48 protein-coding genes (1 of these 48 cut by a window edge) are annotated in these 46,533 nt (G+C 69.2%); 21 read left to right on the top strand and 27 right to left on the bottom strand.

Annotated elements, in window-relative coordinates:
- A protein-coding gene (nuoN, locus tag A5730_RS00295; protein ID WP_067894015.1) for an NADH-quinone oxidoreductase subunit NuoN crosses the window boundary here: on the top strand, window positions 1-632 show its 3' end. The gene continues 958 nt to the left of window position 1, outside the view; the window shows 632 of its 1,590 coding nt (coding positions 959-1,590); the start codon falls outside the window, past its left edge; its stop codon occupies window positions 630-632.
- 2 nt (window positions 633-634) lie between these two features.
- Here nuoN and A5730_RS00300 read toward each other — a convergent pair whose 3' ends face one another.
- The 5 genes from A5730_RS00300 to A5730_RS00320 all read right to left on the bottom strand — a co-directional run bounded on the left by A5730_RS00300 (window position 635) and on the right by A5730_RS00320 (window position 4,736).
- The gene (locus tag A5730_RS00300; RefSeq protein WP_231994584.1) at window positions 635-1,027 is read right to left on the bottom strand and encodes a hypothetical protein; all 393 of its coding nucleotides are present in this window, start codon (window positions 1,025-1,027) and stop codon (window positions 635-637) included.
- Between the two features lie 64 nt (window positions 1,028-1,091).
- Window positions 1,092-2,351, bottom strand: coding sequence for a DUF58 domain-containing protein (locus tag A5730_RS00305; RefSeq protein WP_067894021.1), 1,260 nt, complete (start codon window positions 2,349-2,351; stop codon window positions 1,092-1,094).
- Window positions 2,348-3,319, bottom strand: a complete 972-nt coding sequence (locus A5730_RS00310) for a MoxR family ATPase (RefSeq protein ID WP_055403867.1) — start codon at window positions 3,317-3,319, stop codon at window positions 2,348-2,350. The genes A5730_RS00305 and A5730_RS00310 overlap by 4 nt, the downstream gene beginning before the upstream one ends.
- Window positions 3,316-3,798 (bottom strand): hypothetical protein, encoded by a 483-nt coding sequence (locus A5730_RS00315; RefSeq protein ID WP_067894023.1) that lies wholly within the window; start codon window positions 3,796-3,798, stop codon window positions 3,316-3,318. The genes A5730_RS00310 and A5730_RS00315 overlap by 4 nt, the downstream gene beginning before the upstream one ends.
- A complete protein-coding gene (locus A5730_RS00320; protein ID WP_231994580.1) occupies window positions 3,795-4,736 on the bottom strand; it encodes a DUF4129 domain-containing protein in 942 nt (313 codons plus the stop codon). The genes A5730_RS00315 and A5730_RS00320 overlap by 4 nt, the downstream gene beginning before the upstream one ends.
- A 146-nt stretch (window positions 4,737-4,882) precedes the next feature.
- On the opposite strand from A5730_RS00320, the gene A5730_RS00325 reads away from it, so the two are divergent.
- Window positions 4,883-6,271, top strand: coding sequence for a 13E12 repeat family protein (locus A5730_RS00325; protein ID WP_369829841.1), 1,389 nt, complete (start codon window positions 4,883-4,885; stop codon window positions 6,269-6,271).
- Here the strand turns inward: A5730_RS00325 and A5730_RS00330 are convergent.
- The gene (locus tag A5730_RS00330; RefSeq protein ID WP_067894032.1) at window positions 6,268-7,140 is read right to left on the bottom strand and encodes an SDR family NAD(P)-dependent oxidoreductase; all 873 of its coding nucleotides are present in this window, start codon (window positions 7,138-7,140) and stop codon (window positions 6,268-6,270) included. The two genes, A5730_RS00325 and A5730_RS00330, sit on opposite strands and share 4 nt — an antisense overlap.
- The gene (locus tag A5730_RS00335) at window positions 7,137-7,739 is read right to left on the bottom strand and encodes a TetR/AcrR family transcriptional regulator (RefSeq protein WP_055403862.1); all 603 of its coding nucleotides are present in this window, start codon (window positions 7,737-7,739) and stop codon (window positions 7,137-7,139) included. The genes A5730_RS00330 and A5730_RS00335 overlap by 4 nt, the downstream gene beginning before the upstream one ends.
- Before the next feature lie 89 nt (window positions 7,740-7,828).
- On the opposite strand from A5730_RS00335, the gene A5730_RS00340 reads away from it, so the two are divergent.
- From A5730_RS00340 to A5730_RS00350, 3 genes are all read left to right on the top strand, one after another.
- Window positions 7,829-8,980, top strand: coding sequence for a phosphotransferase family protein (locus tag A5730_RS00340; protein WP_067894134.1), 1,152 nt, complete (start codon window positions 7,829-7,831; stop codon window positions 8,978-8,980).
- Window positions 8,980-10,095, top strand: coding sequence for a hypothetical protein (locus tag A5730_RS00345; protein ID WP_067894035.1), 1,116 nt, complete (start codon window positions 8,980-8,982; stop codon window positions 10,093-10,095). Before A5730_RS00340 ends, A5730_RS00345 begins: the two co-directional genes overlap by 1 nt.
- Before the next feature lie 118 nt (window positions 10,096-10,213).
- Window positions 10,214-11,560, top strand: coding sequence for a flavin monoamine oxidase family protein (locus A5730_RS00350; protein WP_067894137.1), 1,347 nt, complete (start codon window positions 10,214-10,216; stop codon window positions 11,558-11,560).
- Here A5730_RS00350 and A5730_RS00355 read toward each other — a convergent pair.
- Entirely contained in the window at window positions 11,555-12,511 is a 957-nt protein-coding gene (locus tag A5730_RS00355) for an alpha/beta fold hydrolase (RefSeq protein ID WP_067894038.1), read from the bottom strand. The genes A5730_RS00350 and A5730_RS00355 overlap by 6 nt on opposite strands.
- 128 nt (window positions 12,512-12,639) lie before the next feature.
- Here A5730_RS00355 and A5730_RS00360 point away from each other — a divergent pair, with 128 nt between their 5' ends.
- The gene (locus A5730_RS00360; RefSeq protein ID WP_067894140.1) at window positions 12,640-13,992 is read left to right on the top strand and encodes an FAD-dependent oxidoreductase; all 1,353 of its coding nucleotides are present in this window, start codon (window positions 12,640-12,642) and stop codon (window positions 13,990-13,992) included.
- Here A5730_RS00360 and A5730_RS00365 read toward each other — a convergent pair.
- The 3 genes from A5730_RS00365 to A5730_RS00375 all read right to left on the bottom strand — a co-directional run bounded on the left by A5730_RS00365 (window position 13,989) and on the right by A5730_RS00375 (window position 17,042).
- Window positions 13,989-14,501, bottom strand: a complete 513-nt coding sequence (locus A5730_RS00365) for an STAS domain-containing protein (protein ID WP_082946646.1) — start codon at window positions 14,499-14,501, stop codon at window positions 13,989-13,991. The two genes, A5730_RS00360 and A5730_RS00365, sit on opposite strands and share 4 nt — an antisense overlap.
- Window positions 14,502-14,759: 258 nt before the next feature.
- A complete protein-coding gene (locus A5730_RS00370) occupies window positions 14,760-15,842 on the bottom strand; it encodes an AraC family transcriptional regulator (protein ID WP_067894041.1) in 1,083 nt (360 codons plus the stop codon).
- 42 nt (window positions 15,843-15,884) lie between these two features.
- Window positions 15,885-17,042: a glycosyltransferase gene (locus A5730_RS00375; protein ID WP_067894043.1), complete on the bottom strand. Its 1,158-nt coding sequence runs from the start codon at window positions 17,040-17,042 to the stop codon at window positions 15,885-15,887.
- Window positions 17,043-17,205: 163 nt separating this feature from the next.
- Between A5730_RS00375 and A5730_RS00380 the strand changes: the two genes are divergently transcribed.
- Entirely contained in the window at window positions 17,206-18,075 is an 870-nt protein-coding gene (locus A5730_RS00380) for a chemotaxis protein CheB (protein WP_082946647.1), read from the top strand.
- 5 nt (window positions 18,076-18,080) lie between these two features.
- On the opposite strand, the gene A5730_RS00385 is transcribed toward A5730_RS00380, so the two are convergent.
- From A5730_RS00385 to A5730_RS00395, 3 genes are read right to left on the bottom strand one after another with little or no spacing between them, the layout of a single operon-like run.
- Complete coding sequence (locus A5730_RS00385) at window positions 18,081-19,922, bottom strand: CheR family methyltransferase (RefSeq protein ID WP_067894050.1); 1,842 nt, start codon at window positions 19,920-19,922, stop codon at window positions 18,081-18,083.
- Window positions 19,923-19,971: 49 nt separating this feature from the next.
- Window positions 19,972-20,730 (bottom strand): STAS domain-containing protein, encoded by a 759-nt coding sequence (locus A5730_RS00390; RefSeq protein ID WP_067894145.1) that lies wholly within the window; start codon window positions 20,728-20,730, stop codon window positions 19,972-19,974.
- Window positions 20,723-21,739 carry a chemotaxis protein CheB gene (locus tag A5730_RS00395; RefSeq protein ID WP_369829840.1) on the bottom strand — a complete coding sequence of 339 codons (1,017 nt, stop codon included), beginning with the start codon at window positions 21,737-21,739 and terminating at the stop codon, window positions 20,723-20,725. The genes A5730_RS00390 and A5730_RS00395 overlap by 8 nt, the downstream gene beginning before the upstream one ends.
- Before the next feature lie 138 nt (window positions 21,740-21,877).
- Here A5730_RS00395 and A5730_RS00400 point away from each other — a divergent pair, with 138 nt between their 5' ends.
- Window positions 21,878-22,135 (top strand): hypothetical protein, encoded by a 258-nt coding sequence (locus tag A5730_RS00400; RefSeq protein WP_055403855.1) that lies wholly within the window; start codon window positions 21,878-21,880, stop codon window positions 22,133-22,135.
- Here A5730_RS00400 and A5730_RS00405 read toward each other — a convergent pair.
- Complete coding sequence (locus A5730_RS00405) at window positions 22,129-22,695, bottom strand: nucleotidyltransferase (RefSeq protein WP_067894057.1); 567 nt, start codon at window positions 22,693-22,695, stop codon at window positions 22,129-22,131. The two genes, A5730_RS00400 and A5730_RS00405, sit on opposite strands and share 7 nt — an antisense overlap.
- Window positions 22,696-22,816: 121 nt before the next feature.
- Window positions 22,817-23,038, bottom strand: a complete 222-nt coding sequence (locus tag A5730_RS24535; RefSeq protein WP_156745623.1) for a hypothetical protein — start codon at window positions 23,036-23,038, stop codon at window positions 22,817-22,819.
- 29 nt (window positions 23,039-23,067) lie between these two features.
- Between A5730_RS24535 and A5730_RS00410 the strand changes: the two genes are divergently transcribed.
- The 3 genes from A5730_RS00410 to A5730_RS00420 are packed head-to-tail and all read left to right on the top strand — an operon-like array spanning window position 23,068 to window position 25,605.
- Window positions 23,068-24,009, top strand: coding sequence for an acyl-CoA dehydrogenase (locus A5730_RS00410; protein ID WP_067894060.1), 942 nt, complete (start codon window positions 23,068-23,070; stop codon window positions 24,007-24,009).
- 7 nt (window positions 24,010-24,016) lie between these two features.
- A complete protein-coding gene (locus tag A5730_RS00415) occupies window positions 24,017-24,790 on the top strand; it encodes a PIG-L deacetylase family protein (RefSeq protein WP_067894063.1) in 774 nt (257 codons plus the stop codon).
- 50 nt (window positions 24,791-24,840) lie between these two features.
- Complete coding sequence (locus tag A5730_RS00420) at window positions 24,841-25,605, top strand: endonuclease/exonuclease/phosphatase family protein (RefSeq protein ID WP_067894066.1); 765 nt, start codon at window positions 24,841-24,843, stop codon at window positions 25,603-25,605.
- A 10-nt stretch (window positions 25,606-25,615) separates the two neighbouring features.
- On the opposite strand, the gene A5730_RS00425 is transcribed toward A5730_RS00420, so the two are convergent.
- Window positions 25,616-25,912: a DUF3349 domain-containing protein gene (locus A5730_RS00425; protein WP_067894069.1), complete on the bottom strand. Its 297-nt coding sequence runs from the start codon at window positions 25,910-25,912 to the stop codon at window positions 25,616-25,618.
- Window positions 25,913-26,072: 160 nt separating this feature from the next.
- A complete protein-coding gene (locus A5730_RS00430; protein WP_067818442.1) occupies window positions 26,073-26,309 on the bottom strand; it encodes a general stress protein CsbD in 237 nt (78 codons plus the stop codon).
- Window positions 26,310-26,472: 163 nt separating this feature from the next.
- Between A5730_RS00430 and A5730_RS00435 the strand changes: the two genes are divergently transcribed.
- The 5 genes from A5730_RS00435 (at window position 26,473) to A5730_RS00455 (ending at window position 31,803) form a co-directional block, all read left to right on the top strand.
- Entirely contained in the window at window positions 26,473-27,312 is an 840-nt protein-coding gene (locus tag A5730_RS00435) for an SDR family oxidoreductase (RefSeq protein ID WP_067894072.1), read from the top strand.
- 168 nt (window positions 27,313-27,480) lie between these two features.
- The gene (locus A5730_RS00440; RefSeq protein WP_067894075.1) at window positions 27,481-27,888 is read left to right on the top strand and encodes an STAS domain-containing protein; all 408 of its coding nucleotides are present in this window, start codon (window positions 27,481-27,483) and stop codon (window positions 27,886-27,888) included.
- A 278-nt stretch (window positions 27,889-28,166) separates the two neighbouring features.
- Window positions 28,167-28,565, top strand: coding sequence for a heme-binding protein (locus tag A5730_RS00445; RefSeq protein WP_067894078.1), 399 nt, complete (start codon window positions 28,167-28,169; stop codon window positions 28,563-28,565).
- Between the two features lie 113 nt (window positions 28,566-28,678).
- Window positions 28,679-29,734, top strand: a complete 1,056-nt coding sequence (locus A5730_RS00450) for a DNA topoisomerase IB (RefSeq protein WP_067894081.1) — start codon at window positions 28,679-28,681, stop codon at window positions 29,732-29,734.
- 275 nt (window positions 29,735-30,009) lie between these two features.
- The gene (locus tag A5730_RS00455; RefSeq protein WP_067894084.1) at window positions 30,010-31,803 is read left to right on the top strand and encodes a thiamine pyrophosphate-requiring protein; all 1,794 of its coding nucleotides are present in this window, start codon (window positions 30,010-30,012) and stop codon (window positions 31,801-31,803) included.
- Window positions 31,804-31,815: 12 nt separating this feature from the next.
- On the opposite strand, the gene A5730_RS00460 is transcribed toward A5730_RS00455, so the two are convergent.
- Together A5730_RS00460 and A5730_RS00465 are read right to left on the bottom strand one after the other, a co-directional pair.
- A complete protein-coding gene (locus A5730_RS00460) occupies window positions 31,816-32,478 on the bottom strand; it encodes a UdgX family uracil-DNA binding protein (protein ID WP_067894087.1) in 663 nt (220 codons plus the stop codon).
- Window positions 32,479-32,543: 65 nt separating this feature from the next.
- Window positions 32,544-33,104 (bottom strand): hemerythrin domain-containing protein, encoded by a 561-nt coding sequence (locus A5730_RS00465; RefSeq protein ID WP_067894090.1) that lies wholly within the window; start codon window positions 33,102-33,104, stop codon window positions 32,544-32,546.
- A gap of 88 nt (window positions 33,105-33,192) precedes the next feature.
- On the opposite strand from A5730_RS00465, the gene A5730_RS00470 reads away from it, so the two are divergent.
- Genes A5730_RS00470 through A5730_RS00480 form a run of 3 tightly spaced genes read left to right on the top strand, consistent with a single transcriptional unit; the run spans window position 33,193 to window position 36,316 of the window.
- Complete coding sequence (locus A5730_RS00470; RefSeq protein WP_067894093.1) at window positions 33,193-34,278, top strand: hypothetical protein; 1,086 nt, start codon at window positions 33,193-33,195, stop codon at window positions 34,276-34,278.
- Window positions 34,279-34,332: 54 nt separating this feature from the next.
- Window positions 34,333-35,337, top strand: coding sequence for a sensor domain-containing protein (locus tag A5730_RS00475; protein WP_067894096.1), 1,005 nt, complete (start codon window positions 34,333-34,335; stop codon window positions 35,335-35,337).
- Window positions 35,338-35,347: 10 nt separating this feature from the next.
- Window positions 35,348-36,316: an aldo/keto reductase gene (locus A5730_RS00480; protein ID WP_067894099.1), complete on the top strand. Its 969-nt coding sequence runs from the start codon at window positions 35,348-35,350 to the stop codon at window positions 36,314-36,316.
- A 13-nt stretch (window positions 36,317-36,329) separates the two neighbouring features.
- Here A5730_RS00480 and A5730_RS00485 read toward each other — a convergent pair whose 3' ends face one another.
- From A5730_RS00485 to A5730_RS00505, 5 genes are all read right to left on the bottom strand, one after another.
- Window positions 36,330-37,097 (bottom strand): SDR family oxidoreductase, encoded by a 768-nt coding sequence (locus A5730_RS00485; protein WP_082946648.1) that lies wholly within the window; start codon window positions 37,095-37,097, stop codon window positions 36,330-36,332.
- A gap of 91 nt (window positions 37,098-37,188) precedes the next feature.
- Window positions 37,189-38,943: a sensor domain-containing diguanylate cyclase gene (locus A5730_RS00490; protein ID WP_067894105.1), complete on the bottom strand. Its 1,755-nt coding sequence runs from the start codon at window positions 38,941-38,943 to the stop codon at window positions 37,189-37,191.
- Window positions 38,944-39,067: 124 nt separating this feature from the next.
- Window positions 39,068-41,227 (bottom strand): glycogen debranching protein GlgX, encoded by a 2,160-nt coding sequence (glgX, locus tag A5730_RS00495; RefSeq protein WP_067894107.1) that lies wholly within the window; start codon window positions 41,225-41,227, stop codon window positions 39,068-39,070.
- A 69-nt stretch (window positions 41,228-41,296) separates the two neighbouring features.
- Complete coding sequence (locus A5730_RS00500) at window positions 41,297-42,478, bottom strand: zinc-dependent alcohol dehydrogenase (RefSeq protein ID WP_067894110.1); 1,182 nt, start codon at window positions 42,476-42,478, stop codon at window positions 41,297-41,299.
- A gap of 51 nt (window positions 42,479-42,529) precedes the next feature.
- Window positions 42,530-43,237, bottom strand: a complete 708-nt coding sequence (locus A5730_RS00505) for a GAF and ANTAR domain-containing protein (RefSeq protein ID WP_067894113.1) — start codon at window positions 43,235-43,237, stop codon at window positions 42,530-42,532.
- Between the two features lie 297 nt (window positions 43,238-43,534).
- Here A5730_RS00505 and A5730_RS00510 point away from each other — a divergent pair, with 297 nt between their 5' ends.
- The gene (locus A5730_RS00510) at window positions 43,535-44,845 is read left to right on the top strand and encodes an NAD(P)/FAD-dependent oxidoreductase (protein ID WP_067894149.1); all 1,311 of its coding nucleotides are present in this window, start codon (window positions 43,535-43,537) and stop codon (window positions 44,843-44,845) included.
- 7 nt (window positions 44,846-44,852) lie between these two features.
- On the opposite strand, the gene A5730_RS00515 is transcribed toward A5730_RS00510, so the two are convergent.
- Both A5730_RS00515 and A5730_RS00520 read right to left on the bottom strand, forming a co-directional pair.
- Window positions 44,853-45,389, bottom strand: coding sequence for a DUF1360 domain-containing protein (locus A5730_RS00515; RefSeq protein WP_067894116.1), 537 nt, complete (start codon window positions 45,387-45,389; stop codon window positions 44,853-44,855).
- A gap of 67 nt (window positions 45,390-45,456) precedes the next feature.
- Entirely contained in the window at window positions 45,457-45,816 is a 360-nt protein-coding gene (locus A5730_RS00520; RefSeq protein ID WP_067894119.1) for a helix-turn-helix transcriptional regulator, read from the bottom strand.
- Between the two features lie 146 nt (window positions 45,817-45,962).
- Here A5730_RS00520 and A5730_RS00525 point away from each other — a divergent pair, with 146 nt between their 5' ends.
- Window positions 45,963-46,412 carry an Hsp20/alpha crystallin family protein gene (locus A5730_RS00525; protein WP_055402137.1) on the top strand — a complete coding sequence of 150 codons (450 nt, stop codon included), beginning with the start codon at window positions 45,963-45,965 and terminating at the stop codon, window positions 46,410-46,412.
- The last annotated feature ends 121 nt before the right edge of the window (window positions 46,413-46,533 follow it).

A 46,533-nucleotide genomic window follows, 5' to 3' on the forward strand; every position in this document is an offset into this window, starting at 1 on the left:
TGCTGTGGACCATCTCCATTCTGACCATGGCGGTGGGCACCATCACCGCGGTGAACCAGACCGACGTCAAACGCATGCTGGCCTATTCGTCGGTCGCCCACGTCGGGTTCATCCTCACCGGCGTGATCGCCGACAACCAGGCGGGCCTCTCGTCGACGCTGTTCTACCTGCTCGCCTACAGCTTCAGCACCGTCGGCGCGTTCGCCATCGTCAGCCTGATCCGCGACGCCGATGGGGTCGAGGACGCCACGCTGTCGCACTGGGCGGGACTCGGGCAGCGCTCACCCATTGTGGGCGTGATGTTTTCGATGTTCCTGCTGGCGTTCGCCGGCATCCCGCTGACGAGCGGCTTCGTCAGCAAGCTCGCCGTGTTCAAGGCAGCCGCCCAGGGCGGCGCGGTGCCGCTGGTGATCATCGGTGTGGTCGCCAGTGGGATCGCCGCCTACTTCTATGTGCGGGTGATCGTGTCGATGTTCTTCACCGAGGCGACCGAGGACACCCCGCACGTGGTGGCCCCGGGGATCCTGAGCAAGGCCGCGATCGCGGTGTGCGCCGCGATCACCGTGGCGTTGGGCATCTTCCCGCAGCCGCTGCTGGACCTGGCCGACCAGGCCGCCCAGCTGTTGCACTGACCTCAGCTCAGAAACGGCCGCACGGCCAGCACGTAGACACCGAGGGCCGCGAGCGGCGCGGCCAACGGTAGCCACGGCAACTGTAGCGGAAACGACGTCGCGGCCAGCCCCGCGAGCGTAAAGCCCACCGCCCCAACGGCCGTGGGCCAGCTGCCCAGGACCGCGCCAGCCGCCGGGCCGGCCGCGTGGCGGCAGACCAGGTAGGCGGCGGCGCACAGTCCGGACAGCGCGACGAACACCGGCGGCGGTTCGGACAAGATGACGGTGACCACCGCCAGCAGCACCGCTAGCGTTGCCGCGGGGCGAAATACCGTTCCGGCGGCCACCGCCAAAAGCGCCGCCGCCCAAGCGGTCACCGCCAGCCCGCGTGAACCGTCGGCGGCCAGGCCCACCATCAGCAGGCCGAAGGCGATCGAGAACACCGGGGCCCACAGGCGGGGCAGCGTGCCCGCGCCTGCGCTAGCCACGGAGCCGTCCCCGCACCCGCCGGCGGCGATCGGGCAGCACACCCATCGACTGCTCCAATCCGCTGTCGCCCTCCCACGACACGATGTCGACACCGACCGTGGCCATGTCGCGATACATGGCCGAGCGCTGCAGCGTCCACATCCGGTTCACCAGGGGGTCCTGTTGGGCCTCGAACGGGGACCGGTCGAGGATGTCGACGGCGACGACGACGTGGCCGCGCCTGCGCAGGTCGATCAGCGCGAGCGCGAATTCGGTGTCGAGCAATGTGGAGAACGCGATGACGATCGCGCCCGTGGGCACGGCCGCGCGCGGAGCCAAAGTGCCGGTGGTGTTTTCGAACCGATCGCCGGCGCCGAGCACGGTGTCGAGCACCCGGTAGAACTGGCGCTGCCCGATGTCGGCGCCAAGCCAGCGCGGTCGGTTGCCGCCGACGGCGACGACCCCGGCGCGGTCGCCGTGCCGCAGGGCGGTCTGCACCACTTGCGCGGCGCCGCGCACCACGCGCTCGGTGGCCTCGGTGGCCGGGCCCGCCGGCTGCCGATAGGTGTCGATCAGCACCACCACGTCCGCGGCGCGGTCGGTCAGTCGCTGCGTGACGTGCAATTGGCCGCGGCGCGCGCTCACCGGCCAATTCACCGCCCGCAGTTGGTCGCCGGGGACGTAGGCGCGAATGTCGGCGTATTCGACGCCCGGGCCGATATGGCGGGTGAGGTGGGCGCCCAGGCGGTCGAGCAGTTCGGTTTGCGGGATGGGCGTCGACTGCGGCGGAGTCAACGGAAACACGATGACTTCGGCGGCGTCGACGGTGGCCGTCCCCGACAGCAGCCCGCCGCGCGCGACCGCGTCGACCTGGGCCCGCACGAAGTAGCGGCCCCAGCGTTGTGCCGTCGCCGCAACGGTTTTCGCGTCGCGGGATTCCGCGTTGAGGACTTCGACCTGCATTCCCTCGACGGCGGGGACCGTCACCTCCACCGCGGCGGCCGTGCCGTCTTCGGTCGCCCAGATCTTCACCCGAGCCCGGTCGTTCTCGAAGCACCGCTGCGAATCGGGGTCGCCGTGCACGCGGACCGTCGGGACGGGCCGCTGCCAGCTGATCGAGCACAGCACGCCGAGCAGTGGCGCCGCGAAGGCGATCAGCTCCCACCGCCCGCCGATCACCGCTGCCGCGAGGGCCAACCCCGCGCAGGTCGCGACCGCCCGCGTCAACTGCGATGCGCGCCAGCGGAACTCGACGGCTGCCCCGGCACTCATCCAGGGTCCCCGTGCCCCGTCCGGGGCACCGGCAACCGCCGCAGCAGCTCCCCGACGACGTCGGCGCCCTGGATTTTCCGCACCCACATCTCCGGGCGCAGGGTGATCCGGTGCGCCACCGCCGGGATAGCGAGCGCTTTGACGTCTTCGGGGATCACGTAATCGCGCCCGAGCAAAAGCGCGCGGGCACGGGCGAGTTGGACCAGGTCGAGCTCGGCGCGCGGGCTGGCGCCCACCGCCACCTGCGGATGGTGCCGGGTGGCGTTGGCCAGCGAAACCACGTAGTGCAAAACGTCTTCGTGCACGGTCACCTGCTCCACCGACTCGCGCATCGCGAGCAGGTCCTGGGCGTCGACCACCTGATTGACGGTCGGCTCGTTCGAGCCACGCTCGAGCCGGCGGCGCAGCATCGCGGTCTCGTCGCGCTCGGAGAGGTAGCGCAGTTCCAGGCGGATCGCGAATCGATCCAGCTGCGCCTCCGGCAGCGGATAGGTGCCCTCGTACTCGATCGGGTTGTCGGTCGCGAGCACGATGAAAGGCCTTGGCAGCTGGTGTGTTTCGCCGTCGATGCTGACCTGGCCTTCGGCCATCGCCTCGAGCAGCGCCGCCTGGGTCTTGGGCGGCGTGCGGTTGATCTCGTCGGCCAGCAACAGGTTGGTGAAGATGGGCCCGGACCGGAAGGCGAACCGGCCCGACTGCATGTCGTAGATCGTCGAGCCGAGCAGGTCCGCGGGAAGCAGGTCCGGGGTGAACTGCACGCGGGTGAACTGCAGGCCCAGCGCGGCGGCGAACGACCGGGCGATCAGGGTCTTGCCCAGGCCGGGCAGGTCCTCGATCAGCACGTGGCCGCGCGCCAGCACCGCGGTGAGGATGAGGGTGAGCGCGGAACGCTTGCCCACCACCACGCGCTCGATCTCGTCGAGCACGGCCTCGCAGTGCGCTGTGGTTGTCGCCGCCGGCAACGTCATACCTGTTCCAACTTTCGCAGAATCTCTTCCAGCGTCGCACGGCCGGGACCGGGGCGTCGGTCGCCGGTCGGTGCGACGTTGTTCGGATTAACCCATTCCCATAACTCGGTCCCGAACAGCATTTGGCCGCTGACCTGATAGGCCACCGGGTCCTTGGATCGCCGTTGGCCGGTGGTCATCTCGTATCGGCGCGCGAGCATCGGGCGCAGGTGCCGGTCCCAGTCCACCCGGGTGGACTCCGCCCACCGGATCGTCGTCTCGGTGTTGGAAAGCCAGCGGCGCAACGAATCCCCGAGATCGTCGGGGTCCGCTTCGGCATCGGGAAGCATTCCGCGCCCGAGGACGCGACGAACGGTGAGCAACACCAGAGCCAGCGCGCCACCCGAGGCGGCCAGCACCAGCCCGCGATCGTGCTGTGTCAGCGCCAGCAGCTCGATCCCGACGATGAGGCAGACACCAAGGGCCAGGGTTCTTTTCATACCGGACTCCGTGAGCCCAGTTCGTCGAGGACCAATTGAAGAACGCGCACGGCCAGGTCGCGGTGGCTCTCGTTCATCACGTGCGGGCTGAATCGCGCCTCGGCGAACAGGTTCACCAACTGCACGGCGTTATCGACGTGCAGGGCATGGTGTTCGACCGCGCGGGCCAGCACCTCGGTCGGGGTGTCGAAGTCCTGCGGGGCGGCCTCGGGCACATTGGCGAGCTCGCGTTCCATCGCCGCGTAACAGGCGATGATCGCCTCGCGCGGTTCGCGGCTGAGGTCCGTCATCTCGGCGAGCCCGCGTTCGGCCGCCCGCGCCAGCGATTCGTTGGGCCGCGCCGCGGGTTCGACGGGGGCGGCGGCGACCGCGACCGGTGTCGCGGCGTGCGACCGCCGCCGGGACATGACGAGCGTCCCGGTGACGATGATCAACATCATCGGGACGGTGGCGGCGAGCAGGATGCCGAACATGTCCCCGTTCGGCCGGTGGGGCCGCGGCGACGCCGGGGCGTTGACCGGGTCCGCCGGCGCGGTACCGGTTCCCGACGGCGGAGGGGCCGGACCGACGTTGTGGGTGGGCAGCAGGCGGGACACCACCAGCACGATCAGCAGCCAGGCGACGATGACGGCCACCCCGATCAGCACCACGCGCCAGCTTGGCCGCCCCCGGCCGGTGCCCAGCATCTCGGACAGCTGCCCGGCCTGCGGTGCGGCGGCGCGGGGGTCACGCAGCCGCGCGATGACCGCGACCGCGACGAGCGCGAGTGCCAGGCCGAGGATTGCCACCACCGCTATCAGTGCGGCCTGGCTGCTTTCGGACTCCGGCCGCTCGGCGTGGTGGGCGGCGGGCAGGTAGCCGCGCAGGGCGGCGGAGACGACGAGCAGCAGCACGATCAGGGCGACGACCCGCCCCGTCGGCTTGTCCATACCAGGCATTGGCCCACCACTCGAACGGTTGGCTTTGTCTCATCCTGGCACGTCAGACGAGGCGTTATCCACAGTCCGCCGTTCATCCACAAAACCGGTTCGACGCGGGTCGTATTCGAACTTATGTTCGATACCGTGGGGGCGTGGGTTTACCGATGAGCGCCGAACAGGCACGGGAGCGGATCGACGCCGCCCTCGACGCGATCGACGCGGCCCACGATGTGCTGCGGGAGACCTCATCGGATGTGGTCGGCAACGACTTTCGGCTCGGGGTCGCCGAACGGCTCGAGACCCAGGAACGCGCCAACCGTGGGCTGATGTACCGGTATTTCGCGGAAATCGCCGACCCACCCGACGGTAGCGGGTTCGTCCCGGCGGTACGCGACAAGCTGTGGGCGCGGCTGCGCATCACGCCCAACGAGATCACCCGCCGCTTCTGGCTCGCGGCCCGGATCCGGCCGCGGCGCTCGCTCACCGGTCCGCCCGTGCCCCCGGAGCTACCGGCGCTCGCGGCAGCGGTGGCGGCGGGTGCGCTCGGCGAGGACCACATCCGGGCGGTTTGCGCGTCCGTGGATGTTCTGCCCTCCCGCGTATCGCCCTTGGACGTGGCGGACGCCGAGCGCGCCCTGGTGCAGCATGCGACCAAACTCGACGCCGGGGTCGTCGCCAAGCTCGGCCGGCGGATCGCCGACCACCTCAATCCCGACGGCCTCTTCAACGACGAAGACCGGGCCCGGCGCCGCCGATTGCACCTGGGCCCACAGGGTCCCGACGGCATGTCCCGACTGTCCGGCCTGCTCGACCCCGAGACCCGCGCCTACTTCGAAGCCGTCGAAGCGGCCGTGCGGCCCGGCCGCCACGAACCCGACGGCGGGGCCGACGACCCGGAGTCCCGCGATCGGCGCACAGCGGCCCAACGCTGCCACGACGCGTTGAAATGGGGCCTCGAAACGGCCGTCTCCTCCGGCCGGCTCGGGACGCACCGAGGCCACCCCGTCACGGTCATTGTCACGACCACGCTGGCCGAACTCGACCGCGCCGCGCACGCGGTCGCCGACTCGTCGGTCCCTATGCCGCCGCCCGCCCGCACGGGCGGCGATTCAAGGCTGCCCATGCCGGACCTGATCCGGATGGCGGCCAAGGGAATTCACTACCTGGCGGTGTTCGACGAGCACACCGGCCGGCCGCTGTATCTGGGCCGCCAGAAACGCCTCGCCACCGCCGACCAGAGGCTCATCTGCTACGCCCGCGACCGCGGTTGCACGCGACCCAACTGCCTCGAACCCGGCTACCACTGCGAGGTGCACCATTGCCCGGATTGGGCGGGCGGCGGCCAAACCGACGCGGACAAACTGTTCTTCGCCTGCGGTTCCGACCACGCCGCGGCGAGCCGGGGCGAATGGAGGACCGAGGTCGCCGACGACGGGCGGCTCGGCTGGACGGATGGCGACGGCTCGCCCGAGATCAACCACGCTCATCATCCGGACGAACTACTCCGCGGTGATCCCGATCCACCCGAAGGCCAGGGCGAAGAAGGCCCCTAGTCGAGCTGAAAGGGCCGGAAACTGCCGTCGAGCACCTGCAGGTGGCCGATCGTGCGCCCCGTGACCTTACCCGGATCGACCAGCGTCAATTCGACTGCGGCCCGGGCGAATTCGTCGGCCGCGGCGGTATCGTCGAAATCCCGGGCGTAGTAGGCCAGCCCCGGCGTGAGGATGGGTTTCGACGGCGACAGGGCATTCACCGCGATCCGGTGGTGGGCGAGATCGTACGCCGCGCACTGGGTCAGATGTTCCAGCGCCGCCTTGGATCCCCCATAGCCGGGCAGGACCCCGCCGCCGCGGTCCGGATACGGCCCGTCACCCGGCAGTCGCGACGCGACCGAGGTGACGTTGATGATCGACCCGTTGCCCGCTTCGATCATGTCGGGGCACACCAGTTGCATCAGTTCATAGGCGGCGAACACGGCAATGTCGAAATGCCGGCGGTAGGCGGCCAGCGGGATGCTGAGGAATCCGGGCCAGCCGGGCTTGCCGGCGCCGGCCGGCGGCGTGGCGGGCTTGGCACGCGGTTCGGCGCCCGGTGTCGGGGGGCGGCCGGGCGCGGTGAAGGCCGCGTTGTTCACCAGAATCGTGATGGGCCCCAGGGCATCTCGCGCCGTATCGACCAACCGCGCGACGTCGTCACGGTCGGTCAGGTCGGCGCGGACCGCGATCGCTTGTCCGCCGGCCGCCTCGATGTCGGCCACCGTCTCGCCGATGGTCCCCGGCAGCCGCTCGTCCCACACCTGCTCGGTGCGCCCGGCCACCGCCACGGCGGCGCCCTCGGCCGCCAGGGCCAGCGCGGTGGCCCGCCCCAGCCCGCGGCTGGCGCCGGTGACGATCGCGGCGCGGCCCGCCAGGCGGCCGGTCATCGCGTCACCCCGTGCACGACGATGGCGGTGGTCTGCTCCACCCACGCGTCGTCGAGGTCGTCCTCCGGCCGCAGCAGCATGCGCAGCATCGTGGCGCCCCCGATCAGCTCGATCAACCGGTCCGGATCCACGTCGGGATGCGCCTCGCCCCGGTCGACGGCGTCGCTGAGCCGCACCCGCACCGTCGCGAACAGGTCGGCGAACCGCGACATCACGCGGGCGTTCAGCGCCGGATCGGCCGTCATGTCGGCCACCAGGCCGGGCAGGGCCGCGCGAACGACCGGCGTGGTGAAGACGTCGCGGGTGGCCTCGATCATCATCCGGACGTCGGCGGCGAAATCCCCCGCCGGCGCCTCCAGCGCGGTCGGCGCCACCGGGAAGGCCGCCTCGTGCACCAACTCCGCCTTGCTGGACCAGCGCCGGTAGAGCGCCGATTTGGTGGTTCCCGCGCGCTCGGCGACCGCCGCCAGACTCAGGTTCGAATAGCCCATTTGGACAAGCAGTTCCGCGGTGGCCGATAGGATCGCCGAGTCGATGCGCGGGTCCCGCGGCCGGCCGGCGCCGGGGGCCTTGTCAATGGCGGACGGGTCTGCTTTCATAACGCTACCTACCGTATCGTAATTGCCGCGCCGGAGTCGCCGACATCGCCGTCTCAAAGAGAACCGAGTCTCAAAGAATGGAGGCACCCGTGGCCAACGAACCCGTGCTCGACAAGGTCGACCGACTTCAGCGCTCCAGCCGAGACGTCACGACGCTACCCGCCGTGATGTCGAAATGGCTGTCCACCGTGCTGCCCGCCGGCGCCGCGCCGGAGGTGACCGTCGAGAGCGGCGTCGACTCGACCGGCATGTCGTCGGAGACCATCATCCTGACCGCGCGCTGGCAGCAGGACGGCAAGCGCACCGAACAGAAACTCGTGACCAGGGTGGCGCCCGCCGCCGAAGACGTCCAGGTCTTCCCCACCTATCGGCTCGACCACCAATTCGAGGTCATCCGCAAAGTCGGTGAACTCACCGACGTGCCCGTCCCGTCGGTGCGCTGGCTGGAGCCCACCGGAGAGGTGCTGGGCACGCCCTTCTTCGTGATGGACTACGTCGACGGCGTGGTGCCCCCCGACGTCATGCCCTACACGTTCGGCAACAACTGGTTCGCCGACGCCCCGGCGGAACGCCAGCGCGAACTGCAGGACGCCACCGTCGGGGTGCTCGCCAAGTTGCATTCAATCCCCAACGCCGAGAAGACATTTGGCTTCCTTTCTGACGGGCAAGACGGCGACACCGCCCTGCGCCGGCACTTCAACTGGGTGCGGTCCTGGTACGACTTCGCCGTGCCCGACATCGGCCCCTCGCCGCTGCTGGAGCGGACCTTCACCTGGCTGGAGGACAACTGGCCGGCCGAACCGGACGCGCGCGAGCCCGTGCTGCTCTGGGGCGATGCCCGGGTGGGCAACGTGCTGTACCGCGACTTCTCCCCGGTGGCGGTGCTGGACTGGGAGATGGTCACGCTCGGGCCGCGCGAGCTCGACGTGGCGTGGATGATCTACGCCCACATGGTGTTTCAGGAACTGACCGGGCTGGCGGGACTGCCCGGCCTGCCGGAGGTGATGCGCGAAGACGACGTCCGCGCGACCTATCAGCGGCTGACCGGCGTCCAGGTCGGCGACCTGCGCTGGTTCTACGTCTACTCGGGCGTCATGTGGGCCTGCGTGTTCATGCGCACCGGCGCCCGGCGGGTGCACTTCGGCGAAACCGAGAAGCCCGACGATGTCGAGTCGCTGTTCTACCACGCCGGGTTGATGCGACGACTGATCGGTGAAGGCCTGATCGGAGAGGACCACTAATGCTCGGACCGCTCGACGAATTCCCGGTACATCAGATCCCGCAGCCCATCGCGTGGCCGGGTTCCTCGGACCGCAACTTCTACGACCGCTCCTACTTCAACGCGCACGACCGCACCGGAAATATCTTCGTCATCAGCGGCATCGGCTACTACCCCAACCTCGGCGTCAAGGACGCGTTCTTCCTCGTCCGGCGCGGGGACACGCAGACGGCGGTGCACCTGTCCGACGCCATCGACCAAGACCGGCTGAACCAGAACGTCAACGGCTACCGGATCGAGGTGGTCGAGCCGCTGCGCAAACTGCGGTTGGTCCTCGACGAAACCGAGGGCATCGCAGCCGATCTCACCTGGGAGGGCCTGTTCGACGTCGTGCAGGAACAGCCGCATCTGATGCGGTCCGGCAATCGGGTGACGCTGGACGCGCAGCGGTTCGCCCAGCTGGGCAGCTGGAGCGGCCGCATCGCCATCGACGGCGAGGAGATCGCCGTCGACCCGGCGACCTGGCTGGGCAGCCGCGACCGGTCCTGGGGCATCCGGCCGATCGGCGAACCCGAGCCGGCCGGCCGGCCCGCCGACCCCCCGTTCGAGGGCATGTGGTGGCTGTATGTGCCGATGGCGTTCGACGACTTCGCCATCGTGCTGATCATCCAGGAGGAGCCCAACGGGTTCCGCTCGCTCAACGACTGCACCCGGGTCTGGCGCGACGGCCGCGTCGAACAGCTCGGCTGGCCGCGGGTCAAGATCCACTACCGCTCGGGCACCCGCATCCCCACCGGCGCGACCATCGACGCGACGGCCCCCGACGGGACGCCGGTGCACTTCGACGTGGAGTCCAAGCTGCCGGTGCCCATCCACGTCGGCGGCGGTTACGGCGGCGACTCGGACTGGCTGCACGGCATGTGGAAAGGCGAAAAGTTCATCGAGCGCCTGACCTACGACATGACCGATCCGGCGATCGTCGCGCGCTCGGGCTTCGGCGTGATCGACCACGTCGGCCGCGCGCTGTGCCGCGACGGCGACCGCGATCCGGTGGAGGGCTGGGGCCTGTACGAGCACGGCGCGCTGGGCCGCCACGATCCGTCCGGATTCGCCGACTGGCTGACGGTCGCCCCCTAGGCAGCCCGCGAACGTCGAGGAGTACCGAGATTTTCGGGCCATCTCGCGCAACGAATCGACGTTCGCGGGTGTAGGCATTCGCCACACGAAATCCCAGAAGTGCGGTTGACTGGTGCGCGTGCCAAACCCCCCCTGGATTGTCGACGTTGTCGTGGTCGGCGCCGGCTTCGCGGGGCTTGCCGCGGCGCGGGAGCTGGCCCGCCAGGGCCACGACGTGGTGGTGTTCGAGGGCCGCGACCGCGTGGGCGGCCGGTCGTTCACCGGGAGCGTGGCGGGGTTGCCTGCCGATCTGGGGGGCACCTTCGTCGGCCCGACCCAGGACGCCGTCCTGGCGCTGGCGGCCGAGCTGAACATCCCGACCATCCCGACCCATCACGACGGCAAGAACGTGATCCACTGGCGCGGCTGGACGCATTCCTATCGCGGCACCATCCCCAAGCTTTCGCTGACGGGCCTGCTCGACATCGGCCGTCTGCGTTGGCAATTCGACCGGATCGCCCGCGGCGTCCCGTTGGAGGCCCCATGGGGCGCGCGCCGGGCCCGCGAGCTCGACGACGTCTCGCTCGGCGACTGGCTGCGCTCGGTGCGGGCCACCGCCTCGTCGCGCGACCTGCTGGCGATCGTGTCCCGGGTGACCTGGGGGTGCGAACCCGACGACGTGTCGATGCTGCACGCGGCCCGCTACACGCACGCCGCGGGCGGCCTGGACCGGCTGCTCGACGTCGAGAACGGCGCCCAGCAGGACCGTTTTCCGGGCGGAACCCAGCAGATCGCCGAGGCCTCGGCCGCCGAGCTCGGCACCCGGGTGGTGCTGGGCGCGCCGGTCCGCCGCATCGACCGGCACGGCGCCGGGGTGACCGTCAGCACCGACGTCGGCCAGGCCGAGGCCGGCTTCGTCGTCGTCGCCGTGCCGCCCGCCCACCGGGCGTCGATCGAGTTCTCTCCCCCGCTGCCGGCCGAGTACCACCAGCTCACCCAGCATTGGCCGCAGGGCCGGCTCAGCAAGGCCTACGCGGCGTATTCCACGCCGTTCTGGCGCTCCAACGGGTTCTCGGGCCAGGCCCTGTCCGACACGGGGCCGGTCTTCATCACGTTCGACGTCAGTCCGCACGCCGACGGCCCGGGCATCCTGATGGGCTTCGTCGATGCGCGCGCCTTCGACTCGCTCTCCCCCGAACAGCGCCGCGAGGAAACGTTGCGCTGCTTTGCGACGCTGTTCGGCGACGACGCTCTGAAGCCGCTCGACTATGTCGATCATCGTTGGGGCGCAGAGCAATTCGCGCCCGGCGGTCCCACGGCGGCGGTGCCGCCGGGATCGTGGACGCGTTTCGGGCGGTGGCTGCGCGAGCCGGTCGGACCCATCCACTGGGCAGGCACGGAGACCGCGGACGAATGGACCGGGTTTCTCGACGGCGCCGTGCGGTCGGGTCAGCGCGCGGCGGCCGAAATCACCGCCCTGCTATGAGCTGATCCGCACGTCCTGGGTCACCGATTCGGCGAGGGCGCGCAGGTGGCGGTTCACCTCGCGCGGGTGTTCCAGCATCGAGCAGTGCCCGCCGGGCAGTTCGACCAGGCCGACGACGTTGGGCGCGGTGCTCGCGATCCTGCGGGCCTGGCTGATGGGGGTGAGCCGGTCGCGTTCGCTGCCGATGACCAGGGTCGGCACGGTCAGACCGTCGAGCTCGAGGTAGCGCGACCCCAGCGCGGCGACCAGCATCCTGGCGCAGCCGGCGCGCCCGGCGGGCGAGGTCTCTTCGAAGAACCGGTGCACGATTCTGGCGACGCTCGGGTCGGCATCCCTGCCCACCGCCAGCAACCCGACCAGGTGACGACTGGGGATGCGGGCGGCGGTGGGGATCGGGAACCCGCCGAACGCGTTGATCAGCGCGCGGGCCGCGACCACCCGGGCTGGCGAGAGCCCGTACGGCACGGACAGCAGCTGCACCTTGCGGACCAGATCGCCGGTCGTGGTGTTGATCAGCGCGACGGCGTCCGCGCGCCGGCGCACCATGTGCCGGTACCGCGCCGACCACGCGGCGATGGTGATGCCGCCCATCGAATGGCCGGCCAGCACGGCGCGCTCGTGCGGCGCCAGCGTCGCATCCATGACCGAATTGAGATCGGACGCAAGGTGTTTCAGGCTGTACCCGTTGCGCCGGGGCATGCCGCTGCGGCCGTGGCCGCGGTGGTCGAAGGCGATCACGCGGTAGTCGTTGGCCAGGTCCGCGATCTGGTATGCCCAGGCCCGGATGGCGCAGGTGATGCCGTGCGTCAGGACGATCGGATAGCCGTCGGGCGGCCCGAACACCTCCGCGTGCAGGCGGGTGCCGTCGGTGGCCCGCACGGCCACCGTCTGGCTGGGCGGCAACTCGTGGGGGTAGGGGTCGACTACGCGAGCCGATCGTCGAGCACTCATCGCCGCTCCCCCCTCGAACGTGGCCCCGTCGCCGCAGTTAAGGTCTGTCGCAACTTTATCCCTAAGGTCCGTTCGGATTCGGTAATTCCGGCAAACGTTCTCATGAGACGCTAACACCCGTGTACCCGATGTCCCGTCGGGAATTCATCACCGCAGCCATGGTCGGCGGCGGGCTGATGGCCGCCTGCGCGCCCCAGCGTCCGCCGGCGGCGCACCCGCCGCCGCCGGACACCCGCTCGGTGCTGGTCGTCGGCGCCGGGATGGCCGGGCTGTCCGCCGCCCGCAGCCTCACCGACGCGGGCTGGCCGGTGCGGGTCATCGAGGCCCGCGATCGCGTGGGCGGGCGCGTCCACACCGACCGCGACTGGGGCGTCCCGCTGGAGATGGGCGCGTCGTGGATCCACGGCACGTCCGACAACCCCCTGATGGAACTGGCGCGGCAAGCGCAAGCCGACTTGGTCACGACCGACTACTACGGCTGGGCCAAGCTCGTGGTCGATCCCAAACTCTCACCGCTGGACTACGATCCGACGCCGTGGCGCGCGTTCGTCGAGCGGGCGCGCTACCAGGTCGATGGCGGCAGCCTGGGCGCCGCCGTCAACGCCGCCGCCGCCGACGAAGGCCTGTCCGCCGCCGAGCGCGCCCAGTTGGCCTTTTACCTCACGACCGAGGTCGAGGACGAATTCGCCGCCGACGCGGATCAATTGTCCGCCATCACGTTTGACGAGGGTGACTACAGCGGCGGGGACCAGGATGCCGTCACCAACGGCTATGACGCCCTGCCGAGGCTTCTCACCAACGGCCTGCAGATCGAACTGAACACGCCGGTGACCGCGATCGCGCAACATGACGACGCCGTCGTCGTCCGGACTAAAGATCGGTCGTTTCAAGGGCCCGCCGCGATCGTCACGGTGCCCCTGGGCGTGCTGAAAGCCGGTGCCATCGCCTTCGATCCGCCGCTCCCCGAGCGCCACAACCGGGCGATCGCCGCCCTGGGCTTCGGGGTGTTGTCCAAAAGCTTCTTCCGCTTCAACCGGCGCGGCTGGGCGGCGGACAACGCCTTCTATCTGTATCTCGGCGCCGGCGGCGGCGACTGGGCGCAGTGGTTCACCATGCCGGCGGCGGCGGGCCCAATCGTGTTGGCGTTCAACGCCGGTGACCGCGGTCGCGCCGTGGAGTCCTCAACGGCCCGGGACCTGACCGCCACCGCGCTGCCGATCGCGCGCCGGCTGTTCGGGGACGTCTCCGTGGTCGACGTGAAGACATCGAACTGGAGCGCCGACCCGCATGCGCGCGGCGCCTACTCTTTTCACGCCCCCGGCTCCGGTCTGGACGACCGGCGACGGCTGACCGAACCCGTCGGCGACCGGTTGTATCTGGCCGGCGAGGCGGTCGGCGTCAACAACCCGGCCACGGTGCACGGCGCCTTCGCCAGTGGCCGGTACGCCGCCGAACAGTTGATGCGCCGGCTGGGTCGTTAGGACGCGAGCCCCTGAAGTCGCGTGGACGCGTCGCGCTGCGGTTCGTGCTGGCGGGCGGGACCCGAAACCAACCGGCGACGCGCCGTGGTGGCGCCTTCGATGTGGTCGAGGGCCACCTCGACGGATTCGGCGATGGGCAGGCCGTGATCGGGCAGCACCCGCGTCAGCCGGCGCAGCGCCGAGCCGCCGACCACCCAGCACCGCAGGTGGGCTTCCCGGTGCTCCTCGTTGAGGACCAGCAGCGCCCGAAGGCCCGAACCGGCAAGGAAATCCAGGCCGGTCAGGTCGAGGATCAGCGGCGCCCTGAGCCGCGCAAAGCGGCGGATGGCCTCGGTGACCAGGCCGGTATTGGACGCGTCCACCTCACCGACGATGCGCAAAATGGTGGCTGTGCTGCGGGCATGGACATGGATTTGCGCTGCGGCGCAATCGATTTCGTAGCGGCTGCGGGGTTGCCCCAACAGCTCCGGGGTATGTCGTGCAGGGGATAGATCGGATAGTGCAGTCATGGGATGTGCGCCCTTCAGGCTTGAGAGTGCAGGGCGAGCGACGTCGGTGTCCGAATTGGCGCCCGTTGATAACGGCAGCTGGGGACTCAACCTGCCTAGAGCCTACCGGCTGCGGCCGACGCCCGTGCGCCAAAACGGTGTGGCACCGCCCACCGGTGGCCGGAAATACGGCTTCAACCAGGCGGTTTCACTATTATTCCGCGTGCGAAAAATAAGTTTGGCGTGTCGTATGAGCTGCGCCTGAGGGACGTCTCGTTGTTAGGACGGCGGCGTCATGTGCCGGAGGGTGGTGTGCGGGCTCTGGCCGTACGTCTGTCGATAGAGCACCGCGAACCGGCCGGTGTGCGCGAAACCCCAACGCTGGGCGATTTCGGTGACGGTGGTGGTGGACGGGGCCCCGGCGATCAGCTCTTGGTGAGCGCGACCGAGGCGGACGTTGCGAATGTATTCCGTTGGCGTGGTGCCCAATTGACGCCGGAAAAGGTACTGCACCGCCCTGGGTGTGAGGTGCACCGCACCCGCAACGTCGTTGATGCCCACTTCCGAGGCGGCGTGCCGGTGGATGAACGATATGGCGTCCTTGAGCGCCTCCGGCAGCGCGGGCTCGTTGGCCAGGTCCTGCTCGGTGAGGTTGGACGGGTAGCACTCCAGCAGCGCGCCGGCCAGCAGCGGAGCCAGCCCCGCCACGATCAATGGCTGCTGGGCGGTGTCCGGGGCCGCCAACGTCAACGCCACGTAGTCCAGCGCCCGATGCCACGCCCGCACCGCCGAGCGCGAGCGTGGCCGCCAGTCCAGGAAGTGGATCTGCTGGGATAGCGGCGCCCGCCACTCCGCGGCGAACTGCTGCAGCACGTCCGCACCGATGCTCACCACGTCGAACCGCGCCCCGTTGCACTGCAACAGGCACGGCATGTCGTGCGCGACCAGGATGGGAAAGTCAACGGTGGCGGGGGGCCCGCCGGCAACGCTCATCGACCCCGCGCGAGGCTGGATGACGGCGACGGTGTCGGACCCCGGGATCTCGAGCGCGACGCGTCCCTGAATGGTCACGTCGTCGACGGTCAACGAACCCGCTTCGCAGCGCCGATGGGAGACGGCCGAGCGACCCGTCAGGCCGGCGATGCGCCAGCCCGGCTGGTAGGCCTTGGCAAAGAATTGCCGCGCGGCCTGGGCATCGATGGTGCGGAACTGGTCGTACCGGCGCGCCGTGGTCGATCCCCCAGCGCGCCGCAGCGCATCCCCCGAGGGGGACGGCTGGGCGCGCACCAACTCGGGCGGACTGGCCGTCTCGGCGACCAGCCCGGGGCCGGTGTGTTCGGTTGCGCTCGTCACGGTGGTCATAGTTGGCGTCCCCGAGGGGCCTCGCACGCTGTCATCATTCCATCACCGAAGCCCGGACGACTGCAACCGTGCCTGCGCTCCTACCTGCTGATAAACGCCAAGTGCGTCCAGGGCGATGCGGTCCCAGGCATAGCGGGACAGTGCGCGACTGCGACCCGCCGCGCCCATGCTCTGGCACTGAAAGCTCTGCGCGAGGAGGCTTCTCAAGGTAGCGGACAACCCGCCGGGGGCTTGCGGCGACAACACCAGCCCGGTGACGCTGTCCACCACGGCGTCCTTGAGTACGCCGACGCCGAAGGCCACCACCACCACGCCGCTGGCCATCGCCTGCAGCGCCGCCGCCGCCCGCGGTGGCTCTCGGGGCGTGCACGCGACCACGTCGGCGGACCGCACCAGCATCGGCAGCTCATCACCGGCGACGGTGCCGGCGAACCGGACGCGGTCCGCCACCCTCAGCCCGGCGGCCAGGCGTTGCAGCCGAACCCGTGCCCCGTCGTGATCGGAGTTCGTGGGATCGGTTTCGGCAATCACCAACTCGGCGCCAGGGACCCTTGGCAAGGCGTTGATGACGATGTCGAACCCGTTGTGCGGCAGAGGGTTTGGCGCCAGGCAAAGCACACGATGCGGGTGCGTCCGGGCCAGTGCCGGACCATCCGAGGTGTATCGCTCGACGTCGACGCCGCTGGTCAACACCGACACCCTGGCGCGGCTGCGGCGCAACCGGCTCAACGCGTCGACATCGTCGGAGCTCTCGCCCGTCACCCACATCGCGCTGCGCGTCAGCAGCGGTTCGACGCGAAGCCGTTCGGGGTCACGTGGCGCTCCGCGGGGCGCGCGGGTGGCGGCCAGGCCCAGGAAACTCTGGACGGTCGGCACGTCGTGGCGCCGGGCGGCCAGTTGGGCGGCCAAACCACCGAGCCAGCCGTAGGCGTGCACGACGTCGGGCGCGTCGGCTGCCCATTCGCGGGTGAGCGCGGCCGCCCAGTCCCCGATGTACGGCAACACGTCCGAGGGCGACTTCGGCGCGCGGGGGCCAACCGGCACCGACAACGTGCGGTGGGCGCCGGTGGTGTTCACCGGCGAACGTCCCTTGCGCCGGACGAACGCCGTTACCGCATGATCGCGGGACGCGAGCGCCGCGCTGAGTTGCTGTGGGTCGTCAGCGGCGATGTCATCGCCGCTGACGATCGCGATCCTCACTCCGACCCCCTCGAGTCGCTGTTTGCGTAGGGACGTACCCGACCAGCTATCGGCGAAACGGCGGCGACTCGGCGCCTTCGCCGGCGACGCCGCCATTTCGCTTTCCGGATAGGAGCCTTTCTCGGGGCTGTGGCAGCGGCCGGCCATTTGGGAAACTGGAGGCGTGGCGAGCGACACACATCGTCCCGCCGTCGAGCTGGTGGTGCTGCTGGCGTCGGCGGGTGGTTTGAACGCGCTGTCGACGGTTCTGCGTGATCTGCCGGCCGACCTGCCGGCCGCCATCGTCGTGCAGCAACACCTCGGCGACCACGACAGCGTGTTGCCGGCGATCCTTCGCCGCCAGACCGAGCGCGGGGTGGGTTGGGCCCATGACGGCCAGGTTCTCGCCGCGGGGCAGGCCGTCGTCTGCCCGCCCGCGATGGACCTCGAACTCTCTCCCGACGGCCGCTGCCGCCTCACGGAGGACGGCGGGGTGCGGCGCTTCGACGTGTTGCTGCGGTCGGTCGCCAAATCGTATGGACCGCGCAGTGTGGCGGCGGTGCTGTCGGGCTCGGGCCAAGACGGGGCGGCGGGCACCGCGGCGATGAAGCGGGCGGGCGCCATCGTCATCGCCGAGAGCCCGGACACCGCCCTGTACTCGTCGATGCCGCTGGCGGCGGCACGCGCAGGCGCCGACCTGATGTTGCCCGTCGACCAGATCGGCCGGGTGCTGGTCGGCATCGTCGAGGGCGCGCCGTTGCCCGAGCCGCAGCCAGACCAGGGTCGCGGCGCTGTCCCAGGGCCGGTGGTGGAGGTAACCGGCTCGATCCCGATCCCGGTGCAGGACGACATCGTCAACAACGCGGGATGCCGCGCCGAGCTCGCGGGGTTGCGTGCGGCCGAACTCGCCCGTCGGCGCCGCGAGCTATCCGCGGGATCCGGCGCCACCGCCGAAACCGTGGCGACGGCGCGACGCCGGGCCGCGGAATCGCGGCGCCGTGCGCAGTTGGCCCATCAGGCGGCCGAGGAAGCGTCTGCGCGCTGGGGTCACTGAGGCGGCTAGTTCAGCACCTCCATGAGCAGGAGCGCTCCCCCGACCGTCCCCTCGCGGGAACGAAACGACGTGCACGTGACGCGGACCCGGGTCGACCGCCCGCGCCGGTTGACCGCGTCCACCTCGGTCTCACCGACGCTGTCGGCATCCACGAACGCGTTGCCGATGAGCGGACGCACGGCGTCCAGGGGCAGCCCGATGTCCAAGCTGGTGAGCCTGGTGCCGGTCGCCTCGTCGGAGCGCAGGCCCCACAGCTCCTCGCAGCCGCGGTTCCACAGGATCACCGTCATCTCGCGGTCGACCACGACCATGCCCATGCGGACCGAGTCGATCAGGGAATCCAGGAAGTTCTTCGCGTCGTCCAGCTCGACGCTGCGATCCCGCAACATGTCGTTGATGGTGTGCAGTTCGTCGTTGGTGGACTGCAGCTCCTCGTTCATCGTTTCGAGTTCTTCGTTGGTGGATTGCAATTCCTCGTTGGTGGTCTCTAGTTCCTCCACGGTGGACTGCAGTTCCTCGTTGGTGGTCTCGAGTTCCTCGTTGGTGGACTGCAACTCCTCGTATGCCGCCTCCAACTGACGGTTGGTCTGGACCACCTTGTCCAGGAGGGCGGGCGTCGCGCTGACGTCGAAGAACACGATCGACACGCCGAGCAGACCGTTTTCGGCGTCGACGAGCGGGTTGATGTGGATTTCGAACCACACCGTATCCGCGCCCGGCCGTTGCCATTTGACGTCCTGGATGCGCGCCGACCGGCGCTCCACCTTGGCCTGCTCCAGGTAGGCGCGCAGCTCCACCGGGCGGTAGGACACCTCCAGGTCGCGCAGCAGCCGGCCGATGTCGCGGGCCGAGAGCCCGAACAGGGTCTCGGCCTGCTGGTTGATCATTGCGACCGTGTCCTCGCCGGTGATCACGATCTGTGCCACCGGGCTGGCGCGAAAAGCCAAGTCGCGCACCGTGCTCAACCCCGTCAGGTCCACGTTGCGTTCGTAGAATGCGCCGGCGGGGTCGTAGCGCTCGATGCCGGTGTGGCTTCCGACCGCCTTGCGGAAGATTCGGTGCTTGAGGTTCAGCGGGGTGAACCGATCCCCGTGGCTGAGCAGCATCTCGGCGTGCCCGAGGAACAGCGTTCCCTGCGGCGCAAGGGCGAAATGCAGGCGCCCCACCACGTTTCGCTGCGTCTCGGCGTTGAGGTACATCAGGGTGTTGCGGCACACCAGCAGGTCGACCCGCGAGATCGGTGCGTCCTTGACCAAGTCGTTGCGCCCGAAGATCACCGCGCGGCGCAGATCCTTCTGAAAGACGTAGCGGCCGTTGACTTGCTCGAAATAGCGTGTCAACAGGTCGCTCGGCACCGACTCGACAGCCTTGGCGTCATAGGACGCCGCGCGCGCCTCGGACAGCGCGTCCTCGTCGATGTCGGTGGCGTAGATCTTGACCCGCTGCCGGAACGCCTCGGGACCCAGGTTCTCGGCCAGCAGCATGGCCAGCGTGTAGGCCTCCTCCCCGGAGGCACATCCCGCGCTCCACACCCGGATCGGATCGCCGGGACCCCGCTCGGCGAGCATCCGGGGGATGACCTCGGAGCCGACGTATTCCCACGCCTCCGGGTCGCGGAAGAAGGCGGTGACGTTGATGAGGATGGTGTTGAAGAGCGCGGCGAATTCGTCGGAACTGGCCTGCAGGAAGTCGAGGTATTCCTCGAAAGAGCTGAAGCCCGCCTGGTCCATTCGGTGACGGACGCGCCGCATCAGGGATGTGCGCTTGTAGCCGGTGAAGTCGAAGCCGCGGGAATCGCGCATGTAGCGCAGCAGTGCCTCGAAGGCCTCGTCGGTCGTGCCGTCCATTCAGGTCCCATCAGGCGTGGTCGAAGGACTTGAACACTACTCGCGGTGGTCAGAATTCATTCTCGCGACCGACCAATGCCCACACCGTTTTGCCGGTCGAGGTGGGGGTGCTGCCCCACGCCCGACACAGCGCGGAGACGATGGCCAGGCCGGAGACGATCTCGGCGCCGCGATCGGCATCCTCGTGGCGGCCCGGCAGGCGGAAATTGCCATCCTCGACCGCGATGGTGACGGCGTCGCGGTGGCTCTCCACCCGCAACACCGGCGCGCTGTCGGTGTGATCGAGGACGTTTTCGATGAACACGGTGGCGACCGTGGAGGCGACAGGAATGACCTCGCGGCAGTCCCATTCGGTCAGCCAATCGGTGACCACCGCACGGGCGAGACCGAGGCTGGCGTGCGAGCGCGGAAGCTCGGTTCGCGCTCGGCGCCTCAGCTGTAACGATCGGCTGCGGGCGGCTTCCAGCGCCGCATCTAGGACAGGATAGATGGGCACGTACCGGCCCATGCCACCCGCGATTATGGCGCACCGGGCCTCCGCATCCGCGCAGACGAGCAGGATCGGGACGTCGGGCCAGATGCTGACGTGCCAGCGAGCGCTGGTGAAGACCGTCAAGGCCGACGGCGTCGGCACTTCAAGCCGGTCGACGTCGACGATCACCGCGCGGGGCTCGTCGAGGGCCGCCTTGATCACGGTGTCGCGGACGCTGCGGTATGTGGAGCTGTCCAGCACCCCGTCCACCGCCAGGATTGTCACGTCCCGTTGCGCTTCGGTGTCAATGCGAACCTCCGACCGTTGGTCAGCCACCGGGTTCACCGCCGTGCGCGGCGTTGGCCGACAACCGGTCACTGAGGACCGCCAACGCCCGTTCGGTCTCCTCGGCCAGTTCGGTGTAACGCCGCTCGAGCGGGCCAAGGCCCGCCTTGTCCGCTAGTTCCCGCGCCAACCGCGCCTTCTCTTGCAGGCTTCGCACGGCGACCCAGAGTGCGCCCTCGACCTCGACGTCCCGCGCGCTGAGCAGGGCATCGGCCGTCCACGCATGGCCCACCTGGCAGCGGTAGTTGCCCTCGCTGACCGAAACCAAGGAGCCGTTGCAGTCCGGGCAGATGTAGCCCGACGGCGCGCCCAACTCCTCGGTGTCGAAATTTGTCGAGAATCGCGACGCCATGGCGATGCGATTCTCCAGTTCCATTGCGGCGTCGCGTTCCATCTCCGGATCCTCTAGCTCGCGGTGCGACAGTTCTTTGAGGAGGGCGCCGATTTCGGCGGCCGGAGCCTGGCGATCCAGCACGCCGGCCTCACGCGCGTTCATCGGCATCGCGGGGAACAGCGCGTCCTCCGGCGCCTGGCCGATCGTGGTGCCGCCCCGCGCGCGAATCGCTGCCAGCCCGAGCACCCCGTCGTCGAGCACGCCCGAGAGCAGGACACCGATCGCCCGCGGCCCGTAGGCCAGCGCGACCGAGCGGAACAGCGCGTTGATCGCGGGCCGGTGCCCGTTCTCGGTCGGCCCCTGGGACAGCACCACGTGGTGGTCGTCGACCAGCAAGTGGCGGTCCGGACGGGCGACGTAAATGCGCGCCGGTTCGAGCTCGGCACCGTGTTCGGCCGCGACGGCAGGCAGCGGGCCGCTCCGGTTCAGGATGCGGGCCAGGATGCTTGGCGCACCGGCCGGGACGTGCAGGGTGACCAGGTAGGCGTAGGGCACGTCCGGCGACAATCCCGCCGCCAGCTTTGAAAGTGCCTCGACCCCGCCCGCCGAGGCCCCGATCGCCACCACGCCGCGCAGATCGCCATTTTCGCTAGATGCTGTGATCACCACTCCTCGACTACCCGCCTCAATCGTAAGTAACCCGCTCGTGCGGGGATAGGCGTGGCGTCATGGGTTCTGATGGGTTTTCACCGTGGCCCGGGCGGGCACCCTGACCATTACGTCTTGCGGACAGGAGGATGGACCATGCCGAATTCGTCGATCAAGAATGAAAAGCTGTACAAGGACCTGCGCAAGCAGGGCGACTCCAAGGAGAAGGCGGCCCGGATCTCCAACGCGGCCGCAGCGCGGGGTAAGTCTTCGGTCGCGCGCAAGGGCGGCAAGTCCGGTTCGTATCAGGACTGGACCGTCCCCCAGCTGAGGAAGCGCGCGAAAGAGCTTGGCATGTCCGGGTATTCGAGCCTGACCAAGGACAAACTGGTAGCCAAGCTGCGCAATCACTGAGCCGTGAGGCCGAGCCGATCGGCCAACACCAGAAAGGCGACCGCGTAGTCGTTGTCCGCGGTGCACGCCCTGACCCGCTCCCAGTCCAGCCGCTCGCGCACCGCGCGCACCGCCGGCAACAGCTTGGCGAAGTCGCAGTAATGCTCGTGCAGGGCGCGCAGTTGCTGGATGAGCACCATCGTGGGCGGCAGCACCGGCATCCTGATCGCCAGCACGTCCTGCTGCTCGGCGCAGTCCAGCGTGGTCGATTCCACCCGAACCCCGTTGAGGCGGTGCAGCACGTCGACGACCGTATCGCCGGCCCGCACCTTGAAGAGCCAGTCCTCCGGGGGCCGCTCCACGGCGAAGCCGGCACCGCTCAGGGTGGCCACCGCGTCGTCCACGTCGGACTCGGCCACCACCAGATCCACGTCGTGGGTGGGTTCCGGCGCGCCGTAGGCCCACAGCGCGTAGCTGCCGGCCAACGCGAACCGGGGGCCGTTTTCCTTTAGCGCAGAGGCCGCGCCGCGCAGCGCTTCCCGCAGCGCCGCGCTGGGTGCGGGGGGCTCGATGGGTGCCATGGTCCCTACGTCATACCCCGCTGGCGACGAGCTACAACCTGCGCGGATGGGTCGCCGACGGTGCTAAGCCTGTTTAACTTGCGGCCAATTGGGAAATTCTGTCGTGGTGTTAACCGCTTGGTTAAGCGCCGATGATGCCGCCGCCGCAGTGATCCCAGCCCGCGTCGGGCGGGTGCAACTGGCGGCCGGCCTTCGCGCGCCAACCCCTGGCGAGGACGCCGCCCCGGCCGACCGCTTCGAGGTCGCCGGCCACCGCGTCCACCGCAATACCGAACTCCCACTCCTCGCGTCGGCACGAACCCAGGCTCGGGCGCCACACGGGTTCGCTTTCCGCCTCAGGCACCTGAGGAGATCGGCGGCGGGTGATTGCGCGTGACGGCGGGACTGGTCAGGCATTGGCTCGAGTCGGGACGGCTCGAGCTGCCATTACCCGCTTCGGGGCGCACCGCCGAACGCTGGCAGCGCCTGGCGTCGCTCGCCGAGGAGAACATCGTGGCGGCCAGGGTCGCCGAAGCCCACGTCGATGCCGTCGCCATCCTCCACGAACTGGGCGGTAAACCCCCGGAATCCGGTCAGCTGTGGGCGGTTTGGGCCACCGAATCCCCGGACGCGGTGCTCACCGCCACCGACACCGAGGGAACGTTCACCCTCACGGGCACCAAGGTGTGGTGCTCGGGCGCCGGGTTCTGCACCCACGCCCTGGTGACCGCCCGGCTCGAAGACGGATCACGGGGCCTGTTCGCCGTGCAGGTCACGGACGCAACCGTCAAGCCGTTGCCGAGCACCTGGTGGAACGCCGGCATGGCCGGCAGCGACACGAGGCCAGTGCAATTCACCAATACCCACGCCGTCGCCGTGGGGGATCCCGGCGACTACGTGGACCGACCGGGGTTCTGGCATGGCGCTATCGGCGTGGCCGCCTGTTGGCTCGGCGGTGCGCGCCGGGTTGCGGATCCGCTATACCGTTGCGCCGGAAGCCAATCCGCCGATGCCTACTCGTTGGCGCACCTCGGCGCCGTCGATGCCGCGCTGGCCGCCGGCGACGCGATCCTGGCCGCCGCCGCGGCGCAGGTCGACTCGGACCCGTTCGACCGGAGCGGAACCGCCCAGCTGCTGGCCCGTCGCGTCCGCACGGTGGTGGAACACGCGGTCGACGAGGCCATCACCCGCACCGGCCGGGCGCTGGGACCGGGCCCGCTGTGTCAGGACGGGCGGCACGCCCAGCGCGTCGCCGATCTGAGCATCTACATCCGGCAAAGCCACGCCGAGCGCGATCTCGCCGAGCTCGGGCAGCTGGCGGGCAGCAACCGCTGAGGCCGTCATGAGAACCGCGCCGACCAGCAACAGCGCCCGGTTCGCGGCCAAGCCGCTCACCCACGGCGGCACCCCAGCACCGTTGTGGCTGGCGGCTTTTGAGCGCGGCCCCCTGCCGGAACTGGACCTGACGAGGTGTCGGAGCCTGATTGTCGTGGCGCCCCACCCGCACGACGAGACCCTCGGTGTGGGCGCGATGATCGCTCAACTGGTCGCGTCGGGCGTCGACGTGCGGGTGGTGTCGGTGAGCGACGGCGGCGCCGCCCAGCCCGGGGCGACCCTGTCCGGCCGCATTCGGCTTTCCACGACCCGCCGGTACGAACTTCGCAGGGCCGCAAGCCTTTTAGGGGTGGCGCCGCCGGTGCGGCTCGGGTTGCCCGACGGCGAGCTGGGTAAGCACCAGGACCGCCTCACCGCGGCGCTGGTGGACATTCTGCGAACCGCCGGCCCCAACGCCTGGTGCGCCGCCCCCTGGCGCCGCGACGGGCATCGCGACTACGAAGCCGTGGGCCGCGCGGCGGCGGCGGCCTGCTCGCGCACCGGCGTCGCACTGCTCGAATATCCGGTCTGGATGTGGCACTGGGCCACCCCCGCCGACCCCGCGGTACCGTGGGAGCGCGCCCACCGAGTCTCGGCGCCCGGCTGGGCCGTCAATCGCAAACGCCAAGCCGCGCAATGCTATCGGAGTCAATTGCGGCCCGGGCGCGGCGAAACGCCGCCCATTTTGCCGCCGTTCGTCCTGCAACGACTGCTCGCGGTGGGCGAGGTGGTCTTCCGCTGACCACGCCCCGGCACGACTGCACGAGCCGGAAAGTGGGTAGGAGAACCCCTATGCGTGTGGCGACCTTCAACATCCTGCACGGCCGCACCGTCGGTGACGGGGTGGAATTGCAGCGGCTGCGCGACTGCGTGCGCCGGCTCGATGCCGATGTGCTCAGCCTCCAAGAGGTCGACCGTGACCAGCCGCGGTCCGATCGCGCCGACCTGACCGCGGTCGCGGCCGAAGCCATGGGAGCCGTGGAATACCGGTTCGTGGCGGCCATCTCCGGAACACCCGGGGCGACGTGGATGGCCGCCACGGGGCGTGAGCAGCCCGGGACCACGGCCTACGGAATCGCGTTGCTGTCGCGATACCCGGTGGCCAGCTGGCAGGTGGTGCGGCTGCCCCGCATTCCCATGCGCTTTCCCATGTATCTGCCGGGCCCGAACCGGGTGATGGTCGTCGACGAGGAGCCGAGGGCGGCGGTCATCGCGCAACTGCACACCCCGATGGGCGGGCTCACGGTGGCCAACACGCACTTGTCCTTCGTGCCCGGCTGGAATCGGCGCCAGTTGCGCAGGCTGGTGCACGACCTGCGCGGCTTTCCGGGCCCGCGGCTGCTGACCGGGGACCTCAACATGACCCCCAAGGCGGTGCGCCGCTGGTCGGGCATGCGGGCGTTGGCCAACGCCGCCACCTTTCCCGCGCACGCGCCGGACCGGCAACTGGATCACATCCTGACCGACGACCGCCGCCTGCGCGGCAGCGCCGTCGACGCCGAACCGATGGGAATTTCCGACCATCGACCGCTGGTCGTCGACCTCGAACACGCGTGATCGGGTCCGATCAGCCGTACTGGTGGCCCGCCCGCCCCAGCGCTTTTACCCGGCGCTGGACACGCTCGATCTCGTCCACCGAGGGCAGCTGGTCGGTGAACCGGGTGATTTCCACCCCGACGTCGACGTTGGTGATCGAACGGGGCTTGGGCGCAAGCAATTTCCGCGCGATGGTGGTGATCTCGTCGTCGGACACCCGGCGCGGGAGCAGCGCCAGGAGCGGCGAGTAGCCCAGGGCGGGCGCGCCGCTCGGGCGGCCCGCGCGCAGAAACGCCACAATGCTCGAGACCCGGTCGCTCAAGCTCATCTTCCACCTCGCTCGTCCGCCACCCGCTGCGCCGCAGCCGACGGTCCTAGCCGGGGATAGCCGGGCGTGGCGGTTTGAAACCTGCCCGCCGTGGAGAAGAAAACGTCGAGACGGAAACGGGGCCCGGCCCCGAGCGGGACCGGACCCCTTCACCAACTAGCTACTGGTTTTCCTTCTGGCGCTGTTCGGCGGCCTCGGCGCCGGCCCGCGCGGACTCGGCTTCGGCCTCCTTTTTGCCCGCGTCACGCTGAGCGTCGGCCTTGTCCTGCTGGGCCTGACCCTCCTCGACCATGTCGTCGCGGCCGAGCACCGTTCCGCCGGCCTCCTTGACCTTGCCCTTCACGCCCTCGACGGCGCCCTTGACGGCTTCCTGCGGTCCGCTCTTGTCATCCCCCATGGGTCGACCTCCCTGTTGGTTACTTCTCAGTTGGTCCCTACGGCGTTCCCGTCGGTCGACCCGTCAAACGGGAACGTGCGGGCGATCACGGACGGGATCGCGGCGGAATCGGAACGTTTGAAGCGGAATTCGGTGGGTAGTAATCAGCGACCAACGAAAGCGGGTGAGGCTGCTGACCACCATCGCCGTCATCGGAGCGACCGGCACCGCCGGCGCCGGCGTCGTCGCCCGGCTCAGGGCCCGGGACGTCGCGGTCGTGGAGGTGTCCCGCGCGCACGGGATCGACCTGCTGAGCGGAGAGGGCCTGTACCGGGCGTTCAAGGGGGTCGATGTGGCGATCGACGTGTCCAATCCAGTGGCGGACGACGGGCAGCCCACCAATCCGCAGGCGTTCACCACCGCCTCGCACAATCTCATGGGTGTGTGCGCCGCACGGGAGGTTCAGCGCCTGGTGGTGTCGACGATGGCGGGCATCGACGACCCGGTGTTCGACGGGGTCCCGTTCTTCGAAGCCAAGCGGGCGGCCAAGGAGATCCTGCTCGACGGCCCGGTCCCGACCACCGTGGTGAAGTCGACCACGTGGTACGAGTCCGCCACCGGCCCCGCGGGGCCGGTGACTTGTGACGGGGACGAGGTGATCGTCGAAGACTGGCTGATTCAACCCATCGCCGCCGACACCGTGGCCGACGTGATCGTCGAGACGGCCCTGGGACAGACGCCCACGCCGCGCACCATCACCGGCCCGAACACAATTCGGCTGCCCGAGTTGACCACCAAAGTGCTTGCCCAGCAAGGCGATAGCCGGCCGGTGCGCGCCGTGCAGCCAGCGGTTGGCGCACTTGCCACGGGGGCGCTGCTGGCCCCCGATCGCGCGATCGTGCTGGGTCCCGACCTCGATACCTGGCTGCGCACCCAGGCGCCGGCGGCCACGGACGGCCACGCGAGCGACGGCCGCGACAACGCGGCCGGGTCGCTGCACAGGCCGGATTTCTCCCGGGTCTGAGTGGGCGCACGAAGCCAAGAAACGAAGAGTTTTGCCGGCGACAGCCATTTCCTCCCGCGTAGCGGGCCCGGGGGTTAAGTTCAGCTCAGGTTGAATCCACAGCTGCCCTCTATCGAGCGGCCCTGGGCAACTGGTCGCTCACTCACCACAAACCCGACGGGCGATCAGATGACCTCTCAACCCTTCCGAGCCGAGGAACGGCTCGACTGCTACGAAATCGATTGCGCCGGAGCGCAACTGCACGTACAGCCGCACGGGCTGGCCACCGTCTTGCGCGTCGAGGGAGAGATCGACGCGTCCAACTCCGATCTGGTCGCACAGGCGGCCCGCCGCTTAGTGCGACTGCGGGTCCCGCTGATCCTGGATGTCACCCGCGTGGACTACCTCGGCAGCGCCGGCCTTCGGGCGCTGCTCCTCGTCGACGACGAGTGCCGGCTCGCTCGCCTGCACTGCAGCGTCGTCGGGGGTGAGGCGCTGCACCGATTGACCCGACTGGTCACCGGCCTCAGCTTGCCGTTGGTCGATTCGGTTGCCGAGGCGCTTCGGCTGATCCAGGGAGCCCTTCGCCCGCGCTGAAGGTCCGTTTGGGAACCCACGGCGGGTCACGATTTCGTCACGATCATGATCACGAATCCTTAAGGATTGCATCCCTTTCCTTAAGGATTCTCAAAAACGGCCAGCGGGAATTGATCGTTGGCTTAGTGAACGGCTCCGTTCCGTGCCGGATTGGCGGGTCCCGGCCCATCCGCTTCGGCGTCAGCGAACACCGCCACTTTTTAGTTCCGCTACTTTGGGTTTCGAGGATCGGGAGCCTCGTTGGAACAGATTCACAATTTCGTAAGGACACACTGATCATGAAAATCAGCAGTATTGTCGCGCGCCGGCGTCTGGCCGGCGTCAGCGCCGGCTGCCTGCTCGGGGGAATCACCATCGGTCTCGTCGGCGCCCCGTCGGCGGCCGCAGCGCCCGACTGCAGCCCCGGCGGCGTGAACGCCACCGTTTCGTCCGTCCAGGGCTCGGCCGAGCAGTACCTGGCGGCCCACCCGGGCGCCAACCAGGTGGTCACGGCGGCCTACACCCAGCCGCGTCCCGAGGCCGAGTCCAGCCTGCGGGGCTACTTCACGGCCCACCCGCAGGAGTACTACGACCTGCGCGGCATCCTGGCACCGATCGGCGACACCGAACGGCAGTGCAACGTCAAGGCCCTGCCGCCGACCCTGGAGTCGGCCTACCAGGAATTCATGGCCGGCTGATCCGGCCGCGAGATCCGGCCCGCCACAACGCTGTGGCGGGCCGCTTCTTTGCACGTGTGAACGGCTGCCGCGGCGGGTAATTGTCCAGTCAGCGAACGTAACTGGAGGCAAAGATGCGGCTGCGTCGCAGCGTTCTCAGCAAACCGGGCATCACGCGCAAGCGTCGCGGCAAGGGCTTCGCGTATTACGGCCCCGACGGCGACCTGCTGTCCGACCCTCAAACCATGCAACGGATCAAGGATCTGGTGATTCCACCGGCCTGGAAGAACGTGTGGATTTCGCCGCATCCCAACGGCCACATTCAGGCCGTCGGCGTCGACGCGGCCGGCCGCCGCCAGTACCTCTACCACACCGCGTGGCAGCAGGAACGCGCGGAGGAAAAGTTCGACCGCGTCCTGGAACTGTCCACCCGGTTGCCGCAATGGCGCGCCGCCATCGCGAAAGACCTGACGCGCAGCGGCCTAACCCGCAAGCGGGTGCTGGCGCTCGCGCTGCGCCTGCTGGATCGCGGGTACTTCCGCGCCGGCGGCGAGCAGTACGCCGAGGAGAACGAATCCTACGGGCTGGCGACCCTGCTGTGCGAACACGTGGTGGTCCGCCGCGACGCGGTCGAATTCGACTTTCCCGCCAAGAGCGGCGTGCGGCGGACCGTGGAGATCGAGGACCCCGAAGTGGTCCGCGCGGTGCGCGCGCTGATGCGCCGGCCCGACCGTACCGAGCGGCTCCTGGTGTGCCGCAACGCCGCCGGGTGGCTCGATGTGCGATCCGCCGACCTCAATGCCCGGTTCAAGGAGCTTGTCGGCAGCGAATACACGGTAAAGGATTTGCGTACCTGGCACGGCACGGTGCTGGCGGCGACGGCGTTCGCCGACGCCGATCCCGCGGTCTCGCGGCGGGTGGCCAAGCGGGTGGAATCGGCCGTGATGAAGGAGGTCGCCGAGGAGCTGGGCAACACCCCGGCGGTGGCCCGCGGCTCCTACGTGGACCCACGCGTCGTGACCGGTTACGAGCAGGGGCTGACGATCGCGGCGGCCACGCGGCGCGCCGAACGCGCCCGGCACCCCGACGCGGCGCAGGAGATCCTGGACAAGGCCACCCGCATGCTGATCCGGCGAGTGGCCAAGGGTCACAGCGCATCCGGGATGGCCGCCCTCCCCAAGAGCGCGTGACGTGATTTCGGTGGCGTGACAGCGGGAGGTCGTCGCCGCGGGCCGTTGCCTGACAATCCGCTGAGAGTTTTTGCGTCCCGGCCACGGCCCGAATAACGCCCGCGTTTGAGGGTATGCCCCGAAAGTGGGAAGTGCCTTGGCCGCCCATTCGCGCCTGACTGCGGTCGAAAATCACGGCCGCGGGTCTTCGCAGCAAACCGCGTCCAGCGCGGCCGCTGTGCCGGCCGGCGAACGTAGCGACATTTCACCGAACCGTCTGTCTAGGAGGAACATCAATGGCTAAGCAAGAGGTCTCCGACTATCTGCTGGAGCGTTTGCGGGCATGGGGCGTCGAGCAGGTTTTCGGCTACCCCGGGGACGGCATCAACGGCTTGCTGGCCGCGTGGGGCCGCGCGGACAACAAGCCGAAGTTCATCCAGTCTCGCCATGAGGAGATGAGCGCCTTCCAGGCGGTCGGCTACGCGAAATTCACCGGCCGGGTCGGGGTCTGCGCGGCCACGTCCGGGCCGGGGGCGATCCATCTGCTCAACGGCCTCTACGACGCGAAGCTCGACCATGTTCCGGTGGTGGCGATCGTCGGCCAGACCAACCGCACCGCGATGGGCGGCAATTACCAGCAGGAGGTCGACCTGCTGAATCTGTTCAAGGACGTCGCCAGCGACTACGTCCAAATGATCACGGTCCCCGAGCAATTGCCCAACGTCCTGGACCGCGCGATCCGCATCGCGATGACCCAGCGGGCCCCGACGGCGTTGATCATTCCCAGTGACGTTCAAGAGCTGCCGTACTCCCCGCCCGAGCACGCGTTCAAGATGGTCCCCTCCAGCCTGGGCATCGAATACCCGCAGATCGCCCCCGACGACGCGGCGATCAGGCGCGCGGCCGACATCCTCAACGCCGGCAAGAAGGTCGCCATGCTGGTGGGCACCGGCGCCCGCGGGGCCCGTGAGGAACTCGCCGAGGTGGCCGACCTACTGGGCGCCGGCGCGGCCAAGGCGCTGCTGGGCAAGGACGTCCTGTCGGACGAATTGCCTTGGGTCACAGGCTCTATCGGCCTGCTGGGGACGCGCCCGAGTTATGAGCTGATGCGCGATTGCGACACCCTGCTCACGGTCGGATCCAGTTTCCCCTACACGCAGTTCCTGCCCGATTTCGGTCAGGCCCGCGCGGTGCAGATCGACGTGGACGGCCGGCTCATCGGAATGCGCTACCCGTACGAGGTCAACCTGGTCGCCGACGCGAAAGCCGGCCTGCGAGCGCTGATTCCGTATCTGCGCCGCAAAGAGGACCGATCGTGGCGGGAGGGCATCGAGAAGAACGTGGCGCGGTGGTGGGAGACCATGGACAAGGAGGCGATGGTCAGTGCCGACCCCATCAACCCGATGCGCCTGTACTCCGAGCTTTCCCCGCAGCTGCCCGAAAACGCCATCATCACAGCCGATTCCGGTTCGGCGGCCAACTGGTACGCCCGCAATCTGCGCTTCCGCGGCGACATGCGCGGCTCGCTCTCCGGCACCCTTGCGACGATGGGCCCCGGCGTGCCGTACGCGATCGGCGCCAAATTCGGCCACCCGGACCGGCCCGTCATCGCGTTCGTCGGTGACGGCGCCATGCAGATGAACGGCATGGCCGAGCTGATCACCATCAAGCGGTACTGGCAGGAGTGGAAGGACCCCCGCCTGATCATCGCGATCCTGCACAACAACGACCTCAACCAGGTCACCTGGGAGATGCGCGCCATGGCGGGCGCGCCGAAATTCCATGAGTCGCAGGCGCTTCCCGACGTCGACTTCGCGGCGTTCGCGGCCAGCCTCGGCCTGAACGCGATGGCCATCAAGGACCCCGACGAGCTGGAGGGCGCGTGGCGTCAGGCCTTGTCCGCCGACCGGCCGACGGTGCTCGACGTCTTCACGGACCCGGACATGCCGCCCATCCCGCCGCACGCCACCTGGGAACAGTTCAAGTCGGCCACGGCCGCCGTGCTGTCCGGGGACGAGGACCGCGTCGGCTTCGTCAAGGTGGGCCTCAAGACCAAGGCGCAGGAGTTCATGCCGCACAAGAAGAGTTGAGGCGAGGCCGAGTCACGGATTGGCGGCGACTGACGAACGCGCGCTGCGCAAGTCGTCGACGAAGAGCCGGTAGGCCTCGTCGTGCCGGTCGCTGCGATCGCGCAGCACCGCCGACGGGTGGACCGTCGCGACGACGATGGGGTCGGGCTGCACGTCGACGGCCGACGGTGGCAGCCGCACCTGTTGGCCCCGCTGGGCGGATATCCGAAAGTCCGCTCCCAGAAGGGATTGCGCGGCGGTGGCGCCCAGGCACACGATGACCCGCGGGCGCACCGCCTCGATCTCGGCGATGAGCCAGGGCCGGCAGGCGACCACCTCGGTGCGGCCAGGCTTCTGGTGGATGCGCCGTTTGCCGCCCTTACGGGTGAACTTGAAGTGCTTGACCGCGTTGGTCTCATACGTCGACGCCGGGTCGATGCCGGCGTCCTCGAGCGCGCGGGCCAGGAGTCGGCCGGCCGGCCCGACGAACGGCTCCCCCGCGCGGTCCTCCTGATCTCCGGGCTGCTCGCCCACCAGCATGAGCGGCGCTCCCGGGTCACCGCGGCCGAAAACCGTTTGCGTGGCATCGGCGAAAAGCGGGCAGCCGCGGCAACATTCGGCCGCCGCCCGCAGCGCATCAAGCGCCCGCCGCTCGGGCAGGTAGCGCCCGGCACCGGGTGCCTTGATTGCGGTCATCTGATTCCCTTGCCGGGGCTGGGGCGCCCCCGCTCCCCCTCGGGTGAGGGCGCCCCAGTGAGCCGTTAGCCCTTCCCGACGATGGCGTCGCGGGCGCGGTCCAGCATCGCCGCGAACGGTCCGGCGGCCAGGTTGGCCGCCTGCGATTCGACACCGGCATGCGGCCGGGTCGGCGCGATCGCCTCGGCGAGCTTGGCCGCGCGGCCCATCCGTTCGAGCTCCTCGCCGCTCAATTCCTGGCCCAGCTTGGCGAATTCGTCGTGCTCCTCGTGCTCGGCGTGCTCGATGACCGCGTCGCGAAGCTGCGTCAACAGGCTGGTGAACTCCGCGCTGTCGACGTCGAGTTTCTCCAGCTTCTGCAGGACGGTCTTGGCCTCGTGCTCTTCGTGGAGGCGCTCGTCGACCACGTCGGCCGCGTCGGCGAGCTTCCGCTTGGCCCGCGGGTGCACGATCTCCTCTTCCGCCGTTTCGTGGACGGCCAGCAATCGCCGGAGTTCGACGAACGCCTTCTCGCGTTCCTTCCCCGTCGCCGCCAGCGTGGTGGCGAACAACGACTTGATCTGCTCGTGCTGACTGACAAGAAAGTCGACCACATCGGTGGGCGACTTGATGGCGGTCTGAGCCATGATGTCCTTCCCATCTACCTTGGCGCGCGGGCTGTTGCGCGCTCCCTGTCGGCTACCCGACGAAATCGGGCACCAAACGGGTACGCCCATGCGCCAGCGGGTAGTTCTCCACCAACTGCGAACAAGGAGAACGCTTGTGGCCATCGGCCTGTCCAGCCGGGTGGCGGTCCTCGGCGCCCTCGTCCTGACCGCCGGCTGCGCGGCGCCGGGCGCGTCGCTGGCGAGTGCGCCCGATGTCGAGCTGTGGTCGGTCGCCGCGCCGTTGCGCGAACCGGTCTGGTCGTATCGCACCCACGCCCTCGTCGCGCTCACCGACGATCACCGGCTGGCCGAGGTGAGCGCCGGGAACCGGCCGGGCGACGCCGAGACGCGGTTATCGGCGCCCATGGCGGTCGGACGCAATCTGCAGATCAGCCGGAAAAACGCCGACATTGTGTTCGTGCCACAGCCCGAGCGCGGCAGGGTCGCCGAGGTCGACCTCGAAAGCCTGCGCCAGGTAGGCGATTTCGACGCCGGACCCGCCCCAGCGTATCTGTCCGAGGACGCGGGCCTGCGGATGCTGCTGGCGCTGTCGTCGGACGGAACGTCGGTGACACCGGTGGACCAGTACGGCTTGCGCAAGCTGCCCACCGCCCCGGTCGCCGGTGATCCCGCGGACACCATCGACGGCGCCAACCGCGGCCGCCAGATCGACTACCACGTGTTCGCACCGTCCGGAATCCGCCACTACCAGGGGTCGCAGTCCCCGGCGCAGCAGCGCGGTTCGCTGGGCATGAACGTCGCGGTGTCGGCGGGCGACGGCGCCGCGGTGACGCGCAGCTACGTGGCCGGCCACGACGACGCCACGCTGTACGCCGTGGACTCGCGGCGCGGTGGTGAGGGTTTGACGGTGCTGGCCAGTGCCCGGCTGCCGTCGGCGATCCGCGAACTGGGCACCGACGACACCCGGATCTACGCCGCCACCGACCGCGAAGTCGTGGTGCTTCAGACGGCGAGCTTCACCGGCTTCGGAACCCACACGATTCCCGTCCTGCGTGTCGTCGGCTACCGCGCGGGACTGCCGCCGGCGGCCCAAGCGGCACCCTTGTCCGGCATGGCGATCGGGCCGCACCGGGTGTACCTGACCTTGGCCGGCGCGCCCTATGTCGTCAGCGTCGCCAAGCCCCGCGTGTAACGCCCCGCCGTCGGCTACATTTCGGGCAGGTGCGGCCGGTAAGGAGGTGCTGGCGTGACCAACCCGCAGGACCCGTATTGGCAGAACCCGTACACCTACGACCCGCTCGGCCGGACGCCGCCCACCCCGGACTACGAGCCGCCCGTCTTCACGCCCCCGCCCGCGCCGCCGCACCGACCGCCCGTCAACGTGCTGGCGACGCTGTCGCTGGTGTTCGCGTTCGTGTTCGCGCCCGTGGGGGCGATCCTGGGACACGCCGGGCTGGCGCAGATCCGACGCACCGGCGAGCTCGGCCGGGACCGCGCGCGGGCGGGACTGGCGCTGTCCTACACCTTCATCGCCGTCGCCGTCGTTGGGCTGGTCGCGTGGGCCATCTTCGGCGCCGCCCCGTCCACCCAGACGGCGGCGCCGACCTCCACCCCAACGAGCGCGGCGACGCCCGCGGCGGCCCCGCGCCCCGTCGCGCCGGACGCCCTGGCGACGCTGCTGCCGGGCGCTGATGCCCTGAAGAACATCACCAGCGACCAGAACCTGCAGGCCGGCCAGACGTGGGACAACATGGGCCGCGCGGGCGCGGGAGGGGCGATCGACCGGCCGGAATGCTGGGGCAGCGTCGCCCCCGGCACACCGGACGCCTATTCGGGCGCCGACGTCGCCGGATACCGCGCGACGGAGTTGCGCGACTCGCGCAGCTTCCTCAAGTCCACCCAGGTCATCCAGGCCGTGGTGGCCTTCCGCGACCCGCCGGCGGCGCAGGCGCAGCTGGCCGCGTTGCTGTCGGGGTGGCGCCGATGCGGCGGCTTGACCGTGACCCTGACACCGCCCAACGGGGAGGCGCTGCCCTTCGCGGTGGGCGCGCCGGCCGATGCCCCCAACGGCGTCACGACGCTGGACCTGGCGCCCAGGGGGCTGCAGATCCGCTCGGCGCGGGCGGTCGCGGCCAAGGCCAACGTCATCGTCGACGTGCTGGTCTCCTGCAGCGGCACCACCGACGGCGACCAACCGCGGGTGGCGGGCGTGGGCATCGCCGACTACGTGCTGGGCAAGCTTCCTGGCTAGGGTTGGGCGCATGAAGTATCTCGACGTCAACGGCGTGGGACGCGTCAGCCGGATCGGCCTGGGCACCTGGCAATTCGGGTCTCGTGAGTGGGGCTACGGGGAGGGCTACGCGTCGGGCGCCGCCGGTGACATCGTGCGCCGCGCCCTCGCCATGGGGGTCACGCTGTTCGACACCGCCGAGGTCTACGGGCTGGGCAAGAGCGAGCGGATCTTGGGCGAGGCGCTCGGCGACGAGCGCGCCAATGTCGCGGTGGCCAGCAAGATCATGCCGGTCGCCCCCTTCCCCGCCGTGATCAAGCAGCGCGAGCGGGCCAGCGCGCGGCGGCTGGGCCTGGACCGCATCCCGCTCTACCAGATCCATCAGTCCAACCCGGTGGTCCCCGACACGGTGATCATGCCCGGCATGCGCGACCTGCTCGACACCGGCAAGATCGGCGCGGCGGGCGTCTCCAACTACTCGCTGGCGCGCTGGCAGAAGGCCGACGCCGCGCTGGGGCGTCCGGTCGTCAGCAACCAGGTCCACTTTTCGCTGGCCCATGCCCGGGCGCTGGAGGATTTGGTGCCCTTCGCCGAACGGGAGAACCGGATCGTGATCGCCTACAGCCCGCTCGAGCAGGGGCTGCTGGGCGGCAAGTACGGCCTGGACAACCGCCCCGGCGGCATCAGGGCGCTGAATTCGCTGTTCGGCACCGAGAACCTGCGCCGCGTCGAGCCGCTCCTGCAGACCCTGCGCGACGTCGCGACCACCGTCGGCGCCAAGCCCGCGCAGGTGGCGCTGGCCTGGCTGATCAGCCATCCGGGCGTCGTCGCCATCCCCGGCGCCTCCAGCGTCGAGCAGCTCGAGTTCAACGTCGCCGCCGCCGACATCGACCTGCCCGCGGACGCGCGAGAGGCACTCACCGGCGCGGCCCGCGCGTTCCGGCCGGTCTCGGCCGGGCGTTTTCTGACTGACCTGGTCCGCGAGAAGCTCGGGCGCTGAGGCTAGGGCCGGTCTAGGACTGCGCGGAATCGGCGAACGCGGCCGGGCTGGCCGGCGCGCCCCGCGCCACCACCACCGGCATCGAGGTCGCGGCGTTCGTCCGCAGGATGGTGTGCACCACGTCGATGAGGTCCTCGACCGGCATCAGCTTGCCGGGCATGCAGCCGCGCGACGCCCACAGCGGCACGGCCTTCATGGCCAGGTCCATGTCCCAGTCGACGTTCATTCCGGTCTGCCCGTCGCCCTCGCCCCCCGCGCATTCCCCGACGATCAGGGTGGTGAAGCCGATGTCGGGGTGCTCGGCGCGCCACGCGTCGACCATTCGCTCGAGGGCCGCCTTGCTGACGCCGTACGCCCCGAGGCCCGGCCACGGCGGCCCGAACGTGCCCGCGTCCGAGGAGAGGTAGACGGCCTTGCCCGCGGAGGCCGTCAGGTGCGGCACCGCGGCGGCCGTCACCAGCGCCGCGCCGATGACGTTGGTGTCGAAGATGCGCCGCCAGGTGGCGGCGTCGGTCTCGACCATGCGGACCAGGGGCCCGACGGCCGGCGTGTAGACCAGGTTGTCGATGCCGCCCAGCGTGTTGGCGGCATTCTCGATCGCCGACCGGCACGACGCCTCATCGGTGACGTCGCACTCGACGGCGATCGCGCCCGGGCCGGCGTCCTTCGCCGCCGCCTCGATGCGCTCGCGCCGCCGCGCCAACAGCGCGACCTGATCGCCGCGCTGGGCCAGGCCGACACCGATGCAACGACCGAGCCCGCTCGAGGCGCCCACCACCACTGTCCTTGACATATTTGCCCTCTCTTGTAACGAGCTGCCGTCGGCAAAAACCTACCGGATATCACCCGGCGCATGTCGATGGCTGGGCTGGCTAATTCCGGACGACGGTGTTCCGGTCCCCAAATTTGGCCTGGTACATGGCCGCGTCCGCCCGGGCGGTGACGGCGTCGACGGTATCGCCGCGGACGGCAAGGGTGGCGCCGATGCTCAGGGTCGCGGAGAACGTCTTGCCGGACACGTGGATGGGTTCGGCGGCGCGACAGCGAATCTTCTCGGCGATCCGTGCGAGCTCGTCGATGCTGCGGACGCCGGGCAACAGAACGAGGATTTCGTCGCCTCCGGTCCGGCCGACGGTGTCCCCGCGGCGAACGCTTCCCCGGATCCTCGCCGCCAGGGTCGCGAGCACGTAGTCACCGATCCCGTGTCCCCCGGTGTCATTGATTTCCTTGAAATGGTCGACGTCGCAGTACAACACGCCGACGTAAGTCCCGACCGGTTGCGGTTCCTCGAGTGCGGCGGCGAGCCGGCCGAGGGCCTCGGCGCGGTTCACCAGTCCGGTCAGGGTGTCGAACCGGGCGAGCCGTTCGAGTCGCTGCTCCGCCTTCACCTGATCGTCGACGATGCGTACCGCGGCGATCATGCCGTCGATATTGCCGTCGGCGTCGACGTACGGTTTGCCGTGGCTCTCGACCCAGTGGTATTCACCGTCGGCGGATCGGATTCGGAACCGTTGCACCACCGATTCGCCGGCGGCGACCCTGCGCACGGCGGCGGCGACCTTCTCGATGTCCTGCGGATGGATGTGGCGGTTGAAACCGGGGCCGATCCACCCGTCCGGCGGCCGGCCCAACGCGGCCTCGACGGACGGCGAGACCCATACGATCTCGTCACCGCGGAGGAGCACGACGACGTCCACCGCGTTGTCGGCAAGGATGCGGTAGCGCGCCTCGGCCTCGGCGCGCTCCTGACTGGCCAGTTCCTTTTCGATCAACAGTTTCTGTTCGCGCTGAGTGAAGAAAAATGTGATCGCCCCGACTACGAGGGTGCCCAGCAGGATCGAGAAGGTCCATTCCGCGTGCTCGCCCAAGCCGAGCCGCAAGAAGATCGGCCGAGCCAGCGCAACCACGACCGGAAATCCGGCGAGGATGCCGACCAGCCGAAGCAGTGACTTCCGGTCGGGTCGGGCGAGCAGCCAGGCCACCGGGAACCGGTCGGGGCGGGCGAGCGTCGTCGCGGCGGCGAGCAGCAGCAAAGACAACGCAGTCAGGAGCGCCTGGCCGGTCGAAGGCGTATAACCCACCAACGCCAATGCATTGAACAGGTAGGCCCCGACCGTGACAAAGGAAACGGCCCCGCCTGCCGCCACGCAGGCGGGCCAAAGCACGCGGGTCCACCGATCAACCCGTACCAGGCCCACAGCGGCCGCCAGCAGCGGCACCGACGACGCCGTCTGCGGGCTCGGGCGGCCCGGAAAGGTCTGTTGCGACGCGCGTACGGCGTCACCGAACCACACCAGGTCCAGGCGGGATGATGGCCCAACGGTGACGTACTCCGCGAGGGTGATGGCGGCGAGGGCGCCCACCGCGAAGGCCAGACCCCGCCCGGCCCACACCCGCTTCCCCGAGGGTCGACCCGCCTGCAACGCGATTGCGGCAGCCAGAACCGCCAGCCACAATGCGGTCCACGGCATCATCTGCGGCCACGCCGGATCGATGCGGGTCAGCCGGTCGACACCAGTAGCCCATCCCAACAACGCCATGACGGCGATGACAAACACGACCAGCAGGGCGATTCGCCGGCACCAGGCCACGTCGTTGAGGCACGCACCGGGGCTCGGCGTCTCCATCGGCGGCCCCTTCCTCCCCCACGGCGCGCGCCCGTCAGTGTGCGCGGATTGATGACCGAGCCGGAGGGCAAAAGGTAATCAATTCGGGGGCGAAAGTCCTCGATGGCGGGCGCTGCCGGGCTTGTCAGCCGCCGTCGGCGGCTTGCAACACCACGGCGGTGTGGGCGTCCACGGTGAGCATGCCCCCGCCGGGCACCTCCTCCGCCGGCGTCTCCTCGTCGGGACCGGTGAAGACCACGAGTTGCCAGGATGCGCCGAATTCCTTTGGCGGCAAGGTGAATTCGATGGGCTCGTAGTGCGCGTTGAAGCACAGCAGGAACGAGTCATCGAGGACCCGCTGCCCCCGCGCGTCCCGGTCGGGGATGCCGTGCCCGTTGAGGAACACCGCGAGGGATTTCGCGAACCCCGCGCCCCAGTCCTCCTCGGTCATCTCCGCGCCCTCGGGGGTGAACCAGGCGATGTCGGGCAGCCCGTCCTGACCGCGGCGGCCCAGCGGCTTGCCGGAGAAGAACCGTCGCCGCCGGAACACTGGATGGTTGGCGCGCAGCGCCGACACCAGGCGGGTGAACTCCAGTAGGCCGTTGTCGGCCTTCGACCAGTCGATCCAGGTGATCTCGTTGTCCTGGCAGTACCCGTTGTTGTTGCCGTTCTGCGTGCGGCCCAGCTCGTCGCCGTGGCAGATCATCGGCACGCCCTGCGACAGCAGCAGCGTGGTGAGGAAGTTGCGCTGTTGGCGGGCGCGCAGCGCGTTGACGTCCGGGTCGTCGGTGGGGCCCTCCACGCCGCAGTTCCACGACCGGTTGTGGCTCTCCCCGTCGTTGTTGTCCTCGCCATTGGCCTCGTTGTGTTTCTCGTTGTAGGAGACCAGGTCTCGCAGCGTGAAACCGTCGTGGGCGATGACGAAGTTGATCGACGCGACCGGCCGGCGCGCGGTGTGCTCGTAGAGGTCGGCCGAGCCGGACAACCGGTAGGCGAACTCGTCGAGGGTCGCCGGCTCCCCGCGCCAGAAGTCCCGGACCGTGTCGCGGTACTTGCCGTTCCATTCGGTCCACTGGGGCGGGAAATTGCCGACCTGGTAGCCGCCCGGGCCGACGTCCCACGGCTCGGCGATCAGCTTGACCTGGCTCACTGTCGGATCCTGTTGCACCAGTTCGAAAAAGGTGGCCAGCCGGTCCACGTCGTAGAACTCGCGGGCCAGCGTCGAAGCGAGGTCGAAACGGAAACCGTCGACATGCATCTCGGTCACCCAGTAGCGCAGCGAGTCCATGATCAACTGCAGCGCGTGCGGGTGCCCGACATTGAGGCTGTTGCCCGTGCCGGTGTAGTCCATGTAGTAGCGCTTGTCGTCGTCGACCAGCCGGTAGTACGCGGCGTTGTCGATGCCGCGCATCGACAACGTCGGCCCCATGTGGTTGCCCTCGGCCGTGTGGTTGTAGACGACGTCCAGGATGACCTCGATGCCGGCCTCGTGGAGAGTCCGCACCATGGCCTTGAATTCCTGCACCTGCCCGCCCGGCGAGGTGGCGCTCGAGTACTTGAAGTCGGGCGCGAAGAATCCGATTGTGTTGTAGCCCCAGTAATTCGACAGGCCCTTGTCCACCAGGGTGGAGTCGTTGGCGAAGTGGTGCACCGGCATCAGCTCGATGGCCGTCACCCCGATGCTCTTGAGGTGGTCGATGATCGCCGGGTGCGCGACGCCCGCGTAGGTGCCGCGGAGCTGCTCGGGGATGTCGGGGTGGGTTTGCGTGAGGCCCTTGACGTGCGCCTCGTAGATGACCGTGTCGGCGTACTGGTGGTCCGGCGGCCGGTCGTTGCCCCAGTCGAAGTACGGGTTGATGACCACCGACTTGGGCATGAACTCGGCGGAATCGTCGTCGTTGCGGCTGTCGGGGTCGCCGAAGTTGTAGCTGAACAGGGCCTGGTTCCACTCGAAGGAGCCGTCGATGGCCTTCGAATACGGGTCCACCAGGAGCTTGTTCGGGTTGCACCGCAGGCCGTTCTGCGGGTCGTACGGGCCGTACACGCGGTAGCCGTAGCGTTGGCCCGGCTCGATGTTGGGGATGTAGGCGTGCCAGATGTAGCCGTCGACCTCGGGCAGCGGGACCCGGCTCTCGGTGCCGTCGGCGTCGAACAGGCACAGCTCCACCCGCTCGGCCACCTCGCTGAAGACGGCGAAATTGGTGCCCGCCCCGTCGTAGGTCGAGCCCAGGGGGTAGGCGCGGCCCGGCCACACCTCTCCGGTGGGCGTGGGGGCTAAAGCTCCTGCGGCTTCTGCGGATGTCATGGCGCAATCAATACCCTACCGGGGGCACCCCCAAACGGATGCACAAAAGGGCTTGTGGCACAGCGCTTTTCAAGGCCGTAACATCACCTTCACGGCTCCGTCTTGCTTCTTCTGGAAAATGTCGTAGCCGTGCGGGGCCTGGTCCAGCGGCAGCACGTGGGTGGCGAAATCGTCGACGCCGAGCGGGTCGTCGTCGGTGAGCAGCGGCATGATGTCGTCCACCCACCTCTTCACGTTCGCCTGACCCATCCGCAGGGTCACCTGTTTGTCGAAGAGCGTGAGCATCGGCAGCGGGTCGGCCATCCCGCCGTACACACCGATCAGCGATATCGTCCCGCCGCGGCGCACGATGTCGATGGCCGAGTACAGCGCGTGCAGCCGGTCCACGCCGGCGGTCTGCATGAACCGCTTGGCGACGAAGTCCGGCAACATGCCGGTGGCCTGCTGGGCGAGCTTGGCCGCGGGCGAGCCGTGGGCTTCCATGCCCACCGCGTCGATGACGGAGTCGGAGCCGCGCCCGTCGGTCAGGTCCCGGATGGCGTCCCCCAGCGGGGCGTCGAGCCGTGACAGGTCGATGGTGTGGATGCCGCGCTGCGCCGCACGCCCCAGGCGCTCGGCCACCAGGTCGACGGCGATCACGCGATAGCCGAGGTGATCCGCGATGCGCGCGGCCATGTCGCCGATCGGGCCCAGCCCGAGCACGGTGACGGTGCCGCCGTCCGGAATGTCGGCGTAGGCCACCGCCTGCCACGCCGTCGGCAGCACGTCGGACAGATAGACGAACCGCGAATCCGGCGGCCCCACAGGGACTTTGATGTGGGTGAACTGCGCCTGGGGCACCCGCAACAGCTCGGCTTGGCCGCCGGGGACTTCGCCGTACAGTTCCGAGTATCCGAACAGAGCGGCCCCCATGCCCTGCTCACGCACCTGGGTGGTCTCGCATTGGGTATAGAGCTGCTGGCCGCACATGTAGCAACTGCCGCAGGAGATTTGGAAGGGGATGACGACCCGGTCGCCTATCCGCAGGTCGCCCGTCTCACCGCCGACCTCGCGCACGATCCCCATGGGTTCGTGCCCGAGGATGTCGCCGGGCTTCATGAACGCCCCGAGAATCTCGTAGAGGTGCAAATCGGAGCCGCAGATGTTGGTCGACGTGACTTCGACGATGGCGTCGGTGGGCTTCTCGATCTTCGGGTCCGGCACCGACTCCACCCGGACGTCGCGCTTGCCGTGCCAAGTGACAGCCTTCATGTGCGAGGCACATACCCGCCTGGGGCCCGCCGAAACGCCGGGCGACGGCAGTCAGCGGCGGCCGCGTTTGATCGGGTGCTCGCTGTCGACCAGCCCGTGAGCGATGTCGATGAGCCGGGTGTTGGACTGTTGCGAGAGCCGGGTGAGCAATTCGAACGCTTCCACCGCGTCGAGGCCGAAGCGCTCCATGATGATTCCCTTGGCCTGACCGATGATGTCCCGCGACGCCAGGGCGCTGCGGAACTGGTCCTGCCTGCGCATCACCGACCACGCCAACGCGACGTGCGTGGCGAAAACGGCGCCGAGTTCCACCGCGTCGTCGCCGAACGCGTGCGGGGAGTCGGCGTAGAAGTTGAGCGCGGCCAGGCTGTCGTGGTTGACGTACAACTCGAAGGACAGGATGGACCGAATCGGGGTCTGCTCGAGCGCGTGCCGCCGATATCGCGGCCAGCGTTCCTCGGCGGTGAGGTCGTCGACGTGCATCACATGGTGCCGCCACGCCGCCTCCACGCACGGGCCCTCCCCGTACCGGTCCTGTATCGCGTCCAAGACGATTGGGTACTGATGCGTGGCGACGACGTTGTTGACCGCCCTGCTCTTCTCGGCCAGCGTGATCCCCGCGTACTGGGAGCCCGCCACGTGCTGGACGCCGTTGTGGATCAGTTCACGCAGGCCGACATCGGTGTGGGTTTCGTTGTGCTCCAAGCTGGCGACCAGTTCCGCCAGCCGAGCGACAATCACTTCGCTACGCTCCTGCATGGCGTCACCCCTTCCGCCTGTTGGGCGCTAATCCGGGCATGATCCATTTCGAGGCCCCCGCCTCGCGGGTCCGATCATTCCGTCGCCGCGCTTGCATGTCTACACCCGAAACGAAGTCTAGGGGCCAGGGAACGAAACGCGGACCCGGGCCCGAACGGCGGCACGTCGCGCCGTCGGATGGATTCCGTGATGATCGCGCCTAATTTGTTCCCGCGCCAACGGGTTTCGCTGTGCCAGCCGTCCCTTGCAACGAATCCGGGCGGCGCTCGGTGCGTGATTCCTCCTACACTCGGCTTGGTGACCTCAATCGTGATCGTTGGCAGCGGCTTCACCGGATTCACCTGCGCGCACCGCCTGGCCCGCATTCTGCGCCGGCGGCGCGTGCAGGCCGACATCACGATCGTCTCCCCCGTGGACTACATGCTGTACACCCCGTTGCTGCCCGACGTCGCCGGCGGGGTCGCCGATGCCCGCTTCGTCGCGATCCCGCTGGCCAACACCCTCAAGGGGGTGCGCGCCGTGCGCGGCCGCGTGGACGGGGTGGACTTCGCCCAGCGCACGCTGAAGTACTGCGATCCCGAAGAACGCAGCCACACCATGTCCTGGGACCGGCTGGTGCTCACGCCGGGCTCGGTGACCAAATTATTCGACGTGCCCGGTCTGACGACCTGCGCGCGCGGCTTGAAGACCACCGCCGAGGCGCTCTACCTTCGCGACCATTTCGTGGAGCAGCTGGAGTTGGCCAACATCGAGGACGACCCGGCGGCGGCCGCGGCCCGCCGCACCGTCGTCGTGGTCGGGGCCTCCTATTCGGGCACCGAACTGGTGACCCAGCTGCGAGCGCTGGCCGACGCGGCCGCCAAACAGATGCGCTTCGATCCCGCCACGGTCCGGTTCGTGCTGCTCGATCTGGCGGAGCAGGTGATGCCCGAGGTCGGCAAGAAACTGGGCGATGCCGCGCAGAAGGTGCTCCGCCGGCGGGGCATCGACGTCCGCCTCGGCATCACTCTGAAGGAAGCGCACGCCGATCACGTTGTGCTCAGCGATGATTCGCGCATCGACACCCGCACGGTCGCCTGGGTCACCGGCGTCACCGGCGCGCCGCTGATCCAGGATCTGGGACTACCGACCGAGCGGGGCCGGCTCAAGGTGCAGGCCGACTTGCAGGTGCCGGACCACCCGGAAGTGTTCGCCGCCGGCGACGCGGCCGCGGTTCCCGACCTGACCCAGCCGGGGAAGATCACCCCGCCGACCGCCCAGCACGCTACCCGGCAGGGCAAGGTGCTGGCCCGCAACGTGGCGGCCAGCCTGGGTCACGGCACTGCCAAGCAGTACAAGCACCGCAACCTGGGCCTGGTGGTCGACCTGGGGCCGTGGCATGCGGTGGCCAACCCGCTGAACATCCACCTGTCGGGGCTGCCGGCGAAATTCGTGACCCGGGCCTACCACCTGTACGCGATCCCGCGGGGCGTCAACCGGTGGGCGGTTTCGCTGGCCTACCTGACCGACCTGCTGTTCAACCGGTCGGTGGTTTCCATCGGCCTAGCCTCCGAGGAGGACTCGCAGTTCGCGGCGAGCGAGGGCATCCCCATGCCGAAGACGGGCTGAGGGCGGCTCAGCCCTCGGCCGACTTCTGGGCCATCGCGTAGCCGAGCTGCAGAAAGTCGGCCCCGGCCAGCGCGGTGAAGACGCCGGCGATCAGCCGGGTGAACCGCGGGGCAAAGACCAGGCCGATGGCGAAACCGGTGGCCACCCACATGTCCAGGCAGAACGGGCAGGTCAACAGCTCGCCGAGGCTGTGCCGCAGCTGGCTCTCGTCCCTGACCTCCTCCTTGACCTCGGCCGGGCCGCCGGTGCCCACGTACCGGGTGAACGGCGCCCGCAACGGGCTGGTCACCGCGTCCTTGGTCACGGTCCGCGAGAGTTTGTGGGTGCCCAGCGTCACCAAGACGAGGTCCTGGATGCGCCAGCGCGGCGGCAGCGTACGCCCGGTGAGCAGCGCGGCAGCGGTCGCGGCGGCCACCACGACGCCGTAGATCATCAGCACCGCCAGGTAGCCGCCGAGCGGCTGGGGCGCCTCTCCGCGGTACGCGTCGGCCTCGCGCCGCGCTCCGTCGACCACCTGGGCCTTGGCCTCCGCCACCTCTGCCATCGCATCTCCTTCACTAGGCACAGCAGGGGGTGTACCCGATGTGGGTCGGCGCAATCCGAGGACGCCCTCAGGCGTCGTTGGCGCCCTTCGCGGTTTTGGCGGCCTTGCGCAGCGTGCGGTTGGTGGACCGCAGGTCGGTGTTGGCGGCCGAGAGGGTCGCGTTGTGGTCCTCGAGGTCGAGGATGCGGGCCACGCCGGCCAGGTTGACGCCGGCGTCGACCAGCTCGCTGATGCGCTTGAGCCGGGCCAGGTCGTCGTTGCTGTAACGCCGGGTTCCACCGTTGCTGCGCGCCGGCGTGAGCAGTCCATAACGCTCGTACAGGCGCAGCGACTGCACCGGGATGCCCGAAAGCTCGGCGGCCACCGAGATGCCGTACACGCCGTGATCGGGCGCCGGGGCGCCGGAATCGCCGCGTAGGTCGGTCATCACCCGCTCCCCCTCGAAACGAACTGGCTAGAAAATCTGTTTACCACACTTGCAGGCATAGTGTCGATGGTGCTATATAAAATCTATGTCATTGGACATAGGTAAGAACCGGACCACAGCCTAGATTGGAGTGAGAGGTGACCACCATGCTGATGCGTAGCGACCCCTTCCGCGACCTCGACCGCTTTGCCCACCAGGTGTTCGGTACGGCCGCCCGGCCGGCGGTGATGCCGATGGACGCCTGGCGCCAGGGCGAGGAATTCGTCGTCGAGTTCGACCTGCCCGGCATCGATGCCGAATCGCTCGACATCGACATCGAGCGCAACGTGGTGACCGTGCGCGCGGAGCGCCCGGCCCTCGACCCGAACCGCGAGATGCTGGCCACCGAGCGCCCGCGCGGGGTGTTCAGCCGGCAACTGGTGCTCGGCGACAACCTCGATACCGACAAGATCGAGGCGTCCTACCGCGAAGGCGTTCTGCGCCTGCGCATTCCGGTGGCCGAACGGGCCAAGCCGCGCAAGATCACCGTCGGCCGCGGCGACGCTCACTCGGCCATCGACGAGAAAGCCTCGCAGCGCGAGGTCATCAACGCCTGATCGGCCGCGGGGGGGGGGGGGGGGGGGGGGGGGGGGGGGGGCCCCCCCCCCCCCCCCCGGCGCGGGGGGGGGGTGGCGGGGGGGGGGGGGGGGGGGGGCGGGCGGGGGGGGGGGGGGGGGG

This window comes from Mycobacterium sp. ACS4054 (assembly GCF_001667275.1).
In the GTDB taxonomy this organism is placed as follows: Bacteria; Actinomycetota; Actinomycetes; order Mycobacteriales; family Mycobacteriaceae; genus Mycobacterium.

What these genes read in the sequence shown, in the direction of transcription:
- A5730_RS00300 (WP_231994584.1), bottom strand. Translation starts at nt 1,027, where the DNA reads ATGGTGGGCCTGGCCGCCGACGGTTCACGCGGGCTGGCGGTGACCGCT.
- A5730_RS00305 (WP_067894021.1), bottom strand. Translation starts at nt 2,351, where the DNA reads ATGAGTGCCGGGGCAGCCGTCGAGTTCCGCTGGCGCGCATCGCAGTTG.
- A5730_RS00310 (WP_055403867.1), bottom strand. Translation starts at nt 3,319, where the DNA reads ATGACGTTGCCGGCGGCGACAACCACAGCGCACTGCGAGGCCGTGCTC.
- A5730_RS00315 (WP_067894023.1), bottom strand. Translation starts at nt 3,798, where the DNA reads ATGAAAAGAACCCTGGCCCTTGGTGTCTGCCTCATCGTCGGGATCGAG.
- A5730_RS00320 (WP_231994580.1), bottom strand. Translation starts at nt 4,736, where the DNA reads ATGCCTGGTATGGACAAGCCGACGGGGCGGGTCGTCGCCCTGATCGTG.
- A5730_RS00325 (WP_369829841.1), top strand. Translation starts at nt 4,883, where the DNA reads ATGAGCGCCGAACAGGCACGGGAGCGGATCGACGCCGCCCTCGACGCG.
- A5730_RS00330 (WP_067894032.1), bottom strand. Translation starts at nt 7,140, where the DNA reads ATGACCGGCCGCCTGGCGGGCCGCGCCGCGATCGTCACCGGCGCCAGC.
- A5730_RS00335 (WP_055403862.1), bottom strand. Translation starts at nt 7,739, where the DNA reads ATGAAAGCAGACCCGTCCGCCATTGACAAGGCCCCCGGCGCCGGCCGG.
- A5730_RS00345 (WP_067894035.1), top strand. Translation starts at nt 8,980, where the DNA reads ATGCTCGGACCGCTCGACGAATTCCCGGTACATCAGATCCCGCAGCCC.
- A5730_RS00355 (WP_067894038.1), bottom strand. Translation starts at nt 12,511, where the DNA reads ATGAGTGCTCGACGATCGGCTCGCGTAGTCGACCCCTACCCCCACGAG.
- A5730_RS00360 (WP_067894140.1), top strand. Translation starts at nt 12,640, where the DNA reads ATGTCCCGTCGGGAATTCATCACCGCAGCCATGGTCGGCGGCGGGCTG.
- A5730_RS00365 (WP_082946646.1), bottom strand. Translation starts at nt 14,501, where the DNA reads ATGACTGCACTATCCGATCTATCCCCTGCACGACATACCCCGGAGCTG.
- A5730_RS00370 (WP_067894041.1), bottom strand. Translation starts at nt 15,842, where the DNA reads ATGACCACCGTGACGAGCGCAACCGAACACACCGGCCCCGGGCTGGTC.
- A5730_RS00385 (WP_067894050.1), bottom strand. Translation starts at nt 19,922, where the DNA reads ATGGACGGCACGACCGACGAGGCCTTCGAGGCACTGCTGCGCTACATG.
- A5730_RS00400 (WP_055403855.1), top strand. Translation starts at nt 21,878, where the DNA reads ATGCCGAATTCGTCGATCAAGAATGAAAAGCTGTACAAGGACCTGCGC.
- A5730_RS00405 (WP_067894057.1), bottom strand. Translation starts at nt 22,695, where the DNA reads ATGGCACCCATCGAGCCCCCCGCACCCAGCGCGGCGCTGCGGGAAGCG.
- A5730_RS00415 (WP_067894063.1), top strand. Translation starts at nt 24,017, where the DNA reads ATGAGAACCGCGCCGACCAGCAACAGCGCCCGGTTCGCGGCCAAGCCG.
- A5730_RS00420 (WP_067894066.1), top strand. Translation starts at nt 24,841, where the DNA reads ATGCGTGTGGCGACCTTCAACATCCTGCACGGCCGCACCGTCGGTGAC.
- A5730_RS00425 (WP_067894069.1), bottom strand. Translation starts at nt 25,912, where the DNA reads ATGAGCTTGAGCGACCGGGTCTCGAGCATTGTGGCGTTTCTGCGCGCG.
- A5730_RS00430 (WP_067818442.1), bottom strand. Translation starts at nt 26,309, where the DNA reads ATGGGGGATGACAAGAGCGGACCGCAGGAAGCCGTCAAGGGCGCCGTC.
- A5730_RS00440 (WP_067894075.1), top strand. Translation starts at nt 27,481, where the DNA reads ATGACCTCTCAACCCTTCCGAGCCGAGGAACGGCTCGACTGCTACGAA.
- A5730_RS00445 (WP_067894078.1), top strand. Translation starts at nt 28,167, where the DNA reads ATGAAAATCAGCAGTATTGTCGCGCGCCGGCGTCTGGCCGGCGTCAGC.
- A5730_RS00450 (WP_067894081.1), top strand. Translation starts at nt 28,679, where the DNA reads ATGCGGCTGCGTCGCAGCGTTCTCAGCAAACCGGGCATCACGCGCAAG.
- A5730_RS00455 (WP_067894084.1), top strand. Translation starts at nt 30,010, where the DNA reads ATGGCTAAGCAAGAGGTCTCCGACTATCTGCTGGAGCGTTTGCGGGCA.
- A5730_RS00460 (WP_067894087.1), bottom strand. Translation starts at nt 32,478, where the DNA reads ATGACCGCAATCAAGGCACCCGGTGCCGGGCGCTACCTGCCCGAGCGG.
- A5730_RS00465 (WP_067894090.1), bottom strand. Translation starts at nt 33,104, where the DNA reads ATGGCTCAGACCGCCATCAAGTCGCCCACCGATGTGGTCGACTTTCTT.
- A5730_RS00470 (WP_067894093.1), top strand. Translation starts at nt 33,193, where the DNA reads ATGCGCCAGCGGGTAGTTCTCCACCAACTGCGAACAAGGAGAACGCTT.
- A5730_RS00480 (WP_067894099.1), top strand. Translation starts at nt 35,348, where the DNA reads ATGAAGTATCTCGACGTCAACGGCGTGGGACGCGTCAGCCGGATCGGC.
- A5730_RS00490 (WP_067894105.1), bottom strand. Translation starts at nt 38,943, where the DNA reads ATGGAGACGCCGAGCCCCGGTGCGTGCCTCAACGACGTGGCCTGGTGC.
- glgX (WP_067894107.1), bottom strand. Translation starts at nt 41,227, where the DNA reads ATGACATCCGCAGAAGCCGCAGGAGCTTTAGCCCCCACGCCCACCGGA.
- A5730_RS00500 (WP_067894110.1), bottom strand. Translation starts at nt 42,478, where the DNA reads ATGAAGGCTGTCACTTGGCACGGCAAGCGCGACGTCCGGGTGGAGTCG.
- A5730_RS00505 (WP_067894113.1), bottom strand. Translation starts at nt 43,237, where the DNA reads ATGCAGGAGCGTAGCGAAGTGATTGTCGCTCGGCTGGCGGAACTGGTC.
- A5730_RS00515 (WP_067894116.1), bottom strand. Translation starts at nt 45,389, where the DNA reads ATGGCAGAGGTGGCGGAGGCCAAGGCCCAGGTGGTCGACGGAGCGCGG.
- A5730_RS00520 (WP_067894119.1), bottom strand. Translation starts at nt 45,816, where the DNA reads ATGACCGACCTACGCGGCGATTCCGGCGCCCCGGCGCCCGATCACGGC.
- A5730_RS00525 (WP_055402137.1), top strand. Translation starts at nt 45,963, where the DNA reads ATGCTGATGCGTAGCGACCCCTTCCGCGACCTCGACCGCTTTGCCCAC.